At 68.6% G+C, this 56,760-nt stretch carries 49 protein-coding genes (2 of these 49 cut by a window edge); 25 read left to right on the top strand and 24 right to left on the bottom strand.

Annotation, left to right across the window (positions count from 1 at the left end; genetic code table 11):
- Positions 1 to 325, bottom strand: the 5' end (the start) of a protein-coding gene (locus AC2YG9_RS07920) for an acetyl-CoA hydrolase/transferase family protein (RefSeq protein WP_487297410.1). It extends 812 nt beyond the left edge of the window; only the first 325 of its 1,137 coding nucleotides appear in the window; the start codon lies at positions 323 to 325; the stop codon falls past the left edge of the window.
- Positions 326 to 536: 211 nt separating this feature from the next.
- Between AC2YG9_RS07920 and AC2YG9_RS07925 the strand changes: the two genes are divergently transcribed.
- Complete coding sequence (locus AC2YG9_RS07925) at positions 537 to 659, top strand: hypothetical protein (protein ID WP_487297411.1); 123 nt, start codon at positions 537 to 539, stop codon at positions 657 to 659.
- On the opposite strand, the gene dut is transcribed toward AC2YG9_RS07925, so the two are convergent.
- Both dut and coaBC read right to left on the bottom strand, forming a co-directional pair.
- Complete coding sequence (gene dut / locus AC2YG9_RS07930; protein ID WP_487297412.1) at positions 656 to 1,111, bottom strand: dUTP diphosphatase; 456 nt, start codon at positions 1,109 to 1,111, stop codon at positions 656 to 658. The genes AC2YG9_RS07925 and dut overlap by 4 nt on opposite strands.
- Positions 1,108 to 2,295: a bifunctional phosphopantothenoylcysteine decarboxylase/phosphopantothenate--cysteine ligase CoaBC gene (gene coaBC / locus AC2YG9_RS07935; RefSeq protein WP_487297413.1), complete on the bottom strand. Its 1,188-nt coding sequence runs from the start codon at positions 2,293 to 2,295 to the stop codon at positions 1,108 to 1,110. Before coaBC ends, dut begins: the two co-directional genes overlap by 4 nt.
- 122 nt (positions 2,296 to 2,417) lie before the next feature.
- Here coaBC and AC2YG9_RS07940 point away from each other — a divergent pair, with 122 nt between their 5' ends.
- The gene (locus AC2YG9_RS07940) at positions 2,418 to 2,978 is read left to right on the top strand and encodes a hypothetical protein (protein WP_487297414.1); all 561 of its coding nucleotides are present in this window, start codon (positions 2,418 to 2,420) and stop codon (positions 2,976 to 2,978) included.
- A gap of 195 nt (positions 2,979 to 3,173) precedes the next feature.
- On the opposite strand, the gene ubiB is transcribed toward AC2YG9_RS07940, so the two are convergent.
- Both ubiB and AC2YG9_RS07950 read right to left on the bottom strand, forming a co-directional pair.
- A complete protein-coding gene (gene ubiB / locus AC2YG9_RS07945; protein WP_487297415.1) occupies positions 3,174 to 4,676 on the bottom strand; it encodes a 2-polyprenylphenol 6-hydroxylase in 1,503 nt (500 codons plus the stop codon).
- 3 nt (positions 4,677 to 4,679) lie between these two features.
- Complete coding sequence (locus AC2YG9_RS07950; RefSeq protein WP_487297416.1) at positions 4,680 to 5,438, bottom strand: class I SAM-dependent methyltransferase; 759 nt, start codon at positions 5,436 to 5,438, stop codon at positions 4,680 to 4,682.
- Positions 5,439 to 5,484: 46 nt separating this feature from the next.
- Here AC2YG9_RS07950 and mutM point away from each other — a divergent pair, with 46 nt between their 5' ends.
- The gene (mutM, locus tag AC2YG9_RS07955) at positions 5,485 to 6,336 is read left to right on the top strand and encodes a bifunctional DNA-formamidopyrimidine glycosylase/DNA-(apurinic or apyrimidinic site) lyase (protein ID WP_487297417.1); all 852 of its coding nucleotides are present in this window, start codon (positions 5,485 to 5,487) and stop codon (positions 6,334 to 6,336) included.
- Between the two features lie 3 nt (positions 6,337 to 6,339).
- Here mutM and AC2YG9_RS07960 read toward each other — a convergent pair whose 3' ends face one another.
- Positions 6,340 to 7,140, bottom strand: a complete 801-nt coding sequence (locus AC2YG9_RS07960; RefSeq protein WP_487297418.1) for a sulfotransferase domain-containing protein — start codon at positions 7,138 to 7,140, stop codon at positions 6,340 to 6,342.
- Between the two features lie 46 nt (positions 7,141 to 7,186).
- Here AC2YG9_RS07960 and AC2YG9_RS07965 point away from each other — a divergent pair, with 46 nt between their 5' ends.
- Complete coding sequence (locus AC2YG9_RS07965) at positions 7,187 to 7,966, top strand: enoyl-CoA hydratase (protein WP_487297419.1); 780 nt, start codon at positions 7,187 to 7,189, stop codon at positions 7,964 to 7,966.
- Here AC2YG9_RS07965 and AC2YG9_RS07970 read toward each other — a convergent pair whose 3' ends face one another.
- Positions 7,967 to 8,428, bottom strand: coding sequence for a hypothetical protein (locus tag AC2YG9_RS07970; protein ID WP_487297420.1), 462 nt, complete (start codon positions 8,426 to 8,428; stop codon positions 7,967 to 7,969).
- Positions 8,429 to 8,579: 151 nt separating this feature from the next.
- Between AC2YG9_RS07970 and rpsT the strand changes: the two genes are divergently transcribed.
- Positions 8,580 to 8,849, top strand: coding sequence for a 30S ribosomal protein S20 (gene rpsT, locus AC2YG9_RS07975; RefSeq protein WP_271066895.1), 270 nt, complete (start codon positions 8,580 to 8,582; stop codon positions 8,847 to 8,849).
- Between the two features lie 431 nt (positions 8,850 to 9,280).
- Positions 9,281 to 10,726, top strand: coding sequence for a chromosomal replication initiator protein DnaA (gene dnaA / locus AC2YG9_RS07980; RefSeq protein ID WP_487297421.1), 1,446 nt, complete (start codon positions 9,281 to 9,283; stop codon positions 10,724 to 10,726).
- Positions 10,727 to 10,795: 69 nt separating this feature from the next.
- Here dnaA and AC2YG9_RS07985 read toward each other — a convergent pair whose 3' ends face one another.
- Positions 10,796 to 11,689 (bottom strand): dienelactone hydrolase family protein, encoded by an 894-nt coding sequence (locus AC2YG9_RS07985; protein ID WP_487297422.1) that lies wholly within the window; start codon positions 11,687 to 11,689, stop codon positions 10,796 to 10,798.
- A 66-nt stretch (positions 11,690 to 11,755) separates the two neighbouring features.
- On the bottom strand, positions 11,756 to 12,364 hold the full coding sequence (locus AC2YG9_RS07990; protein ID WP_487297423.1) for an alpha-ketoglutarate-dependent dioxygenase AlkB: 609 nt from the start codon (positions 12,362 to 12,364) through the stop codon (positions 11,756 to 11,758).
- 244 nt (positions 12,365 to 12,608) lie between these two features.
- Between AC2YG9_RS07990 and dnaK the strand changes: the two genes are divergently transcribed.
- From dnaK to AC2YG9_RS08040, 10 genes are all read left to right on the top strand, one after another.
- Positions 12,609 to 14,516: a molecular chaperone DnaK gene (dnaK, locus tag AC2YG9_RS07995; RefSeq protein WP_487297424.1), complete on the top strand. Its 1,908-nt coding sequence runs from the start codon at positions 12,609 to 12,611 to the stop codon at positions 14,514 to 14,516.
- A 187-nt stretch (positions 14,517 to 14,703) separates the two neighbouring features.
- The gene (dnaJ, locus tag AC2YG9_RS08000) at positions 14,704 to 15,855 is read left to right on the top strand and encodes a molecular chaperone DnaJ (protein ID WP_487297425.1); all 1,152 of its coding nucleotides are present in this window, start codon (positions 14,704 to 14,706) and stop codon (positions 15,853 to 15,855) included.
- Between the two features lie 107 nt (positions 15,856 to 15,962).
- Entirely contained in the window at positions 15,963 to 16,544 is a 582-nt protein-coding gene (locus tag AC2YG9_RS08005; RefSeq protein ID WP_487297426.1) for a hypothetical protein, read from the top strand.
- Positions 16,545 to 16,608: 64 nt separating this feature from the next.
- On the top strand, positions 16,609 to 17,118 hold the full coding sequence (locus AC2YG9_RS08010; protein WP_487297427.1) for a hypothetical protein: 510 nt from the start codon (positions 16,609 to 16,611) through the stop codon (positions 17,116 to 17,118).
- A gap of 65 nt (positions 17,119 to 17,183) precedes the next feature.
- Positions 17,184 to 17,711 carry a hypothetical protein gene (locus tag AC2YG9_RS08015; RefSeq protein WP_487297428.1) on the top strand — a complete coding sequence of 176 codons (528 nt, stop codon included), beginning with the start codon at positions 17,184 to 17,186 and terminating at the stop codon, positions 17,709 to 17,711.
- Between the two features lie 52 nt (positions 17,712 to 17,763).
- Positions 17,764 to 20,436: a DNA mismatch repair protein MutS gene (gene mutS, locus AC2YG9_RS08020; RefSeq protein WP_487297429.1), complete on the top strand. Its 2,673-nt coding sequence runs from the start codon at positions 17,764 to 17,766 to the stop codon at positions 20,434 to 20,436.
- 90 nt (positions 20,437 to 20,526) lie between these two features.
- Complete coding sequence (locus AC2YG9_RS08025) at positions 20,527 to 23,352, top strand: [protein-PII] uridylyltransferase (protein ID WP_487297430.1); 2,826 nt, start codon at positions 20,527 to 20,529, stop codon at positions 23,350 to 23,352.
- Between the two features lie 71 nt (positions 23,353 to 23,423).
- A complete protein-coding gene (murJ, locus tag AC2YG9_RS08030) occupies positions 23,424 to 25,070 on the top strand; it encodes a murein biosynthesis integral membrane protein MurJ (protein ID WP_487297431.1) in 1,647 nt (548 codons plus the stop codon).
- 149 nt (positions 25,071 to 25,219) lie between these two features.
- The gene (gene trpS, locus AC2YG9_RS08035; protein WP_487297432.1) at positions 25,220 to 26,254 is read left to right on the top strand and encodes a tryptophan--tRNA ligase; all 1,035 of its coding nucleotides are present in this window, start codon (positions 25,220 to 25,222) and stop codon (positions 26,252 to 26,254) included.
- Positions 26,255 to 26,298: 44 nt separating this feature from the next.
- Entirely contained in the window at positions 26,299 to 27,210 is a 912-nt protein-coding gene (locus AC2YG9_RS08040) for an NAD(P)/FAD-dependent oxidoreductase (protein WP_487297433.1), read from the top strand.
- Here AC2YG9_RS08040 and AC2YG9_RS08045 read toward each other — a convergent pair.
- The 4 genes from AC2YG9_RS08045 to AC2YG9_RS08060 all read right to left on the bottom strand — a co-directional run bounded on the left by AC2YG9_RS08045 (position 27,207) and on the right by AC2YG9_RS08060 (position 32,162).
- Entirely contained in the window at positions 27,207 to 28,469 is a 1,263-nt protein-coding gene (locus AC2YG9_RS08045; RefSeq protein ID WP_487297434.1) for a cytochrome P450, read from the bottom strand. The two genes, AC2YG9_RS08040 and AC2YG9_RS08045, sit on opposite strands and share 4 nt — an antisense overlap.
- An 11-nt stretch (positions 28,470 to 28,480) precedes the next feature.
- The gene (locus tag AC2YG9_RS08050) at positions 28,481 to 29,743 is read right to left on the bottom strand and encodes a cytochrome P450 (RefSeq protein WP_487297435.1); all 1,263 of its coding nucleotides are present in this window, start codon (positions 29,741 to 29,743) and stop codon (positions 28,481 to 28,483) included.
- Between the two features lie 123 nt (positions 29,744 to 29,866).
- Positions 29,867 to 31,723: a methyl-accepting chemotaxis protein gene (locus AC2YG9_RS08055; protein WP_487297436.1), complete on the bottom strand. Its 1,857-nt coding sequence runs from the start codon at positions 31,721 to 31,723 to the stop codon at positions 29,867 to 29,869.
- Positions 31,724 to 31,853: 130 nt separating this feature from the next.
- A complete protein-coding gene (locus AC2YG9_RS08060; protein WP_487297437.1) occupies positions 31,854 to 32,162 on the bottom strand; it encodes a hypothetical protein in 309 nt (102 codons plus the stop codon).
- A gap of 183 nt (positions 32,163 to 32,345) precedes the next feature.
- Between AC2YG9_RS08060 and AC2YG9_RS08065 the strand changes: the two genes are divergently transcribed.
- From AC2YG9_RS08065 to AC2YG9_RS08075, 3 genes are read left to right on the top strand one after another with little or no spacing between them, the layout of a single operon-like run.
- Complete coding sequence (locus tag AC2YG9_RS08065) at positions 32,346 to 32,912, top strand: NifU family protein (protein ID WP_487297438.1); 567 nt, start codon at positions 32,346 to 32,348, stop codon at positions 32,910 to 32,912.
- 44 nt (positions 32,913 to 32,956) lie between these two features.
- Positions 32,957 to 33,550, top strand: a complete 594-nt coding sequence (locus tag AC2YG9_RS08070; protein WP_487297439.1) for a malonic semialdehyde reductase — start codon at positions 32,957 to 32,959, stop codon at positions 33,548 to 33,550.
- A gap of 55 nt (positions 33,551 to 33,605) precedes the next feature.
- Positions 33,606 to 34,589: an alpha/beta fold hydrolase gene (locus AC2YG9_RS08075; RefSeq protein WP_487297440.1), complete on the top strand. Its 984-nt coding sequence runs from the start codon at positions 33,606 to 33,608 to the stop codon at positions 34,587 to 34,589.
- A gap of 3 nt (positions 34,590 to 34,592) precedes the next feature.
- Here AC2YG9_RS08075 and AC2YG9_RS08080 read toward each other — a convergent pair whose 3' ends face one another.
- From AC2YG9_RS08080 to AC2YG9_RS08095, 4 genes are all read right to left on the bottom strand, one after another.
- Complete coding sequence (locus AC2YG9_RS08080) at positions 34,593 to 36,575, bottom strand: alpha/beta hydrolase family protein (RefSeq protein ID WP_487297441.1); 1,983 nt, start codon at positions 36,573 to 36,575, stop codon at positions 34,593 to 34,595.
- Positions 36,572 to 36,700, bottom strand: a complete 129-nt coding sequence (locus AC2YG9_RS08085) for a hypothetical protein (protein ID WP_487297442.1) — start codon at positions 36,698 to 36,700, stop codon at positions 36,572 to 36,574. Before AC2YG9_RS08085 ends, AC2YG9_RS08080 begins: the two co-directional genes overlap by 4 nt.
- Positions 36,701 to 36,763: 63 nt before the next feature.
- Positions 36,764 to 38,845 (bottom strand): alpha/beta hydrolase family protein, encoded by a 2,082-nt coding sequence (locus tag AC2YG9_RS08090; RefSeq protein ID WP_487297443.1) that lies wholly within the window; start codon positions 38,843 to 38,845, stop codon positions 36,764 to 36,766.
- 97 nt (positions 38,846 to 38,942) lie between these two features.
- Positions 38,943 to 39,929 (bottom strand): 2-hydroxyacid dehydrogenase, encoded by a 987-nt coding sequence (locus AC2YG9_RS08095; protein WP_487297444.1) that lies wholly within the window; start codon positions 39,927 to 39,929, stop codon positions 38,943 to 38,945.
- A gap of 404 nt (positions 39,930 to 40,333) precedes the next feature.
- Here AC2YG9_RS08095 and AC2YG9_RS08100 point away from each other — a divergent pair, with 404 nt between their 5' ends.
- The 5 genes from AC2YG9_RS08100 (at position 40,334) to AC2YG9_RS08120 (ending at position 45,098) form a co-directional block, all read left to right on the top strand.
- Positions 40,334 to 40,858, top strand: coding sequence for an SH3 domain-containing protein (locus tag AC2YG9_RS08100; protein WP_487297445.1), 525 nt, complete (start codon positions 40,334 to 40,336; stop codon positions 40,856 to 40,858).
- A gap of 82 nt (positions 40,859 to 40,940) precedes the next feature.
- The gene (gene fabA / locus AC2YG9_RS08105; protein ID WP_487297446.1) at positions 40,941 to 41,462 is read left to right on the top strand and encodes a 3-hydroxyacyl-[acyl-carrier-protein] dehydratase FabA; all 522 of its coding nucleotides are present in this window, start codon (positions 40,941 to 40,943) and stop codon (positions 41,460 to 41,462) included.
- Positions 41,463 to 41,565: 103 nt separating this feature from the next.
- Entirely contained in the window at positions 41,566 to 42,777 is a 1,212-nt protein-coding gene (fabB, locus tag AC2YG9_RS08110; protein WP_487297447.1) for a beta-ketoacyl-ACP synthase I, read from the top strand.
- A 258-nt stretch (positions 42,778 to 43,035) separates the two neighbouring features.
- Entirely contained in the window at positions 43,036 to 44,223 is a 1,188-nt protein-coding gene (locus tag AC2YG9_RS08115; RefSeq protein WP_487297448.1) for an FAD-dependent oxidoreductase, read from the top strand.
- A 53-nt stretch (positions 44,224 to 44,276) separates the two neighbouring features.
- On the top strand, positions 44,277 to 45,098 hold the full coding sequence (locus tag AC2YG9_RS08120; RefSeq protein ID WP_487297449.1) for an enoyl-ACP reductase FabI: 822 nt from the start codon (positions 44,277 to 44,279) through the stop codon (positions 45,096 to 45,098).
- Here the strand turns inward: AC2YG9_RS08120 and AC2YG9_RS08125 are convergent.
- The 3 genes from AC2YG9_RS08125 to AC2YG9_RS08135 are packed head-to-tail and all read right to left on the bottom strand — an operon-like array spanning position 45,095 to position 48,437.
- Entirely contained in the window at positions 45,095 to 45,700 is a 606-nt protein-coding gene (locus AC2YG9_RS08125; protein ID WP_487297450.1) for a TetR/AcrR family transcriptional regulator, read from the bottom strand. The genes AC2YG9_RS08120 and AC2YG9_RS08125 overlap by 4 nt on opposite strands.
- A 2-nt stretch (positions 45,701 to 45,702) precedes the next feature.
- A complete protein-coding gene (locus tag AC2YG9_RS08130) occupies positions 45,703 to 47,328 on the bottom strand; it encodes a DHA2 family efflux MFS transporter permease subunit (RefSeq protein ID WP_487297451.1) in 1,626 nt (541 codons plus the stop codon).
- Positions 47,325 to 48,437 (bottom strand): HlyD family secretion protein, encoded by a 1,113-nt coding sequence (locus AC2YG9_RS08135; protein ID WP_487297452.1) that lies wholly within the window; start codon positions 48,435 to 48,437, stop codon positions 47,325 to 47,327. Before AC2YG9_RS08135 ends, AC2YG9_RS08130 begins: the two co-directional genes overlap by 4 nt.
- Before the next feature lie 184 nt (positions 48,438 to 48,621).
- Here AC2YG9_RS08135 and AC2YG9_RS08140 point away from each other — a divergent pair, with 184 nt between their 5' ends.
- Positions 48,622 to 49,065, top strand: a complete 444-nt coding sequence (locus AC2YG9_RS08140; protein WP_487297453.1) for a hypothetical protein — start codon at positions 48,622 to 48,624, stop codon at positions 49,063 to 49,065.
- Between the two features lie 112 nt (positions 49,066 to 49,177).
- Here the strand turns inward: AC2YG9_RS08140 and trxA are convergent, their stop codons facing one another.
- The 4 genes from trxA to murU form a co-directional block, all read right to left on the bottom strand.
- A complete protein-coding gene (gene trxA, locus AC2YG9_RS08145; RefSeq protein WP_487297454.1) occupies positions 49,178 to 49,513 on the bottom strand; it encodes a thioredoxin in 336 nt (111 codons plus the stop codon).
- Between the two features lie 73 nt (positions 49,514 to 49,586).
- Positions 49,587 to 53,051, bottom strand: coding sequence for a double-strand break repair helicase AddA (addA, locus tag AC2YG9_RS08150; RefSeq protein ID WP_487297455.1), 3,465 nt, complete (start codon positions 53,049 to 53,051; stop codon positions 49,587 to 49,589).
- The gene (addB, locus tag AC2YG9_RS08155; protein WP_487297456.1) at positions 53,048 to 56,044 is read right to left on the bottom strand and encodes a double-strand break repair protein AddB; all 2,997 of its coding nucleotides are present in this window, start codon (positions 56,042 to 56,044) and stop codon (positions 53,048 to 53,050) included. Before addB ends, addA begins: the two co-directional genes overlap by 4 nt.
- 37 nt (positions 56,045 to 56,081) lie before the next feature.
- Positions 56,082 to 56,760: the 3' portion of an N-acetylmuramate alpha-1-phosphate uridylyltransferase MurU gene (gene murU, locus AC2YG9_RS08160; protein ID WP_487297457.1), read on the bottom strand. 47 nt of this gene lie beyond the right edge of the window; the window shows 679 of its 726 coding nt (coding positions 48-726); its start codon lies off the right edge, out of view; its stop codon occupies positions 56,082 to 56,084.

A 56,760-nucleotide genomic window follows, 5' to 3' on the forward strand; every position in this document is an offset into this window, starting at 1 on the left:
TGAACACCTCCGGCCGGGCCATGACGGCGGGGGCCAGATCGCTGGCCACGCTCAGGGTCACCCGGCCCGCGTTGTCCGGGGGGCTGACCTGGAAGACGGCGGCGTCCAGCGGCGTCCGGCCCAGCCAGCCGTAGGTCTGGAACCAGGTCAGCGGCCGAAGCGCATAGCGGCCGGCCTCGAAGGCGTCGCGCCAGTCGGCGGATACGAAAATCCCATCCGAGGTCGCGCCGTCCCGCAGGGCCGACCAGTCGCCGCGGTTTATGCCGGGGATCGGGGCGCCGACGAAACACATCCGCTCCGGCCAGCCGTCCGTAGCTTTAACCATCTCCCGAAAACCGAGCGGTTCGCCCGGTCCGAAGGGGATGAAAAGTCGGCCGGTTTCGCCCTGACTCAAGCGCTGCGCGAGCTCACGAACGGCTAGATCAATCGGGAGGCGAATCATGTCATCGTCCGTTCAGGTGGCGGAGGCAACTTATCCCCCGCCAGCGAGTTCTGCGTACGAACCCCGGCCTCATTTGGACAAGAGCCGCTACGTCATGCAAACGACCGCACAACAGCCTTCGGGCGTTCTGAAGCCCCTGCTGTGGATCGCCGGCGCCTTCTTCGCGACCGGGTTTCTGGGCTATCTGGCGATCGGCCTGAACAGCCTTCCGGGCTAACCCGCGCCCGTCGAGCCGAAGCCGCCCGCGCCCCGCGCGGTCTCATCCAGCGTGTCCGTCACCGACCATACCGCCTGCACGACAGGCGCGATGACCATCTGTGCGATGCGGTCGCCGCGCCGGATGACGAAGTCCTCCTCACCCAGATTGATCAGGATGACCTTCACCTCGCCCCGGTAGTCGGCGTCGATGGTGCCGGGCGTATTGAGGCAGGTGACGCCCGCCTTGGCTGCCAGGCCCGAGCGCGGTCGTACCTGGGCTTCAAATCCGGCCGGGAGGGCGAAGGTCAGACCGGTCGGCACCATGGCCCGGGCCATCGGGGCCAGGGTCAGGGGCGCGTCCTCGGCGACGGCGGCGCGCAGGTCCATACCGGCGGCCAGGGCGGTCTCATAGGCGGGCAGCGGCAGGCCCTGGGCATGGGCCAGTTGAACGACGGGTATGGTGGGGGTCACAGAAGATCCTTGGCTACCTTTTGGGCGATCTTCATCGCCACCTCATCCTTGCCGGCCCGGTCCCAGCGCTCGACGCCGGCCTTGCTGACGATCATCACGGTGTTGTCGGCCCCGCCCATGACGCCCGGCTGGGTGACGTCGTTGGCGACGATCCAGTCACAGCCCTTGCGGGTCAGCTTGGCCAGGGCGTGTTTCTCGACATCGTTGGTCTCGGCCGCAAAGCCGACGACGATCTTCGGCCGCGCGGGCGTATGGGCGGCCAGGGTGGCGAGGATGTCGGGGTTCTCGACCAGGGTGAGGACCGGCGGGCCCTCCTTGCCCTTTTTCAGCTTGATGCCAAAGACCTCGTCCGGCCGCCAGTCGGCGACGGCGGCGACGCAGATGGCGGCGTCGGCCGGCAGGGCCGACTGACAGGCGGCCAGCATGTCACGGGCGCTCTCGACATCGACGCGGGTGACGCCGGCCGGGGTCGGCTGGCTGACCGGTCCGGCCACCAGGGTCACACGGGCTCCCAGCCGGGCCAGGGCGCCGGCGATCTCGAACCCCTGCTTGCCGCTGGAGCGGTTGGTCAGGACCCGCACGGGATCGAGCGCCTCGGCCGTCGGCCCGGCGGTGACCAGCACATGTTTGCCCTTCAGGGGCCCGCCCCGCAGCAGGCCCTGAATGGCCTCGAAAATGGCCGCCGGCTCGGCCATGCGGCCCTCGCCGAACTCGCCGCAGGCCATGGCCCCCTCGTCGGGGCCGACGAAGGCCACGCCGTCGGCCTTGAGCGTCGCCAGATTCCGCCGGGTGGCGGCGTGCTCCCACATCCGCACGTTCATGGCCGGGGCCATCAGAACCGGCTTGTCGGTGGCCAGCAGGGTGGTGGCGGCCAGATCGCCGGCCAGGCCGTTCGCGGCCTTGGCCATCAGGTCGGCGGTGGCCGGAGCCACGACCACCAGGTCAGCCGAGCGGCTAAGCTCGATATGGCCCATCTCCGCCTCGTCGGTCAGGGAGAAGAGCTCGGAATAGACCTTGTCCTCGGCCAAGGCCGACAGCGACAGGGGGGTGACGAATTCGGCGCCCGCCCGGGTCAGGATCGGCCGCACGCCGATGCCGGCCTTGCGCAGCAGGCGCGTCAGCTCCAGCGTCTTGTAGGCGGCGATGCCCCCGCCGACGATCAGCAACACCCGCTTCTCGCTCAAGTCATACGCTCCTGCGTTCAGCCTGCTTCCTAGCGGCTTTGCGGCGTTCGCCAAACAGGACTCGACAATGTTCACGTTTTGATCTTCATTGAGAACAACGCTATCTCGATGGGAGACCCGACGTGCGCCGATTCCTGACCGCCACGGCCGCCCTGGCCGCTGTTTTCGCCCTCGCCGCCTGTGACGGCGGCCCCGCCAGCAAGCCCTCGCGCGACCAGGCCGACGCCGGTTCGGCGCCGGCCGCCAAGGGCGATGTCGCATCGGCCGACACGCCCGACCGGGCGGAGACCCCGAAGATCGACCCCCGCACCCAGCCGCCGCCGATGCTCGACGGCAAGCCGATGTGGGCCGCCAACCGTCGCCTGACGGCCGAAGAGGCGGCGGAGAGGCAGTTCGCCCGCAACGGCAAGGACTTCGGCGCCAAGACCGTCGAGGACTACGCCCGCAAGGCCCAGGCCTTCATCGACAACCCGCCGAAGGGCGCCGAGGTGGTCACCCGCCAACGCGGCAAGATCCTGTACGACGCCAGGAGCAACACCTTCGCCGCCGCCACCAGGGACGGCGTGCCAAGGACGATGTTCAAACCGGAAGAAGGCGCGGCGTACTGGGAGGAAGCCAAGTCGCGGCCTGAGGGCGGCAACCGCCGTCGCCAGCGCAACAACGGCGGCGACAGCGAAGGCTAGTCGGCGATCCCATCCTTCCCCGTTTACGGGGAAGGGGGACCGCGGCCGTAGGCCGTGGTGGAAGGGGCGAGGGCCGTGCGCCGGCCCTGTTCAATGCATCACTCGTCGTCCTGAAGCTGGAGCGGGCGGCATTCGCCCCCTCCACCGCTTCGCGGTCCCCCTCCCCCGTAAACGGGGGAGGATGAAGCGGCGCCGTCAGGTGAACATCACTGCCAGCAGCAGGGCCACGCCTGACACCGCTGCGCCAATGGCGAACCAGAGGAACCGCTGGGGGCTCTCCTCAACCGTCACTACGGTCTGCGGGGCGCCCTCTTCCGCCAGCTTGACGATCGCCCGCGCCGCGCGATGAACCTCGCCGGCCAGTTCGCGCACCCGGGCGGCCGGTGATAGCTCCCGGGCGATCCAGCGCCGCACGACCGGGTCGGCGGCGGCCCACAGGTCGTGCTCGGAGTCGATGCCCCGGGCCACGCCCTCGACGGTGACCATGGTCTTCTGCAGCAGCACCAGTTCGGGCCGCAAGTGCATGTCGAACAGGGCGGTGATCTCGAACAGCTGGGCCAGCAGACGGCCCATCGACACCTGAGACGCCGCCCGGCCGAACACCGGCTCGCCCACCGCCCGCAGGGCCTGGGCGAAGGCGCCGCGGTCCTGGTGGGCGGGCACATAGCCGGCCTCGAAATGGATGTCCGCCACCCGCGCATAGTCCCGCGTCAGGAAGCCGTAGAGGATCTCGGCCAGGAACCGTCGCTCCATCGGCCCGATGCGGCCAACGATGCCGAAATCGATGGCGGTCAGGCCGGCCGGGGGGCGGACGAACAGGTTTCCCTCATGCAGATCGGCGTGGAAGACGCCGTGGTCGAGGGCCTGTGACAGGAAGGCGCGGATCAGGTTGTCGGCCAGCTCCCGCCGGTTGAAGGCGGGATCGTCCAGGGCTTGTGGCGAGGACAGCGCCCGGCCGCCGGCCCATTCCTGGGTCAGCACCCGTTTGGCCACCCCGTCCCAGACGATGGCCGGGGCGGCCATGAAGGCGTCGCGGGCCATGACCTCGCGCAGTTCGTCGGCCCCGGCCGCCTCGAACCGCAGATCCAGTTCCAGCTCGAGGGCGCGAATGACGATCTCGACGAAGGCGCGCGGCTCCAGCCGGCGGGCCGGCGGGGCGAGGGCGTGGGCCCATTTGGCCGCCAGCCGCAGGGCGGCGCTGTCGCGGGCGGCGCGGATCTCGACGCCGGGCCGCAGCACCTTGACCGCCACCTTGCGGCCGTCGAGCAGCACGGCCTCATGGGCCTGGGCAAGGGAGGCGGCCGCCACGGGCTCGCCGAAACTGGAGAACAGACTGTCGATGGGACGGCCGAGCGCCCGCTCGACCTCCGCCCGCGCCTGGGCCGTCGGGAAGGGGCTGAGGGCGTCCCTCAGGTGGGCGAGGTCCTCGACGAACTGCGTCCCGAAGATGTCGGCCCGGGTGGCGAGGAACTGGCCAAGCTTGATGGCCACCGGCCCCTGCGCCTCAAGCACCCGCGCCAGCCGCTCGCCGGGCCGGCCCTTGCGCGAGGCGCCGCCGGCCGGCAGGCGCAGGAAGAAGGCGGCGACCTTGGCCGACGGCGGCAGGTGCGCGTCAATCTCACGCGGCAGCAGGGCGTCGGCCCGCATCAGGGCCCAGCCCGTCCCGATCAACCGGCCCAGGGCCGTCAGACTGGCCATAGTCTAGATCGCCCACCCGTGATGGAGCGCGGCGACCCCGCCGGTGAAATTGGTGTAGGTCACTCTGGAGAAGCCGGCGTCGCGGATCATGGCCGCGAACGTCTCCTGGTCCGGGAAGCGGCGGATGCTCTCGACCAGGTACTGATAGCTCTCGCGGTCATTGACCACCCACTCGCCGATGGTCGGGATGGCCTTGAAGCTCCACAGGTCATAGCCCTTGCGCAGGGCCTCGCTCACGGGGCGCGAAAACTCCAGGCAGATGAACCGGCCACCGGGTTTCAGCACCCGCCGCGCCTCGCGCAGGGCGGTCGGCACGTCGGTGACATTACGGATGCCGAAACTGATGCAGTAGGCGTCGGCATAGGCGTCCGGCAGGGGCAGGCGCATGGCGTCGGCGACGCCCCAGGTCATCTCCGGCTCGCCGCCCTTCTCGATGCCGGCGGCGATCATCTCGGCATTGTAGTCCAGCACATGGACCGTGCCGTCCGGGCCGCCGCGGCGCAGCTGGGCGGCGCGCATCATCTTCGAGAACCGCCGGGCCATGTCGCCGGTGCCGCCGGCCAGGTCGAGGATGATCTCGCCCGGTTGCGGGTTGAGGCGGGCGGCGACGGCGTCCTTCCACAGGCGGTGGACGCCGGCGCTCATCAGGTCGTTCATCAGGTCGTACTTGCCGGCGACCTTGTCGAAGACACCCCGTACCAGACCCGCCTTCTCAGCCGGGTCGACATCGCGGAAACCAAAGCTGGCGCGCTGTTCGCTCATGGCTTTGTCCATAGACCGGGGCGGGAAGGTTCGCTAGCCAATCCCCATGCCTGAACTTCCCGAAGTCGAAACGGTTCGGCGCGGCCTCGCCCCCACCCTGGAAGGCCGCCGCCTGGTCCGCGTGCAGCAGCTGCGCCCTGACCTGCGTTTTCCGTTTCCCGAGGGCTTCGTCCAGCGGCTGACCGGGGCGACCATCACCCGGCTGGACCGGCGGGCCAAATACCTGCTGGGCCATCTCGACCGCGGCGATGTCCTGGTCATGCACCTGGGGATGACCGGCCGCTTCGAAATCGACGGCCTGGTCCCCGGCGAGTTCGACCGCGCCGTCGATCCCGACCCCAAGCACGCCCACGTCATCTTCGAGACGGACGCGGGCGGCATGGTGACCTACTATGACCCCAGGCGGTTCGGCTTCATGGGCCTGGTCGCGGCGGGGGCACTCGAGACCCACCCCTGGTTCGCCGCCATGGGCCCGGAGCCTCTGGGCCCCGACTTCACAAACGAGACCCTGATCAAGGGCTTTGCCGGCCGCAAGCAGGGGCCCAAGACCCTGCTGCTCGACCAGCGGGTCGTGGCGGGGCTGGGCAACATCTACGTCTGCGAGGCCCTGCACCGCGCCGGCATCTCGCCCCTGAAGCCGGCGGGATCGATCGCGAAGAAGCGCATCCCGCGCCTGGTCGCCGACATCAAGGATGTGCTGGCCGAGGCCGTCGAGGTCGGCGGCTCGACCCTGCGCGACTTCGCCGCCGCCGATGGGGCGCTTGGCTATTTCCAGCACCGCTTCCGCGTCTATGACCGCGAGGGCGAGCCCTGCCCGACGCCAGGCTGCGGCGGTACCATCCAGCGGGTGGCGCAGGCGGGCCGGTCCACCTTCTACTGTCCGAAGTGCCAGAAGTAGGCGTCAGAGCCCGAAGTCGTAGCCCAGGTCGTGCTTCAGGTGCTCGCGCAGGATCGGCTTGAGCACCGCATCGGCCTCCGGCGTCCAGACCGTGTCGCCCACCCCGTCAGGCCGCACACCCTTGCCGGTGGCGTTGGGGTTGTGGAACTCGAGCATGTTTTCCTTGCGGCCCGCCACCACGCCCGCCTCGATGGCCTCGGGCGGCAGGACGGCGCCAAGGTGCCGCGCCAGCTTGTCGAGCTCGCCGGCCGTGTCACGCCGGAAGTCCTCGTATTTCAGGATCAGGGTTTCGGCCGGGTAGTTCTTCTGGACCGAACCCCAGCGGTTCATGAAGCGGATGTACCACCAGACATCGACGACATAGGCCCTGTCGCTGGGATCGCCGGCCACATAGGTCAGGAAGGGAACGTCGTACTTCTCCTTCCACTTCTCATAGTTGGAGATCAGCACGTCGCGCATGTCGCGGACCACGACGCCGTACTTGGGCAGGGGCGCGATGGCCCGGATCCACGGCCACTCCACCGCATATGTCGGGATCGAATGGCTGGAGGCGATGCGCGGCACGCCCGGCAGCTTCAGCCTGTGCTTGGGATTGCCGATCACCGCGTTGCTGTCGGCGTTATTGTAGAACTTCGGCGGCTCGACCCCGTAATGGTGGGCCATGGCCCAGCTCAGCATCCACTTGATCCAGTGGGTGCCCGAATGCTGGCCGGTGACCAGATAGCCGTCCCAGTCGCGGTGCTTGATCAGCGACCAGTTGGTCAGTTCACGGTTGAAGCTGTGAAGGGCGTGGACGGTGTTCATCGGCGACAGGTCTTGAGCGGTGCGTTCAACGCGTTAAGAACCGCGTATGACCTACCAGACCCTTCTCGTCGAGACGCCGCACGACGGCGTCCTGCTCGTCCGCCTCAACCGCCCCGAGGCGCTGAACGCCCTCAACAGCCAGCTGCTTGGCGAACTGGGCCAGGTTCTCGACGCCGCCGAGGGCGACGCGGGTGTCCGCTGCCTGGTGCTGACCGGCTCGGAAAAGGCCTTCGCGGCGGGGGCCGACATCAAGGAAATGTCGGACAAGACCTACGCCCAGATGTTCACCCTGGACTTCTTCACGGCGGCGGCGCGGCGTATCGAGACCTTCCGCAAGCCGATCATCGCGGCTGTCAGCGGTTACGCCCTGGGCGGCGGTTGCGAGCTGGCCATGATGTGCAGCTTCATCATCGCCGCGGAGACCGCCAAGTTCGGCCAGCCGGAGATCAACCTCGGCGTCGCCCCCGGCATCGGCGGCACCCAGCGGCTGACCCGCTTCGTCGGCAAGTCCAAGGCCATGGACATGATCCTGACCGCCCGGATGATGGACGCCGCCGAGGCCGAGCGCTCGGGCCTGGTCTCGCGCGTCGTGCCCGCCGACAAGCTGCTGGAAGAGGCGCTGGCCGCCGCCACCAAGATCGCCGGCCAGTCGCCGCTGGCTGTGGCCATGAACAAGGAACTGGTCGAGGCCGCCTACGAGACGACCCTGACCACCGGGGTGGCGCTGGAGCGCCGCCTGTTCCATAGCCTGTTCGCCTTCGAGGACCAGAAGGAAGGCATGGCCGCCTTCGTCGAGAAGCGGAAGCCGAACTTCACGGGCAAGTAGTCAGGCCGCCGTCCCGACCTTCCGCGCGGTCTCGAAGAACCGGTCCGCTTCCGGCGTGATAATCCATTTGGCGAACTTGCGGGTCTGATGCTCTTCGCGGAAGTCACCGCGGGTCGCCACCAGATGGACCTGGCCGCCGTCGATGTCACGGGCCCAGCGATCCTCCAGCCGCGCCAGGCTGAGGCGCTGGATGCGGTTGGCCTGTTTCGGCTCGCGGGTGACGATCAGGCCGCCGCTCAAGGCCTCCATCTTGCGGCCCAGCTCGACCTCGGAAATGTCGGTGTCGACCCGCAGGGAGGCGTAGCGCCGCTCCGGCCAGCCGATGGCGGCCCGCTCCAGGGCCTCGGCCAGATCCGGGTCGCAGACGATCTGCAGGGCCGGGGCCGGCATCAGGTCACAGGAGGCCAGCGGGGCGGAAACCGGGACGGCGAGAGCGGCGAGGAGCAGGGCGCGGCGATGCATACGCCAACCTTAGCGGCGGCTGGGCGACTGGGAACAGGGAATCCGCATTGACCCCAGAGGCCCCTTCCCGTATATCGCCGCGCTTCCGATTATCCGGTGGCTGGGCCCCTTGGCCCGCCCGCCTGTCCGACACCAGGTTTTAGAGAGCACCATGGCCAATAATCCCGGCGCCAAGAAAGCGATCCGCAAGATCGAACGCCGCACCGAAGTCAACAAGGCGCGCCGTTCGCGCGTCCGCACCTTCCTGCGCAAGTTCGAAGAGGCCGTGACCGCGGGCGACGTCGAAGCCGCCAAGGGCGCGTTCGTCGAGGCCCAGTCGGAACTGATGCGCGCCGTGACCAAGGGCGTCGTCCACAAGAACACCGGCTCGCGCAAGGTCTCGCGCCTGCACGCCCAGCTGAAGAAGCTGTCGGCCGCCTGATCAGGCGCTCAAGCGATTAGGCGCCCCGATCCCGGGATTCTGCCTAAGTCCTTGAAATTATAGAACTACACGAGCCGCCAGGGATCGATTCCCGGGCGGCTTTTGTGCGCCTGCGGATCACAACTCTGCGACGCATTAACTCAGTGCGCGGAAGTAGAATTAACGTTTTCCCTTGCCACGCGAGGGCCTCTCGCGAGTCAACAGAAATATCCGCGTCCGGCGCCAAATTTCACGTTTGACCCCCCCGATCCGGGGGCACTAAGGTCACTTTCTCAGCGCTTTTCACCCCGGTGTTTTCGGGCTCTCGGGCGGGACGACGGATAGAGTCTATCCGGCGCACGGGGAAGAATTGTGTCTGGGCAACCGGGGCCAACGTCGTGGGGGCGGGCGTCTCGGATCTCGGGACTGAACAAGAAAAAATACGGTGGGCTATGATGACTTCGGGTGGACAGCGCATGACCTCTTCGGCGCCGGCGGTATCGGTGTGGGGCAAAGCCTGTCTTGCGTTGCGGCGGGAGCTGGGCGAGGCCGATTTCGGCTCGTGGCTGGCCCAGGCCGCCCTGCGCGAGGGGCCTGACGGCGCCCCCGTGCTCGTCACCCCGACGGGCGTGGCCCGCGACTGGATCCGCCGCAACGCCTGGCGCCGTATTTCCGAGCTGTGGGCCCAGAACGACCCCGAGGGTCGCCGCCTGGATCTCAAGTCCAAGATGGAATTCGAGGTCGCCGGCGGGGCGGTCCCAGCCAGCCACCCGCATGTCATCGAGACGGCCGAGCCGGTCTCGAGCGACGTGCCGCAGGTTTCTCCGCCGACCGCCGGTCCGGCCGCCCGCCCGAGCCGCAACGCCGGCCTGCAGGAACGCTTCAACTTCGACACCTTCGTGCCGGGCCCGGCCAACGAGTTCGCCCATGCGGTCGCCAAGCGGGTGGCCAGCTGGGCCGACGGCCACTTCAACCCGGTGGTCTTCCACGGCCCGTACGGCTTCGGGAAGACCCACCTGCTCAACGCCATGGCCTGGGAGGCCATGCGTAACGCCCCCGACAAGAAGGTCATCTATCTGACCGCTGAGCGGTTCCTGTCGACCTTCGTCCGCGCGGTGATGGATCGCCAGACGGCGGCCTTCAAGGAAGAGCTGCGGGCCGCCGACCTGCTGCTGATCGACGATGTCCATTTCATCGGCGGCAAGCAGTCGTCGCAGGAAGAGCTGTTCCACACCCTGACCGCCCTTATGGAAGACGGCCGCCGGGTGGTGTTCTCGGCCGACCGGCCGCCCTCGGCCCTGACCGAGATCGACGCCCGCCTGCGAAGCCATCTGTCGGCCGGCCTGGTCTGCGGCCTGGAACCGGCCGACCGGAGCCTGCGTCTGGGCATTCTGGAGCGCAAGCTGGACACCCTGGGCCGTCAGGCCGGGTTCGCGGCGAGCGCCCGTCCGGAAGTCCTGCAATTCCTCGCCGACCGCTTCACCGACAGCGTGCGGGAGCTGGAAGGCGCCCTCAACACCCTCTTGGCCCGGGCCGGCGAGGACATCCGCACCGTCAGCCTCGACGAGGCCCAGAACATCCTGCGGCCGCACCTGCGCGGGGCGGAAAAGCGGGTCACCGTCGACGACATCCAGAAGGCCGTGGCCGAACACTACAGCCTGCGCCAGGCGGACCTGCTCAGCGAGCGCCGCAACCGCGCCATCGCCCGGCCACGCCAGGCGGCCATGTGGTTGGCCAAGCAGCTAACCACCCGCAGCCTGCCGGACATCGGCCGTCGCTTCGGCGGCCGTGACCACACCACGGTGATCCATGCGGTGCGCCGCATTGAAGAGCTGAAGCAGGACGATCCGGTGCTGACGCGGGATCTCGAGACCCTGACGCGCAAGCTGCGGGGTTAGAGGTTTGGGGACACGTACGGTTTTCCAGGAAAACCGAACATGTCCCCGGACAACCAGGGACGTCAGCGCCTACCGCCGCCCCGCTACCCCATACTGCGCGAAGTAAGCCAGCATTCGGGTCCAGCCGTCGCGCGCCGAGGCCTCGTCATAGGTCGCCCGGTAGTCGGCGTGGAAGCCGTGCTGGGCATTCGGATAGACGATGATGTCGGCGCCGACCTTCTTGGTCCGCACCAGAATGTCCCTGGCCGCGTCGACATCCTTCTGCGGAATGCCCTGGTCCTTGCCGGCGTAGAGCCCCAGCACCGGGCACTTCAGCACCCCGATCTTTTCCAGCGGCCATTCGCGTTCCGGCTCGCCGAGGAACTGGCCCGGGGCCGGCCGGCCCAGCCGCCCGTACCAGGCCACACCGCATTTGAAGTCCCGCGTCCGGGCACAGGCCAGCCAGACCACGGCCCCGCCCCAGCAGAAGCCGGTGATCGCCTTGCGCTCGGGATCGACGAACCGCTGGCTGTTCAGCCAGGCGACCGTGGCGTTCACATCGCCTTGCGTTTCCTGATCGGTGGTGTCGCCGACAATCTTGCGGATCTGACCGAAGTCGGTGAGCGGCGCCGGGTCGCCGTGTCGGACGAAGAAGTCCGGGGCGATGGCCACATAGCCCAGCTTGGCCAGCCGACGGCAGGTGTCGCGGATGTACTCGTGGACGCCGAACACCTCCGACACCACCAGCACCGCCGGGAAGCGGCCGCGCTTGTCGGGGCGTGCGACATAGGCCGGGATGGCCCGGTCGAAACTGGGGATCATCTCGACCCCGGTCTTCAGACCGTTCTCGTCGGTGGTGATCGGGGCGGCGTCGGCCGAGACGGCAGCGGCCGCGTAGCCGGCGAAGAACAGCCCGCCCAGCAGGCGTCGCGAAACGTTCAGATCGCCCGGTTCAGTGCCCTCGGGACGGGTGAGGATCTGCATTGGGGCCTCCCAGCCTTGTACTTATCCCCTACCGTAACGCGCCAGAATGTCGCGGGGCAAAGGGATTCAAGGGGCGGGCGCCGCGCGCCGCAGAGTCAGGTTCAATCGCCCGCCGCCAGGGATCAGGCTGGAGCTGCCCGGGATGATCCGGTCCACCCCGTGGAAGGCCAGCCGCGCCTCGCCGCCCAGGACGCAGACATCGCCGGACGCCAGCCGCACCGACGCGGTCCTGCCGCCGCGCGTCGTCCCGCCGATGCGGAAGACGGCGGTGTCGCCCAGCGATACGGACAGCACAGGAAAGCGGAAGTCCGCCTCGTCACGATCCTGATGCAGGCCCATTTTCGCCGTCCCGCGGTAGAGGTTGACCAGACAGGCGTCCGGCGGAATGTCGGGGTCGGCATGGCGGGCCCAGAGATCGAGCAGGACTTGCGGGATCGGCGGCCAGGGTTTGCCCGTCCCGGGATGGCTGGCCTGATAGCGATAACCGGCCGCGTCGGAGACCCAGCCCAGGGACCCCAGATTGCTCATCGCCACGCTCATCGCCTTGCCGCCGGGGGTCACATAGTGGGCAGCCGGGACCCCTTCGAGCAGGTCCAGAACCGCCTGCGACAGGGCCTTCTGCGCCGCGCTGTCCAGCGCCGCCGGAAGCAGTTGAAATCCTGCGGGAACCGTCATGGCTGGACTTCTATCGCGGGGCCGGGCAAAGCCCCACGGCAAATGGGGTTTTGCCCTTGCGGGAGACTGTGTGCTCCCCATATGGCGACTCGAAGCGTGAGTTTCCGCAAACGGAAACTTGCGATCCGATCTCAACCGGCCGCAAGGCTATTTTGTCTAGAGGGGACGGAACAGGAAGTCGTTCGGGCGCTGGAATTCCAGGCCCACGGGTTTCGTCCGCCAAAGAGGAGCGAAAGACCGCAAGATGAGCAAGATCATCGGCATTGACCTCGGCACCACCAACTCGTGCGTCGCCATCATGGACGGCAAGACCCCCAAGGTCATCGAGAACGCCGAAGGCTCGCGCACCACCCCCTCGGTGGTCGGCATCCAGGAAGACGGCGAGCGCATCGTCGGTCAGCCGGCCAAGCGCCAGGCGGTGACCAACCCGACCAACACCTTCTTCGCCATCAAGCGTCTGATCGGCCGCCAGTACAACGACCCGGTCGTGGCCAAAGACAAGGACATGGTCCCCTACGAGATCGTCGCCGGCCCCGGCGGCGCGGCCTATGTCCGTTCGCACGGCAAGGACTACTCGCCCCAGCAGATCAGCGCCTTCACCCTGCAGAAGATGAAGGAAGCGGCCGAGCAGCACCTGGGTGAGACCGTCACCAAGGCCGTCATCACGGTTCCCGCCTACTTCAACGACGCCCAGCGTCAGGCGACCAAGGACGCCGGCAAGATCGCCGGCCTGGAAGTCCTGCGCATCATCAACGAGCCGACCGCGGCCGCCCTGGCCTACGGCCTGGAAAAGAATGACGGCAAGAAGATCGCCGTCTACGACCTCGGCGGCGGCACCTTCGACGTTTCGATCCTGGAGATCGGCGACGGCGTCTTCGAGGTGAAGTCGACCAACGGCGACACCTTCCTGGGCGGTGAAGACTTCGACATGCGCGTCGTCGACTACCTGGCCGACGAGTTCAAGAAGGAAACCAGCACGGATCTCCGCAAGGACAAGCTGGCCCTGCAGCGCCTGAAGGAAGAGGCCGAAAAGGCCAAGAAGGAACTGTCCAGCGTCACCCAGTACGAGGTGAACCTGCCCTTCATCAGCATGAACGCGTCGGGCCCGCTGCACCTCAACATCAAGCTGACCCGCGCCAAGCTGGAAGCCCTGGTCGAGGACCTGGTGGCCAAGACCATCGCCCCCTGCGAACAGGCCCTGAAGGACGCCGGCTTGAAGAAGACCGACATCGACGAAGTGGTCCTGGTCGGCGGCATGACCCGCATGCCCAAGGTCATCGAGGCGGTGAAGGAATTCTTCGGCCGTGAGCCCCACAAGGGCGTCAACCCGGACGAGGTCGTCGCCCTCGGCGCCGCCGTCCAGGCCGGCGTTCTGCAAGGCGACGTCAAGGACGTGCTGCTGCTCGACGTCACCCCGCTGACGCTGGGCATCGAGACGCTGGGTGGCGTGTTCACCCCGCTGATCGAACGCAACACCACCATCCCGACCAAGAAGAGCCAGACCTTCTCGACCGCCGACGACAACCAGTCGGCCGTGACGATCCGGGTCTTCCAGGGCGAGCGCCCGATGGCCAACGACAACAAGATCCTCGGCCAGTTCGACCTGGCGGGCATCCCGCCGGCGCCGCGCGGCGTGCCGCAGATCGAGGTCACCTTCGACATCGACGCCAACGGCATCGTTCACGTCACCGCCAAGGACAAGGCGACCAACAAGGAACAGGCTATCCGCATCCAGGCGAACGGCGGCCTTTCGGACGCCGACATCGAAAAAATGGTCCAGGAAGCGGAGTCGAACAAGGCCGAGGACGAGAAGCGCAAGGCAGCCGTCGAAGCCAAGAACCAGGCTGACGCGGTGATCCACTCGACCGAGAAGGCCCTGGCCGAACACGGCGACAAGGTCGGCGCGGAAGACAAGACGGCCATCGAGACGGCCCTGGCCGACCTCAAGGCCGTGGTCGATGGCGACGACGCCGAAGACATCGCCGCCAAGACCCAGACGCTGATCCAGGCGTCGATGAAGCTCGGCGAGGCCATGTACAAGGCCCAGCAGGGCGAAACCGCTGAAGGCGCCAACACCGCCGAAGAAGCCCAGGACGAAAGCGTCGTCGACGCCGAGTTCGAGGAAGTCGACGACGACAAGAAGTCGGCGTGACAATGCGCCCCATCGCGCAGGCGGACCAAGTGCGGCACAACCCGATCCGGGGAGCGTCGCCGCCGCCTTCGCGAACGCACGCAGAAGTCCCGTCCCGCATCGCCGTCTCCCACAAGGAGAATGGGCTTGAAGCGGGACGGGATACTTCCCATCTCCAAACATTGACGCTCGGATAGCTTAAGCCGCCATGCGCGACTACTACGACATCCTTGGCGTGACCCGTGGCGTCGACGACGCGGCGCTGAAGTCAGCCTTCCGCAAGATGGCCATGGAGCACCATCCCGACCGCAATGGCGGTTGCGAGGACGCCTCCGCCCGCTTCAAGGAAATCAACGAGGCCTATTCGGTCCTTTCCGACGCCCAGAAGCGCGCCGCCTACGACCGTTTCGGCCACGCCGGCGTCAACGGCATGGGCGGCGGTGGCGGCCAGGGCTTCCACGACGTCAACGACATCTTCAGCGAAGTGTTCGGCGACGCCTTTGGCGAGATGTTCGGCGGCCGTGGCCGTCAGCGCTCCAACGGACCGGCCCGCGGCGCCGACCTGCGCTATGACCTCGAGATCAGCCTGGAAGACGCCTACGCCGGCGTTGAAAAGGAGATCAAGGTTCCCTCCTCGATCACCTGCGAGACCTGCGAGGGCTCGGGCGCCAAGCCGGGCACCAGCCCGACCGTCTGCGGCAGTTGCGGCGGCGCCGGCCGCGTGCGCGCCACGCAAGGCTTCTTCTCGATCGAGCGCGCCTGCCCCCGCTGCGGCGGCTCGGGCAAGATGATCATGGACCCGTGCAAGTCCTGCCATGGCGCGGGTCAGGTGCGGAAAGAACGCGTCCTCTCGGTCCGCATCCCGGCCGGCGTCGACGACGGCGCCCGCATCCGTCTCGCCGGCGAAGGCGACGCCGGCCAGCGCGGCGGTCCGCGCGGCGACCTCTACATCTTCCTGTCGGTAAGCCCGCACGAGCTGTTCGAGCGCGATGGCCTGGATTTGCTTTGCACCGTGCCGGTGCCGATGGCGACGGCCGTGCTCGGCGGCGACATCGAGGCTCCCTGCCTGACCGGCGGCGAAAAGTGCGACGGCCAGTGCAAGATGACGGTCAAGGTCCCCGAAGGGGTCCAGACCGGCAAGACAGTGCGCCTCAAGGGCCGGGGCATGCCGAGCCTTCGCTCGCGCGAACGCGGCGACCTGGTGGTCGAGCTGTACATCGAGACTCCGACCCAGCTTTCCGCGCGCCAGAAGGAATTGATGCGCGAGTTCGCCGACCTGACGGCGGAAGCCCAGCACCCCAAATCCGCCAACTTCGTGGGCAAGGCTAAGCGCTTCTGGTCGAACGTCACGGGTGGCTGAGCCATTCAGGACTGACCGGGGCGTCAAAAGGGTCTAGATACCCTTCCCTTGTTAGTGAATGGCGCGGCCGGACGGGCTCCTGCGCCCTCAAGTGTCCGGAGCCGTCCATGCTACGCGCCGTTTCATCCCTTCGTCCGCTGCTGTTGTCGCTGGCCATCCTGACCGGCGGCGGCGTCATGGCGACGGCCATCGCCGAACCGGCTTACGCCCAACGCGCCTGGCGCACCCACAAGGACGTCAAGTACGGCTACCGCGTCGAATTTCCCGGCGTGCCCAGCGTCAGCCAGGAAACCACCCCGGCCGGGGCAGAGATCGACATCGCCGCCCTCGAGGCCGGCACCACCGGCAAGTTCATGGTCGTCTCGACCAGCGGCGTCGAGGGCGACGCCAGACAGGCCATCGAGAACGGCTCGGCCGCCATCCTCGAGTCCAGCAAGGGCGAGGTGGTCGCAAAAGCCGACCTGACCATCGACGGCGCCCCGGCCCGGGATCTCACCCTGCAGCTCAAGGACAAGGGCATCGCCATGCGCATCCGCCTGGTCGTCCAGGGCGACAAGTTCTTCCAGGTCATGGCCGTCGGCTTCATCGACACCCCGCTGGAGGGGACCGACCGCTTCATCGACAGCTTCCGCCTGCTGCCCGTGGCGGCCCCGACCGCGCCGGGGACCATGGCCCCGGTGGCGGACTGATCCTCCCGCGCTTTCGCCGGCCGTGACCGCAGGCTAGGCTGGACGACCTGCAAGGGGGAATGTCATGCGTTTTCTGCTCAGTCTCATCGCCGCCGGTCTGCTGGCCATCGCCTCGCCGGCACTGGCCGCCGACTGGAAGACCTATCGTCTGGACAACGTCCGCCTGCAGGTCGAGCTGCCCGGCGAGCCGGAACGCAGCGAGGCTCCCAAGGAGAGCGGGCGGACATCCTACCGCTTCCAGGTCAACGGCGACCCGGAGGTCGTGCTGGTGATGGCCATGACCCTCGGCGACAACTTTCCAAGCGACGATCCGGCCGCCGTCTACGACATCATCATCAAGTCAGTGACCGGCGACGAGTACCGGCTGATCTCGCGGCGGCCGGTGACCGTACAGGGCCAGGAAGGCGTCGAGATCCTGGTCGAGAGCGAAGGCGAACTCATTCGCGACGTCATGGTCCTGAGCGGCGGCCTCTTCTACCAGTTCATCTTCACGGTCCCGGCCAATGACAAGAACCCGGCCTGGGCCACCCGCGTGGTCGACTCGGTCCGTTTCCTGGAGCCGGCCGCCGACTAGCGTCTGCTTCGTCCCACCGATAGGCTGATCCCGTCGGCGCCTTTTGGTCGGAGAGGGCCCGACCCATGCGCCTGTCCATCCTGCTCACCGTCCTGGCCCTTATGCTCGCCCCGGCCGACGCCCTGGCTCAACCCCAACCGCCGGCCTTCCCCGGCCCGGCGGAGGCCGGAGCCCTGCGCGCCGACAAGCTGATCTGGCTGCGCACCACCCTCGAGCCCGCCGGCATCGCGCTGGACCTGCCGGCCCTTCCCGACACCACCGAGCCCAATATCTACCTGGTCGAAGGCGACGACTTCAGCATCTCCGTCGAGATCTTCGAGTCGAACGGGCCGCTGACGCCGGAGCGCCTGGCCTTCGTCGCCGCGGCGCTTCCGGACGGCTATCGGATGATCTCCACGAAGGCGGTCACCCGGGACGGCGTCGCGGGCCTGGAGCGGGTGTCCGAGAGCCCGGATGGCTATCAGATGGTGGAGGGGCTCTTCGCCTACCGGGGTCGCCTCTATGTGGTGCAGTACCTCGCCGACCCGGGCGGCGCGCTGTCGGCGAACGCCGAACGCCTGCAAAGCTCCCTGCGGTTCCTCGACGCGAAGTAAAGGCGAAGTTCGCCCCTGTCCCCGGCGCGTCCGCCCCGCTAGGTTCCCCCTGATGAACGCCCCCGTTACCCCGCCGGATGCCACCGGCGCCACGCCCGTCATGGCGCAGTATTTCGAAGCCAAGGCCCGTCAGCCCGACGCCCTGGTCTTCTTCCGCATGGGCGACTTCTACGAGTTGTTCTTCGACGACGCGATCAAGGCCGCCGCAGCCCTCGGCATCAGCCAGACCTTCCGGGGCAACCACAACGGCCAACCCATTCCCATGGCCGGGGTGCCGGTCCACGCGGCCGAAGCCTATCTGGCCAAGCTGATCCGCACCGGCTTCAAGGTCGCCGTCTGTGAGCAGATGGAAGACCCCGCGGAGGCCCGCAAACGCGGCTCCAAGGCCATCGTCCGCCGCGACGTCGTGCGGATCATCACCCCCGGCACCCTGACCGAGGACAGCCTGCTCGACAGCCGGGGGGCCAACCGCCTCGCCGCCGTGGCCCTGCGCGCCGGCCAGGCGGCCGTGGCCAGCGTCGAGCTTTCCACCGGGGCTGTCGAAAGCCTGCTGCTGGCGCCCTCGGGGCTCGCCGCCGCCCTGGCCGCCCTCAGCCCCTCCGAAATCCTCGTCCCCGACCGCCTGTTCGCCGACGAACACATCTCCGCCGCCCTGAAGATGGCAGGCGGTCTGGTCCAACCCATGGCCCAGGCCCTGGCCGAGCCCTCGGCCAGCGAGGCGCGGGTCAAGCGGCTCTACGGGGTCGAGACCCTCGACGGCTTCGGCGGCCTGGCCGGCGCGGAAATCTCGGCGCTCGGCCTGATCGCTGCCCACCTGGAAGTGACGCAGGCGGGCCGCCTGCCGGCCCTCTCCCCGCCGCGCCGCGCGGGCGAGGCCGATGTCATGGCCATCGACCCGGCCACCCGCACCAGCCTGGAAATAGAAAAAACCACCGGCGGCCAGCGCGAAGGCTCCCTGCTCGGCGCCATCGACCGCACCATCACCGCCCCCGGCTCACGCCTGCTGGCCGAGCGGCTGGCCCGGCCCCTGCTCGACCCGGCCCGCATCGAGGCCCGGCTCGACGCCGTGCAGTGGTTCCTCGAACGACGCCAGCTGCGGGAGGATGTCCGCGACCAGCTGCGCCGGGCCGGCGACATGGCCCGCGCCCTCTCGCGCCTGGCCCTGGGCCGCGGCGGCCCGCGTGACCTCGGCGTCCTGCGCGATGGTCTCAATGTCGGCGAGACCCTGGCCGCCCTGTCGTCCGGCGACGCCCTTGGCGGCCCGCCCGCCGAGATCGAGGCTGCCCTGGTCGCCATCTCGCCCAGCAACTCCATCGACCTGTCCGGCCTGCTGGCGACGCTGGAAGCCGGCCTTGGTCCCGACCTGCCGGCCCAGGCCCGGGACGGCGGCTTCGTTGCCGAGGGCATCCGCCCAGAGCTCGATCAGGCCCGCTCCCTGCGCGACGACAGCCGCCGGGTGATCGCCGGGCTGGAAACGCGCCTGGCCACCGACAGCGGCGTTCCCCTGAAAATCCGCCACAACGCCGTGCTCGGCTATTTCGTGGAGACGACGGCGGGCAAGGCCGACCCGCTGTTCCAGCCGCCGCACAACGCCACCTTCATCCACCGCCAGACCCTGGCCAACCAGGTGCGGTTCACCACCGTCGAGCTGGCGGACCTGGACGCCCGCATCGCCCAGGCCGGCGAGCGTGCCCTGGCCATCGAGGTCCAGACCTTCGAGGCCTGGCGCGACCAGGCCGTGGCCCTGGCCGAAGCCCTGCGCGCCGCCGCGCAAGGTCTGGCCGCCCTCGACGTCGCCTCGGCCCTGGCGGAATGGGCAGAGGACGCCGGCGCCTGCCGCCCGGTGGTCGACAAGTCCCTGTGCTTCGACGCCAGGGCCGCCCGCCACCCGGTGGTCGAAGCGGCGGTGAAACGGCAGGGCGATCCCTACACGCCCAACGACTGCTGCCTCGATGGCAGCGGCGAGACGGGCGCGCGCCTCAGCATCGTCACCGGCCCCAACATGGCCGGTAAGTCGACCTTCCTGCGCCAGAACGCCCTGCTGGCCGTGCTCGCCCAGTCGGGCTCCTACGTCCCCGCCCAGGCCCTGACCCTCGGCGTCGTAGACCGGCTGTTCAGCCGCGTCGGGGCCGGCGACGACCTGGCGCGCGGCCGCTCGACCTTCATGGCCGAGATGGTCGAGACCGCCGCCATCCTCACCCAGGCCACGCCACGCAGCTTCGTCATCCTCGACGAGATCGGCCGGGGCACCGCCACCTGGGACGGCCTGGCCATCGCCTGGGCCTGCGCCGAGGCTCTGCACGACACCAACCGGTCCCGCGCCCTGTTCGCCACCCACTACCACGAGCTGGCGACCCTCGAGGACCGCATGGCCCACGTCTCCAACCTGTCCTTGCGGGCCAAGGAGTGGAACGGCGACCTGGTCTTCCTGCACGAATGCGGCCCCGGCCCCGCCGACCGCAGCTACGGCGTCCAGGTCGCCAAGCTGGCCGGCGTGCCGCCCGCCGTCGTGGTCCGCGCCCGCGAGGTGCTGGAACGGCTGGAAGCCGACAGCCACAGCCCGGCCCGCCTCGAAGGTCTGCCCCTGTTCGAGATGGCAGCGCCGACCCCGGTGCAAAAGTGGGGCCCCAGTCCCGCCGAGGAGGCGCTCAAGGCCCTCGACCCGGATGGCATGAGCCCGCGCGAGGCGCTGGAGGCGCTCTATAGGCTGAGGGGCCTGATCTGAGGCAGCCTTTCCTAACTCTCCCCCGCGAAGTGGGGGGAGAGTTAGGCTTGGCCGATTGCACACCGCCGTTCCACAGCGCACATAGAACCCATGCCGCCGCGCCTCAAACCCACCCGCCTCGAACACGTCGTCGACGGCGAGGCCCTGCGCGCCCGGCTGTCCGCCGCCGCCCTCGATGCGGCCGGCGACGAGGTCGAACAGCGAAAGCGTGCGCTCGAGATTCTAAAACAGGCGCTGTTCCGCGGCCGGATGATCGCCAAGGAGCGGCTGGAGAACGGGGCCGGCGGGGTCGAGACCGCCCGGCTCCTGTGCGGCGTCACCGACGAGGTGATCACCGCCCTCTACGATTTCACCACCGTCCATGTGTTCCGGGCCCGCAACCCGACCGAGGGCGAGCGGCTCTGCCTGCTGGCGGTCGGCGGCTACGGTCGGGCCGTGCTCAGCCCGTTCAGCGACATCGATCTTCTCTTCCTGCGGCCCTGGAAACAGACGGCCCACGCCGAGAGCGTCATTGAGTACATGCTCTATGCCCTGTGGGATCTGGGCTTCAAGGTCGGCCACTCCAGCCGCACCATCGACGACTGCATCAAGCTGTCGAAGGAAGACTTCACCATCCGCACCTCCCTGCTCGAAGCCCGCAAGCTGAGCGGCGACGAGCAGCTGGCCGCCGACCTGCGCAAGCGGTTCCTGAACGAGGTGATGCGCGGCACCGGCCCCGAATTCGTCGCCGCCAAGCTGAAGGAGCGCGACGAGCGCCACGCCCGGGCCGGCGCCAGCCGCTACATGGTCGAGCCCAACGTCAAGGAGGGCAAGGGCGGCCTGCGAGACCTGCACACCCTGATGTGGATCGCCGAGTACCTCTACCCCGTGGACCGGCCGACCGACATCTTCCGCCTGCCCCACTTCCACCCCAGGGAAGTCCGCGCCTTCACCCGCGCCTTCGACTTCCTGCATGCGGTGCGGGCCCATCTGCACTTCACCACCGGGCGGCCCGAGGAACGGCTGACCTTCGATGTGCAGCCGGAGCTGGCCCGGCGCATGGGCTATGGCGACCGGGCCGACAATCCGGCCGTCGAGCGCTTCATGCGCCACTACTTCCTGGTCGCCCGCGAGGTCGGCGCCCTGACCCGCGCCTTCTCGGCCAAGCTGGAGGCCGAGCACCTCAAGCAGGAGCCCAAGGGTCTTTCCCGCTTCCTGCCCGGCCGCGGCAAGATCAAGCGCCGCGAGCTCGACTACCCGGGCTTCCATGAGGAAAACGGCCGCCTCAACATCGACAGCCCGAACGTCTTCGCCCGCGATCCGGTGGACATGATCCGGATGTTCCGCATCGCCGACGTCCTGAACCTCGACCTGCATCCGGACGCCTTCACCGCCGCCACCCGCTCACTGCCGCTGATCGGCTCAAAGCTGCGACGTGATCCCGATGCGGTGGAAGCCTTCCTCGACATCCTGGCGCGGGGCAAGAAGCCCTACCGGACCCTGACGCTGATGAACGAGGCCGGGGTGCTGGGCCGCTTCCTGCCGGAGTTCGGCCGGATCGTCGCCCAGATGCAGTTCAACATGTACCACTCGTATACGGTGGATGAGCACACCCTGCGGGCCATCGGCATCATCAACGACATCGAGCACGGCCGGCTGGAGGAGGACCACCCACTGGCCACCTCCATCATGCCGCTGATCGACGACCGCGAGGCCCTGTTCCTGGCCATGCTGCTGCACGACACCGGCAAGGGCGGGGTCGGGGGCCAGGAGAAGGCCGGGGCGCGCTCGGCCCGTCAGGCCTGCGAGCGGCTGGGCGTCGAGCGGGGCAAGATCGAACTGGTCGCCTGGCTGGTCGAGCATCACCTGGTGATGAGCGATTTCGCCCAGAAGCGAGACGTCGCCGACCCGGCCACCATCGCCGCCTTCGCCCGCATCGTCGAAAACCCCGAGCGCATGCGCCTGCTGCTGGTGCTGACCGTGGCCGACATCCGCGCCGTCGGACCCGGCGTCTGGAACGGCTGGAAGGGCCAGCTGCTGCGCGAACTCTATGCCGGGGCCGAGGCCATCTTCCGGGGCGGCCGCTCGGGCGATCCCGCCGCCGCCGCCCAGCGCCACCTGGAAGCCACCGCCCGCGACGCCCGCGCCGCCCTGGCCGCCGCCCACCCCGACACCAGCGACTGGGCCGCGACCATGGAGGATGCCTACTTTAGCGCCTTCACCACCGCAGAGGTGGCCGAACACGCCGCCCTCGTCCAGCGCGCCCAGCAGCAGGGCGGCTCGGCCGCCGGAGCCCGCATCCGCACCGACCGCAACACCGCCGAACTGGTCGTCGCCGCCAAGGACCGCCGGGGTCTGTTCGCCGACCTCGCCGCCGCCCTCTCGGGTCTGGGCGGCAACGTCCTGGGAGCCAGGGTCTTCACCTCGCAGTCCGGCCAGGCGCTCGACGTCTTTCAGGTGCAGGACGCCTCGGGCGCACCCTACGGCGCCGACAACCCCCGCGCCCTGCGGCGTCTCGCCGATGCACTGGAGGCCGCCGGCCGGGGCGAGGGCCTGCCGGCCGAAAGCCGCCGCAATGACCTTGGTCGCACGGCGGCCTTCTCCATCGTGCCCACCGTCATGTTCGACAACGACGCCTCGACCGAGGCCACCGTCGTCGAGGCCTCCGGGCGCGACCGCCCGGGCCTGCTGCACCATCTGGCGCGAGCCATCTCCGAACAGGGGCTGAGCATCATCTCGGCCCACATCGACAGCTACGGCGAGCGCGCCGTCGACGCCTTCTACGTCCAGACCGCCGCCGGCCATAAGGTCATCGACCCGCGCAAACAGGCCTCCCTGAAGGAAGACCTGATGGCCGTGCTGGAGGCCGAGGAAACCGGCGCGGCCGGCAAGGCCAAGCCGAGGCTGCAACGGGCCCGGGCCAGCGTGGCGCGCTAAAATCCCGCCTGCTTCAAATCACCACCAGACCCTGACTTGACCCTCTTCACCCCCGGGCGCAGAAGCCGATTGTGACGGACGACAGCCAGCCTTCCCCCGCGCCCGAAGGGCAACCCGTGGTCCCGCCGGCCAGGAAACCCGGCATCATCAAGAACTCCATCGTCTTCTCCGGCCTGACCCTGATCAGCCGTTTCATGGGTCTGGCCCGCGATGTGGTGATCAACGCCCAGCTGGGGGCCAGCACCGGACCCTGGGCCGACGCCTACAACACCGCCCTGTCCTTCCCCAATCTGTTCCGCCGGGTGTTCGCCGAGGGGGCCTTCAGCTCGGCCTTCGTGCCGGCCTACAGCAAGACCCTGGCCGGCGAGGGCGGCGAGCGGGCCGACGACATGGCCAGCGACGCGCTGGCCACCCTGGCCGCCATGACCCTCGGCCTGGTGATCCTCGCCCAGCTGGCGATGCCGTGGCTGATGTACCTGATCAACTACGGCTACCGGGACGACGAGCTGAAGTGGAAGGTCACCATCATCCTGACCCAGATCACCATGCCCTACCTCAGCTGCATGGCGATCGCGGCCCTGTTCTCCGGGGCCCTCAACGCCCGCAACCGCTTCATCCTCTCGGGCGCCGCGCCCATCGTCCTGAACGCGGTGATGCTGGCCGCCGTGCTGCCGGCCAAGTCGCCGGAACAGGCGGCCTATGCGGCAAGCTTCGGGGTGGTCATCGCCGGCGTCCTGCAGGCGGGCCTGCTGTGGTGGGGCTGCTGGAACAGCGGCGGCCGGATCAAGCCGCGCCTTCCGCGCCTGACGCCGGAGATCAAGCGGCTGATCAAACAGGCCATCCCGGCCGCCATCGCCGCCAGCGTCACCCAGATCAATATTTTCGTCTCCGGCAGCCTGGTCTCCCTGGCCCCCGGGGACGGCCCCCGCACCTGGCTGGCCAACGCCGACCGCCTCTACCAGCTGCCGCTGGGCATGGTCGGGGTGGCGATCGGCATCGCCCTCCTGCCCCGGCTCAGCCAGGCCCTGCAGGCCGGCGACAAGAAGGACGCCCAGGAGACCACCGACCAGGCCGTGCTGTTCGCGCTGGCCATGTGCCTGCCGGCCGCCGCCGCCCTGCTGGCCATGCCCTACTTCATGATCGACGCCCTGTTCACCCGGGGAGCCTTCACCACCTTCGATGCGAAGATGACCGCCCAGGCCCTGTTCCACTACGGCTGGGGCGTGCCGGCCTTCGTGCTGGGCCGGGTGATGAACCCGATCTTCTTCGCCCGCGAGGATACCAGAAGCCCGATGCGCTTCGCCCTGATCTCGGTGGGGATCAACATCGTTCTGGGCGCCATCCTGTTCTTCACCATCGGCTTTGCCGGCATCGCCATCGCCACCTCGGCGGCCAGCTGGATCAACGTCGCCCAGATGTACTGGGCCCTGAAATCGCGCGGCGAGTGGGAGCTGTCCCCGGCCTCGATCAGCCGCCTCCTTCGGGTGCTGGTCGCCGCCGCCGTTTTGACCGCCATGCTCGGCGTCGCCGCCTGGTTCCGCCCGCAGATCCAGGGGGTGTTCGAAAGCCTCGGCATCCTCAAGCTCGGGGCCAAGGAACTGGCCGTGCTGGCCGTCTGCATCGCCATCATCCCGGTCTATCCGGTGCTGGTGGTGCTGACCGGCGGCATGACCGTGGCCGAGATCAAGAGCATCGTCCGACGCCGTCGCCCGGCCTGACGGGCCTTGCCCCGACGCCGAGCGTCGAATATTGGCGTGGGCATGGTCATGCTCTTCACTCAACGATGGCGCCGCGCCTGATCGCCCTTTAGAGCCCCGTGCGGGATGCGATCCCGCGCGCCGACCGACCTGATCCTTCGAGTACAGACATGACCGACCAAGCTCCTGCCCAATACGCCGGCCCCCAACGCGTGCTGTCCGGCGTCCAGCCGTCCGGCGCCCTGCATCTGGGCAACTACCTCGGCGCCCTGGTGAAGTTCGCCCGGCTGCAGCACGAGATCGACACCTTCATCTTCGTCGCCGACCTGCACGCCATCACCGTCTGGCAGGAACCGGCGCTGCTGGCCGCCCAGACCCGCGAGATCGCCGCCGCCTACCTGGCCGCCGGCCTCGACCCGGCCAAGGCCACCATCTTCCCGCAGTCGGCGGTGCCCGAACACGCCGAACTGGCCTGGGTGTTCAACTGCGTCGCCCGCCTCGGCTGGCTCGACAAGATGACCCAGTTCAAGGAGAAGAGCGGCAAGCACAAGGAGCGCTCGAGCGTCGGCCTCTACACCTATCCGGTGCTCCAGGCGGCCGACATCCTGATCTACAAGTCGACCCATGTGCCGGTCGGCGAGGATCAGAAGCAGCACCTCGAACTGGCCCGCAACATCGCCCAGAAGTTCAACCACGACTTCAGCGCGCCCGGCTACTTCCCCCTGCCCGAGCCCCTGATCCAGGGGCCCGGCGCGCGGATCATGAGCCTGCGGGATGGCCTGGCCAAGATGAGCAAGTCGGACCCGTCCGACCTGTCGCGCATCAACCTGACCGACGACGCCGACGCCATCGCCGCCAAGGTCCGCAAGGCCAAGTCCGACCCCAACCCCCTGCCGGCAACGGTCGAGGAGTTGAAGGACCGCCCCGAGGCCGACAACCTGGTCGGCATCTATGCGGCCCTGTCGGGGACGACCAAGGAGGCGGTGCTTGCCGACTTCGGCGGCCAGGGCTTCGGGGCCTTCAAGCCGGCGCTGGCCGACCTCGCCGTCGCCTCGTTGGGTCCGGTGAGCGAGGCCATGCGCCGCTACCTGGCCGACCCGGCCGAGATCGACCGCATCCTCGCCGCGGGCGCCGCCAAGGCCCGTGAAGCCGCCGCCCCGACGGTGGCCGAGGTCAAGAAGATGGTGGGATTCTGGGGGGCTTGAGTTCCGGCTGAACCCCGGAGGCGGTTTCGCGCGTTGCTGGCGCGATGACCGCCCCCACGCCTGACCTCGACGCCCTGATCGTCGGCGCCGGTCCTGCCGGACTGACCGCCGCCATCTATCTTGGACGCTTCAAGCGGCGCATCGCCGTGATCGACGCGGGTGACAGCCGCGCCGCCTGGATTCCGATCACCCACAACCATCCCGGCTGGCCCGACGGCATCAAGGGGACCGACCTGCTGGCCCGCATCCGCGCCCAGGCCGAACGCTACGGCCCCGATTTCCGCGAAGGGACCGTCGACGCGGTGAGGGCCGTCGACGGCGGCTTCGAGGTGACCGTCGATGGCCAGGTGCTGCGGGCCGCCAATGTGTTGCTGGCCTGTGGAGTGAAGGACAACGACCCGCCGCTGCCCGGCGTCGAAGAGGCGGTTCGTCGGGCGCTGATCCGCATCTGTCCGATCTGCGATGGCTATGAGGTCTCGGGCCAGACCGTCGGGGTCATCGGCGACGGCGACCTGGGCGCCCGGGAAGCGCTGTTCCTGCTCAACTGGACGGACCAGGTCAGCCTGATCCACGTCGGCCCGGAGGCGGCGCTGTCAGCCGCCTCGCGGGCAAAGCTGGCGAAGGCCGGAGTCACCCTCATCGAGACGCCCTGCAAGAGCGTGGTGCTGGAGAACGACAGCCTGACCGCCCTCTGCTTCGGGCCCGACCAGACCGTCCGCTTCGACGCCCTCTACGCGGCTCTGGGCTGTGTCGCCCGCTCGGAGCTGGCGGTGCAGGCCGGCGCCAGACTCGACGACCAGAACCGCCTGATCGTCGACGATCATCAGCAGACCAGCGTCCCCGGCCTGTTCGCCGCCGGCGACCTGGTGCGCGGCCTCAATCAGATCAGCACCGCCGAGGGCGAGGCGGCCATCGCCGCCACCGCCATCCACAACCGGCTGCGCGGCGAATTCTAAAGCCGGGCCGGAATGACCACCGGCAGGGTCTCGTAGCCCTTCACAAAGCTCGAAAAGACCCGCTTGGGCTCGCCGACCACATCGATGCGCGGGAAGCGTTTGAGGATCTCTTCCCAGACGATGCGCAGCTGCATCTCGGCCAGCCGGTTGCCCAGGCACCGGTGGATCCCGAAGCCGAACGACAGATGATGACGGGCCCGATCGCGGTCGATCAGGAAGCGGTCGGCGTCGGTGATGACGCTGTCGTCGCGGTTGCCCGAGACGTACCACATGACCACCTTCTCGCCCTTCTTGATCAGCTTGCCGCCGACCTCGGTGTCCTCGAGGCAGGTCCGGCGCATATGGGCCAGCGGCGTCTGCCAGCGGATGATCTCGGAGACCATGTTGGGGATCAGGGCCGGGTTGGCCCGCAGCTTGTCGTACTCGGCCGGGTTCTGATTGAGCGCCAGAAGGCCGCCGCTGATCGAGTTCCGCGTCGTGTCATTGCCGCCGACGATCAGCAGGATGATGTTCCCCAGATACTCCATCGGCTCCATGTTTTTCGTGCTCTCGCCGTGACAGAGCATGGAGATCAGGTCGGGCTTGGGCGGGGCGTTGATCCGCTCGTTCCACAGCCGGGTGAAGTATTCGAGGCAGCCGAGCAGTTCGAGCTGCCCCTCCTCCTCGGTCTCGACGATGCCCTGGCCCGGGATGGCGGTGGCCACGTCCGACCAGCGGGTCAGCTTGCGGCGATCCTCCCAGGGGAAGTCGAACAGGGTGGCCAGCATCTGGGTGGTCAGTTCGATGCTGATCTTGTCGACCCAATCGAATTCCTCGCCGATGGGCAGCTCGTCGAGCAGCCGCCCGGCCCGCTCCCGGATCACCGGCTCCAGCTCCATCAGCCGCGAGGGGCTGACCGCCGGCGACACGGTCTTGCGCTGCACATCGTGCTTGGGCTGATCCATGGCGATGAACATCGGCAACATGAAATCGGGATTGAAGTCGGCCAGGGTGATGCCGCCCAGATGCGCGTCGCTCGAGAAGGCCTGGTGGTTGGTGTCGACCGTGACGATGTCCTCGAACTTCGTCACCGACCAGTAGGGGCCCCACTCGCTCTCGGCGGTGTAGTGCACCGGGTCCTCGCGGCGCAGGCGCTCGAACACGGGCCAGAAGCTGTCGGCGGCGAAGCGGTCAGGCAGGCCCGGGTTCAGGTCGGCCAGGGGCGTGGCCTCGGCCGCGGCCCTGTCAGCGGCCCGCTTGTCGAAGTTTCCATCGGCCATGGCGGGTCTCCTCAGGCGCGGGCGGGAATGACGACGGGAAGGGTGTCGTAGCCCTTCACGAAGCTGGAATAGACGCGGGTCGGCTCGCCGACGACATCGACCCTCGGGAAGCGCTTCAGCACCTCCTCCCAGACGATGCGCAGCTGCATTTCCGCCAGCCGGTTACCGACGCAGCGATGGATGCCGAAGCCGAACGACAGGTGATGCCGCGGCCGCTCACGGTCGATGAGGAAGGCGTTGGGATTGTCGATCACCGTCTCGTCGCGGTTGCCCGAGACGTACCACATGACCACCTTGTCGCCGGCCTTGATGGTCTTGCCGCCGACCACCGTGTCCTGGGTGCAGGTCCGCCGCATATGGGCCAGCGGCGTCTGCCAGCGGATGATCTCCGAGACCATAGACGGGATCAGGGCCGGGTTGGCCCGCAGCTTCTCGTACTCAGCCGGGTTTTGGTTCAGCGCCAGCAGGCCGCCACTGATCGAGTTGCGGGTCGTGTCATTGCCGCCGACGATCAGCAGGATGAGGTTGCCCAGGTACTCCATGGGCTCCATGTTTTTCGTGCTTTCGCCGTGGGCCAGCATCGAGATCAGGTCGTTGTGCGGCGGGGCGTTGACGCGCTCGTTCCAGAGCCGCGTGAAATAGTCGAGGCACTCGCGCAGTTCGGCGCGCCGCATCTCCTCGCTCTCGACGATGCCGTTTCCGGGCAGGGCGGTGGCGACGTCCGACCAGCGGGTCAGCTTGCGCCGGTCTTCCCAGGGGAAGTCGAACAGGGTGGCCAGCATCTGGGTGGTCAGCTCGATGCTGATCCGGTCAACCCAGTCGAATTCCTCGCCGATCGGCAGGTCGTCGAGCAACTTTCCCGCACGTTCCCGGATCACCGGCTCCAGCAGCATCAGACTGGCCGGACTGACCACCGGACTGACGGTCTTTCGCTGCACGTCATGCTTGGGCGGGTCCATGGCGATGAACATGGGCAGCACGAAGTCGGGCTTGGGATCGCGGATCGAGATGCCGCCCTTGAAGGCATCGGAACTGAAGGCCTGGTGGTTGGTGTCGACCGCGACGATGTCGTCGAACCTGGTGATCGACCAGTAGGCGCCCCACTCGCTGTCGGGCGTGTAGTGGACCGGGTCTTCCTGGCGCAGGCGCTCGAACACCGGCCAGAAGGTATCGTCCCGGAAACGGCCCGGATCGCCGGGGTTGAGCTCGGCAAGGGGGGTCGCCCAGACCTGTGCGCGCACGCTGTCCAGCTTGTCGAAGCCGCCGTCGGCCATCGTCGCCTCCCTTATCTTGTCATTGTTCACATAGGGCCACGGAAACGCCGGTTTGTGAAGCGGACGCCAAAAACCCCGCCGTGGGGACGGCGGGGTTTCCAGGTAAGGCAAGGAAAAGGGGTCTTAGCTGGCCCGGGCGTACTGGGCCGGTTCGTCGTAGGCGGCCGCTGCGCCGCCGCTGACCTTGAACCGGCGGATCATCTCGCCCAGCTGCTCGGCCTCCTGGCGCATCATGTGCGAGGCGCTGGTGGACTCGGCGACCATGGCGGCGTTCTGCTGGGTCATCTGATCCATGCGGTGGGCCGTGGCGGTCACCTCGCGCAGGCCGAGCGACTGCTCGCGAACCGAGGCGGTGATTTCGGTCATCAGGGCCGTGACGTCGCCGACGCGGGCGACGATGCGGTCCAGGGCCTGGCCGGCCTGGCCGACCAGATTGACGCCCGAGCCGATCTGCTGGCTGGAGGCGGCGATCAGGGTCTTGATCTCCTTGGCCGCGTCGGCCGAGCGCTGGGCCAGGGCCCGAACCTCGGAGGCGACGACCGCGAAGCCGCGACCGGCATCCCCGGCCCTGGCCGCTTCGACCCCGGCGTTGAGGGCCAGCAGGTTGGTCTGGAAGGCGATCTCGTCGATCACCCCGATGATCTGGGTGACGTGACGCGAGCTCTCCTCGATGCCGGCCATGGCGGTGACGGCGCGGCGAACGATCTCGCCCGAGTCGCGGGCGTCGGCGCCGGTCTCGGTGACCACCTTGTCGGCCTTGCCGGCGCCTTCGGCGGCGCGGCTGGCGGCGGCGCTGATCTGTTCCAGCGCGGCGGCGGTCTCTTCCAGGCTGGCGGCCTGTTGCTCGGTGCGGCGCGACAGGTCGTCGGCCGAGGCGCTGGTCTCACCCGAGACATGCTCGATGGTCACAGCCCGGTCGGCGATGGTGCGGATGACGCCCGACAGCTCGACCACGGTGTTGTTGAAGTCGCGGCGCAGGCTTTCGTAGGCCGGGGCGAACGGAGTGTTGAGCTGGAAGGTCAGGTCGCCCTTCGACAGGCGGCTGAGGCCCTCGGCCAGGCCTTCGACGACCTGGGCCTGCTCCTTGCTGGAGCTGGCCCGGCGGGCTTCCTCGCCGGCGCGGGTCTGCTCCTGCTGGGCCACCTGTTCGTCGTGGCGGGCGGCCATTTCGGCCAGCCGCAGCTGGTTGTCGCGGAAGACAACCAGCGAGCGCACCAGGGCGCCCAGTTCGTCGGCCCGCTTCAGGCGGTCCAGGTCGATCGTGTTGTCGCCGCCGGCCAGGGTTTCGGTGGCCGCCGCGATCCGGGTGACGTCCTTGCGGATGGCCATGACCAGCAGGAAGGCGAGGCCGCCGACGGCCGCCAGGACAAGGGCGACCACGCCCAGGGCGACGGTGCTGACGATTTCGGCCTGCTGCACACTGGCCTCGGCGCGGGCCACGGAGGCGGCGCTGACGCTGGCGGCGGCCTTGTCGAGGGTGCCGGTCATCTTGACGTAGGCTTCCTCGAACGGAACGGTGAATTGCGCGGCGGTGGCGACGTCGACCTCGAGCATCGACATGACGACGCCGACCGCGTCCTCATAGTCCTTGAGGTCCTTTTTCAGCCCGTCCAGCGACGCCCGCTCTTTCGAGCCCGGGGCGGTCTTGGCGTAGGCGGCGTCGACAGCCTTCTTGATATCGACGATCTCGGCAGTCAGCTTCTCGGCCCGGCCGGAGACGCTGTCGGTTTCGATGCCGGCCGACTGGCGGGTGAGCAGCAGATAGAGCTCCCCGTGGGCCGAGCGGATGCGTTGGGAAATGGTCGCCAGTTCCAGACTGGCGGGCGCATCAACCCTGACGACATGGGTCAGGACGTCGCGCTGACTGGCGCTCATCCACCAGGAACCACCGGCCACAAGGGCAAGGGCAATAGTCGCGAGAAGAGGCGCAAGGCCGATCTTGATCGCAAGCGGAGCATCGGCGAGCCGCGGCAGACGCATGGTGTTGGAAATCCCCTGACCCCAGTTTCGCAGCCAAGTTCACCGAACTTGGTAAGCTACAGGTTAAAGACCCGAAACGGGCCGGCCGGATGGCTGCTCCTCCCCGGAGCAACCACCCGGCCGTCAGCCATCAGCCGCCGGTGAAACGCAGCGGAACGCGGATGACGCCGGACTTGTCGCCCATCGGCAGGGCCGCGGCGACGCAGATGGCGGCGGCTTCAAAGCCCTTCGACGGCGCTTCGCTGTCGACCACCTTGCAGCCCGAAAGCTTGCCGCCGGCGGCGGTGCATTCCAGGGTGACCTTGGCGGCCTGGGTGACGTTGGCATGCTTGTTCAGGCAGCGGGTCATTTCCCCCTGCAGATTGCTGCCGGCCGAGGAGGCGCTGGCGGTGGCCAGCATTCCGACGGCGGCGATAGCGGTAACAATGATCTTTTTCATTTCAGGAACGCCCCTTCTGAGCTGATAGGTCGAATGACGGGGGCACTAAAACCGGGAGTCCTTAAGGCCTTCCTTATCCAAGACGGGAATTTCTCGTTTTTGAGATAAAAGTGCCTGTATTGGGTGTTTTTGAATTCGGGGTACGTCCTTGCTCCCGCGCCGCCCAGGTCCCATCTTCCAGACATGTTCATCCAGACCGAAGCCACGCCCAATCCGGACGTCACCAAGTTCCTGCCCGGCCGCGAGGTCTTGGGGACCGGCAGCCGCGAGATCACCAGCCCGGAAGAGGCCGCTATCTCTCCGCTGGCCACGTCCCTGTTTGCTTTGGGCGACGTGACCCGGGTGTTCCTCGGTCCCGACTTCCTGACCGTGACCCGTAGCCCGGACATCGAGTGGGCCCATCTGAAGGCGCCGATCCTGGCGGCCATCATGGACCACTACACCTCGGGCAAGCCGGTGCTGGTCAGCGCCGGCGAGGAAGAGACCGACGACACGGTCTATGACGAAGAGACGCAGCAAATTGTCGCAGAGATCAAGGATCTGCTCGACACCCGGGTCCGGCCGGCCGTGGCTCAGGACGGCGGCGACATCGTCTTCAACCGCTTCGACGTCGAAAGCGGCACCGTCTACCTGCATATGCGCGGCGCCTGTTCGGGCTGCCCGTCCTCGGCCGCGACGCTGAAGGCCGGGGTCGAAAACATGCTGCGCCACTATGTGCCGGAAGTGATGCGGGTGGAGCAGACGCTCTAGGTTGGGTTATAGCCACCGCGCCCGTTACCGATTGGAGCCCTCCCATGTCCGCGCCGCTGCCCGACGCCAGCCTCGACCAGATCTTCCGTGAGGCCCGCACCCGCAACGGCTGGGAGACCGCCCCGTTACCTGAGACCCTGATCCGCGCCGTCTACGACCTGGCCCGCATGGGCCCGACCAGCGCCAACGCCAGCCCGGCCCGCTTCGTCTTCGTGACCAGCGACGAGGCCAAGGCCAAACTCGCTGCCTGCGCCTCGGCCCAGAACGCCCCCAAGATCCTCCAGGCCCCCTGCACGGTCATCGTCGGCCACGACCTGGAATTCATGGACCGGCTGCCGCAGCTGTTCCCGCATAACCCGGGCGCCAAGGACTGGTTTCCCAAGGGCTCGGACGTCGCCGAACGCACGGCGTTCAGGAACGGCACGCTTCAGGGCGCCTATCTGATCATCGCCGCCCGCAGCCTCGGCCTCGACTGCGGCCCGATGAGCGGCTTCTCGAACGACAAGGTCGACGAGGCCTTTTTCGCCGGGACCCGGGTGAAATCCAACTTCATCTGCTCCATCGGCCACGGCACCGACAAGGACCTCTTCCCCCGCAGCCCGCGCCTGAGCTTCGAGGACGCCTGCACCATCGCGTGACAGCGGTGGGTCAAGCGACATACCCTCGCTTCAAAACACGCTCGGGGATGGCGTCATGAAGCTGTTGGGCAGGATTCTGCTGGGCCTCGTCGCCCTCATTCTCATCGTCCTCGTGGTCGGCTGGCTGGCATTGCGCCGGGGTGAAATCCCCTGGGCGACGCTGGAGGCCAAGTACGCCAACGCCGAGAGCGAATGGGTCGACCTGCCCGGCGGCATCCGCGCCCACTATCGAGACCAGGGCAATCCGGACGGCCCAGTGCTGGTCCTGGTTCACGGCTTCGCGGCCAACCTCGACACCTGGGAGCCTTGGGTCCAGCGGCTGGGCAAGGACTACCGCATCGTCAGCCTTGACCTGCCCGGCTTCGGCCTGACCCGCGCACCCAAAGGCTACCTGCTGACCCCGACCGCCTTCGACGACACTGTCGAGGGCGTGGCCAACCATCTGAAGCTCGGCAAGTTCACCCTGGCCGGCAACTCCATGGGCGGCGGCGTCGCCTGGCAGTATGCGCTCAAGCATCCGGACCGACTCGAAGGCCTGGTGCTGGTCGACGCCGGCGGCTTCCCGGAGAAGGCCCAGAAGGGCTCGCCCATCGCCTTCAAGATCCTGCGCAACCCGGTCGGCCGCTTCCTGCTCAAGGACCTCGACACCAGCCGGGTCACCGCCCAAGGCCTGCGCTCGGCCTTCGAGCCGCAGCCGGAGCTGGCCACCGACGCCATGGTCGCCCGCTACGTCGAGCTGGCCCGCGCCCCCGGCCACAAGGACATCATCCTGGGCATGATGAGCGACCCGTCCGGCCAGCGCTTCGCCGATCCCGCCAGGCTGGCGACCATCAAGGCCCCGACCCTGGTCCTGCACGGCGACACCGACCTGCTGATCAGCGCCGAGGCCGGCCGCAAATTCCACGCCGCCATCCCGGGCTCCCAGCTGATCATCTACGAGAAGGTCGGCCACATCCCGATGGAACAGGTCCCTGACAAGTCGGCCGCCGACCTGGACGCCTGGCACAGGGCGAAGGTCAGGGCTCCAGCGAAGCCCTGACGCCTATTTCAGCACGCCCTCGAGGAACCCGATGGCCTTGCTCAGCACGGTCATCGACTGCTGTGGCGTCCAGTCCCGGTGGCCCATGTCCTTGACCTCCAGGTAGTCGACGCTCTTCTTCGCCGCCTTGAGCGCATCGCGCATGATCTTCGACTGTCGGGGATCGACGATGTCGTCCTTGTCGCCGTGGATCAGCAGGACCGGGGCGGTGATCTCTCCCGCCCGGCGGGCCGGCGAAGCGGCGGCCAGCATGGCCCCGTCGCTGGCCGGATCGCCCATCGACAGCTTCCAGTAGGCATAGGCCGGCGAGTTTTCGCCCTCCTGCTCGCGGGTCCAGGCCAGGCTGGCCGGCAGGTCGGCGTCGCCGGCGATGGAGACCGCGCCGCGATAGGCGCCGGGCGTCCGCACCGCCCCCATCAGGGCCGCATAGCCGCCGTAGCTCGCTCCCATGATCGCAACCCGGGCCTTGTCGACCCGGCCAGTCGCCAGAACGGCGGCCAGGCAGTCTTCGACATCCTGCTGCATCAGGTCGCCCCAATGCCGCCGACCCGCCTCCAGGAAGGCCCGGCCGTAGCCCAGCGAACCCCGGAAGTTGGGCTGCAGCACCATCCACCCCCGGGCCGCCAGGGCCTGGGCCCAGTCGTCCCAGGCATAGTGGTCCCGCGCCTCGGGCCCGCCGTGCGGCATGACCACCAGCGGGCGTGGACCGGTCGCCAGCGGCACGGTCAGATAGGCGGTCAAGGCCTGGCCGTCCCGGGCGGTGAGCTTCAGCACCTCCACCCCGGCCAGGCGTTCGGCGGTCAGCCACGGCCGCTCGGCGCCCAGCGGCTCCAGCTTCTGGGCCGCCTTGTCATAGAAGAACCAGGCCCCCGGCTCGCGCGGTCCGTCGGCGCGGAACAGCATGCGGTTGCGGGCCGTATCGATGGTCCGCAGCGCGACGTTGCACTGCTTTTCGAGGAAGCCGTCGACCGCCCGATGGTGGGGTTTCAGGCCCAGCTCGGTGAACTCATAGGCCAGCCGGTCGTCGATATAGGCCGCGGCGATCATCCGCCCGCCCTGATCGGTCACCGCCAGCTCAATGTCGTGCTGGGCCCGGCGCACGGTCTCGGACCCGAACCGCCGTGTCTTGAGATCGAAGGGCCGCACCGTGGTGGTCGCATCCCCCTCGAGTTGCGCCGCGACCATGATGACCCCCGGCTCCGCGCCCACCGCCACCGGGTTGAAGCCGGCCAACCGCCCCTGCTCGTCGCGCCTCACGGTCTGCAACGGCGTCCAGGCCGCCTCGCCGGGCGCGCGGCCATAGAGGGTCACCGCTGTTCCCCGCGCATTGCCGTCATAGCGCAGGATCGGCACGCCATCCTGGCTCAGCCAGCGGAAGGTGGCGTCGCCGCCCAACTCGGTCCGCTCCGAGGCGCCGGTATAGACATCGACGTGATAGAGGGCCCAGGCGCCGCGGTTGAAGTCCGGCACCTGCATCAGCACCCGCTTGGGATCGGCGGGCATGAAGTCGACCACTTCGCCCAGGAAGGGGTTGCCCTTGAAGGCCCGCTTGTCGTCGCTGAGCAGCGGGATCGTGCTCTTGCCGTCCAGCCCGATCGACACCACCCGCCGCACGAAGACCGAGCCGTCGCCGCGTCCGGCCGGCCCGCTGACTATGATCCTGACCTCCTTCTTCACCCAGACGAGCAGGCGGTCGTTCTTGGCGAAGGCGATCTTCTCGATGTCGACGTCGCCCAGGTCGAGGCGCCGCTGGGCCCCGGCCGGGTCGGCCCCGTTGAGCAGGCTGAGATAGGTGGTGCGTGACGAGCCTTCGATCCGCTCGCCGAGGATGGCGATATCGGACCCGGACGGCGACAGGGCCGCATCGCGGATCTCCGGCTCCTTGAGGATCTCATAGAGGCTGGGCGGACCGGCGGCGGCCCGGGCCAGGGTCGGCAGGAAGGGCGCGGCCAGGCCGGCGGCGAGCAGGGTGCGGCGGTCGATCATCCCAGTTTCCTCGCCAGGAAGTCCATCACCCGGGTCATGTACTTGCGTTCGACATCGGGCGGACCGGCGATCGGGGCCGCAAGAAGACCGGCCGCCATCAGGCGGCGACGCGATACTGAAAACACCTTTGAAGTCCCCCAATCGAGATGCCGGCCGGCCCGGCAGCCCCCCAAAAAACAAAACTCGTATCAGCTGATGGCCTTGGCGATAAACCGCATCGCCTCGGTCAGTACCTTCTTCTCGTTGGCTTCCGACCAGCCAGTGTGGCCCTCGCCGGGCAGTTCGAGATGTTCGTAGGTCTTGCCCGCCTTCTTCAGGGCCTTGGCCATGTCGCGCGACTGCTGTGGGGAGACAACGGTGTCCTCGGTCCCGGCGACCATCATCACCGGCACGGCGATCTCGGCCACCCGCTGGCGCGGCGAATGGGCCCTGAGCAAGGCCTGGTCGGTCTTGGGATCGCCCATGCTGGCCACCCAATAGGCGTAGGTGTCGCTGTCGGCCCCGTCTTCCCGGCGCGAGAAGGCCAGGCTGTCGATCAGGTCGAAGTCGCCGCTGATGGACACGGCGCAGCGGTACAGGGTCGGCTGGCGTACAACCCCCATCATCGCCGCGTAGCCGCCGTAGCTGGCGCCCATGATGGCCAGCCGCTTGGGGTCCGCCGCCCCAGTGGCCACGACGTGCGCCACCGCGTCCTCGACGTCCGCCTGCATGCGGTCGCCCCAGTGCTTTCGGCCGGCGTCGCCGAAGCGCTTGCCATAGCCGCCCGAGCCCCGGAACTGCGGCTGCAGCACCATCCAGCCCTGGGCGCACAGCGCCTGGACCCAGCGGTCCCAATCGTAGTGGTCGCGCACCTCCGGCCCGCCGTGCGGCATGACGACCATCGGCCGGCTTTTTGCCTCACCGATTGGATGAGACAGGAAGGTGGTGATCGCCGCCCCGTCCCGCGTGGTGACGCTGAGGGTCTCCATCCGCGCCAGCCGTTCGGGGGTCAGGTGCTCGTACTGGTCGCCGAGCACGTCCAGGTGCTGGGTCTTCAGATTGTAATAGACGAACTGCCCCGGCTGCCGGGGGCCGGTGACGTAGAAGATGACGTGCCGGTGGTCGAGGCTGATGTCGTAGAGGGTGACGTTGGCCTCGTTGCCGTAGAATTTGTTCAGCGCCCGGTAGTGCCTGGTCAGGCCCGGATCGTCGAACAGATAGTCCTGGCGGTCGCGCTTGAACTCGACGGCGACCAGGGTCTCGTTCTCGTCCATGGTCACGCCGGTGATGTCGGCGCCCTCGACGCTCTTCAGGGTGCGGCCCATCGACATGCTGCGGATGTCGTATTCCTTGATCGCGGCGAACTCTTCGCTGTCCTCACGATAGCTGATCAGCACCACGCCCGGCTCGGCCGTCACCCCGACCACGTCCAGCTCGGCGAACCGCTTCATCTCGTTGCGGCGAACCTTGCGGATCAGGGCCCAATCGGCCGCCCCCGGGGCCCGGCCAAAGACGCTGAAGGTCGTGCCCCGGTAGTTGGAATCGAAGCGCAGCACCGGCTGGCCGTCCTGCACGTACCAGCCGTCCGTCGACTTCTCGCCCAGCTCGATCAGGGTCGCCTCGCCGGTCCGCACGTCGACCCGGTAGAGGCCATAGCGGTCCTTCGACGACTCCCACTTCTGCATCAGGACGATGTGCTCTTCCTTGGGCAGGCGGTCGACGACATTGCCCAGGTCGAAGTCCCGCCGCACGGCCTTGGGCTGATTGCCGAACAGCACCACGGGATTGGTCCCGTCGGCCCCTACCGAAATCACCCGCCGGATCGGGAAGGCGAAGAAATAGCCGCCCAGCTGGATGCCGATGGTGTTGCCCTTGGCGTCCTTGCTCATCCGCACCCAGATCAGCAGCCGCTCGTCATTGGCCCATTCGACCTGTTCGACGTCGTAGTCGCCGATCCTCACGAAGGTCGGAGGCTTCTTCAGATCGGCCGAGTCATAGAGGGCCACATAGGCGGTCCGTTTCTCGACCGTGGCAGGTTGCTTCTTCCCGGACCTTGGGTTGGCGACCTGCTCGCGCAGCACCCGAAGAGAGGCCAGCCGGCCACCGTTCGGCGACAGGGCGGTATCGAGCAGCCCGGCCGGCTGGAACAGTTCATCGAGGGTCGGGGGCGTGGCGGCCGGGGCGGGGGACGCGGGGGCCTCGGCGGCGGCGACCTGGTCGAGCGACAGGGCCGGCAGGACAAGCCCTGCCCCAGCCATGGCGACCGCAATCTGCCGACGTGTGGGCCTCACCTCAAACGCTCCCCCAAGCACCGTCGTGAGGTTGCGACCGGGGCCCGCACGCGTCAAGGCGAGTCAATTGACGGGCGTCAAAAAAGCGCCGCGCCTTCTACAGCATTGCAGGGATGACGCGATCCGGCGGCCGGTGGCCGTCCATGAAGGTCTTGATGTTGACGATGACCTTCTCGCCCATGTCGATCCGGCCCTCGACGGTGGCCGAGCCCATGTGGGGCAGCAGCACGACGTTGGGCAGCTTGAGCAGCTTGGGATTGATCGCCGGCTCGTGCTCGTAGACGTCCAGGCCGGCGCCGGCGATGTCGCCGCGCGACAGCATGTTGGCCAACGCCCCCTCGTCGATCACCTCGCCCCGCGCCGTGTTGACGACGATGGCGTGGCTCTGCAGCAGCTTCAGCCGGCGGGCCGACAGCAGGTGATAGGTGGCCGGGGTGTGGGGGCAGTTGACCGAGATGACGTCCATCCGGGCCAGCATCTGGTCGAGGCTCTCCCAGTAGGTGGCCTCCAGCTCCTCGGCGACGCGGGGGCTGACGGGCTTTCTGTTGTGATAGTGGATCGACAGGCCGAAGGCCTTGGCGCGGCGGGCCAGGGCCTGGCCGATGCGGCCCATGCCGATGATGCCCAGGCGCTTGCCCCAGATGCGGCGGCCCAGCATCCAGGTCGGCGACCAGCCCTGGAAATCGCCCGACTGCACGACATTGGCGCCTTCGACCACGCGGCGGCTGGCGGCCATGATCAGGCCCATGGTCAGGTCGGCGGTGTCTTCGGTCAGCACCCCGGGGGTGTTGGTGACGATGATGCCGCGCTGGTTGGCGGTGGCCACATCGATGTTGTCGACGCCGGCCCCGAAGTTGGCGATCAGCTTCATCCGCTCACCGGCCCGCGACAGCAGGCGGCTATCGAGACGGTCGGTGATGGTCGGCACCAGGACATCGGCCCGGCCGAGCGCGTCCAGCAGCTGTTCGCCGCCCATCGGCTTGTCGTCGAGGTTCAGCTCGGTGTCGAACAGCTCGCGCATCCGGGTTTCCACCGGATCGGGCAGCTTGCGGGTGACGATAACCTTGAGTCGTTTGGCGGCCATGACGCAGTCGATTGGAGCAAGGGGCTGCGCCCGGATGGGCGTCACCGCGACAGATAAAGCGCGCGGGCCCCGAGTGAAACCCAAATGCGTACTCCGGGGCGAAATGAGCGAACTTTGATCACCGCCAGATTCAAAGGTTTCGCCTCGCGCCACCTTCTCCCCTCGCGGGAGAAGGTGGCGCGAAGCGCCGGATGAGGGGGCTCCCAGGACTTTCAACTGCGATGAGGGGTTGCGCCGGCCTGTATCGGATGCCGGCGCACCCCCTCACCCGACCCCTTCGGGGCCACCCTCTCCCGCGAGCGGAGAGGGGAGACCAGAGGCGAACTCACTATCTGCCGGCGCCCATCAACGAAGCCTTCACCATGTTGTAGCCGTTTAAGGCCCGATTCCGCTTCGAGCCGCCCATGATCCGCGCCCTGTCCGTCATTCTCGCGACCGCCGTCCTGCTGGCCGGCTGCGGCGAGGCCGAGGCGACCAAGTGCAAGACCCGGTCGGGCTTCCCGGTGCCGCGCTTCGTGTCGCTGAAGTCCGGCGAGGTGAACGCCCGCAAGGGACCAGGCGAGGATCACCGCATCCTCTGGGTCTGGCGGGTCAGGAACATGCCGCTGATGGTCGTCGCCGAGAGCCGCGAATGGCGCAAGGTCATGGCTCCGAACGGCGACACCGCCTGGGTCAAGGCCCAGATGGTCGACGGCGGCAGTTCGGTGATGCGCACCCGGCCGGGCGACCTGGCCCTGCTCGAGAAGCCGAAAGAGGGCGCCAAGGTCGTGGCCTATCTGCGCTCCGGCGCCGTGGCCGTCCAGATCAGGCACAAGGACGGCTGGAACCGCCTGCGGGCCGGCGGCGAAGAGGGTTGGGCCCCGGCCGGAGAGGTGTGGGGCGGCGGCCCCGCGCCCGACTGCAAGGGCGTCAAGGTTCCGGCAGGTTGAGACAAGCGGGGGGGCGTGCTACCCCCCGGCTCCAAACCAAGGCTGTAAGGAACCGCCGCGCCACGGGCGGCTTTGAAACTTCATGACCGAGAACCGCAAGTCTTCCTTCACCTACGACGAACTCATCGCCTGCGGGCGGGGGGAAATGTTCGGTGACGGCAATGCCCAGCTGCCGGCGCCGCCGATGCTGATGATGGACCGCATCAACCTCATCACCAACGAGGGCGGCCTCTACGGCAAGGGCGAGATCATCGCCGAGCTGGATATCAATCCGGACCTCTGGTTCTTCAAATGCCACTTCATCGGCGACCCCGTCATGCCGGGGTGCCTGGGCCTCGACGCCATGTGGCAGCTCGTCGGCTTCTTCCTCGGCTGGTCGGGCGCCCCCGGCAAGGGCCGGGCCCTGGGCGTCGGCGACGTCAAGTTCACCGGCCAGGTGACCCCCTCGGTCAAGAAGGTGGTCTACCGCATCAACCTCAAGCGGGTGATCATGCGGAAACTGGTGATGGGCATCGGCGACGGGGTTCTCGAAGCCGACGGCAAGCCTATCTATGAGGCCAAGGACCTGCGCGTCGGTCTGTTCGACCCCGCGACCATGGTCTGAAGAAGCGTTCAACAAACAACGGCGATAATTCGCCGATAAACAAAAGACAAAGGGCCCGGCGACACGGTCGCCACGGGCTCTACGGGAACAGCAAGGAGTCGCCATGCGTCGCGTCGTGGTCACCGGTATCGGCATCGTTTCGTCGATCGGCAACAACGCCAATGAAGTTCTCGCCTCGCTGCGGGAAGCCAGGAGCGGGGTGACCTATGCGCCCGAGTACGCGGAGCTGGGCTTCCGCTGCCAGGTCAAGGCTGTGCCGGACATCGACTGGGAGTCGATGGTCGACCGCCGCGCCGCCCGCTTCCTGGCCACCGGCACCGCCTATTCCCACATCGCCATGGACCAGGCGATCGCCGATTCCGGCCTGGAAGAGTCCGAGATTTCCAACGAACGCACCGGCCTGATCGTGGGCTCGGGCGGTCCCTCGACCAAGGTCATCGTCGAGGCCGCCGCCACGACGAAGGAAAAGGGCCCCAAGCGCGTCGGCCCCTTCGCGGTGCCGAAAGCCATGAGCAGCGGTCCGTCGGCCGTGCTGTCCACCTGGTTCAAGATTCGCGGCATCAACTATTCGATCAGCTCGGCCTGCGCGACCTCCACCCACTGCATCGGCGCGGCCTATGAGCAGATCCTGATGGGCAAGCAGGACATCATCTTCGCCGGCGGCACGGAAGAAGAGGACTGGACCCTGTCCAACCTGTTCGACGCCATGGGCGCCATGTCCAGCAAGTACAATGAGACGCCCGCCATCGCCTCGCGGGCCTACGACTCGGGCCGCGATGGATTCGTCATCGCCGGCGGCGCCGGCATGCTGGTGCTGGAAGAGTACGAACGCGCCAAGGCGCGCGGCGCCAAGATCTACGGCGAGATCGTCGGCTACGCCGCCAACAGCGACGGCTTCGACATGGTCGCTCCGAGTGGTGAAGGCGCCGAGCGTTGCATGAAGCTCGCCATCGACAGCGCCGGCGGCCGCAAGATCGACTACCTCAACCCGCACGGCACCTCGACGCCGGTGGGCGACAGCAAGGAAATGGGCGCGGTCCGCAACGTCTTCGGCGCCAACGCCCCGCTGATCAGCTCGACCAAGTCCCTGACCGGCCACAGCCTCGGCGCCGCCGGCGCGCAGGAAGCCATCTACTCGATCCTGATGCTCAACAACGGCTTCGCCGCCGAGAGCGCCAACATCGAGAACCTCGACCCCGAGTTCGCCGACCTGCCGATCCTCACCAAGCGGTCGGACAAGCCGCTCGAAACGGTGATGAGCAACAGCTTCGGCTTCGGCGGCACGAATGGCTGCCTGATCATGGCGCGGGTGTAGGCGCCAGAACAGCGAGTTTCCAACTCTCCCCCCGCGAGCGGGGGGAGGACCGTTTTGGAGCCCTGGCGACAAAACAGGAGGGGGGAACCCCTGCCTGAAGATAATCCCCAACCGCCGGTGGGCCCGCCTCCTGCTTTCTCGCTAAGGCTCGAAAGCGGTCCTCCGCCCGGAGGGCGGAGAGCGAAAGCCGCCGCACCTCCCGGTCCTGCGCGAACTCTACACTCCCCAACGCGACCGACTTCGCGCTAGCTTCCGCCCATGCGCCTAGCCCCTGACCGCCGCTCCCTGCTCCTCGGCCTCGCCGCCGCCGGCATCGCGCCCCGCGCCCTCGCCCAGCCGACATTCGTCACGCCCCCGCTGGCCCCGCTGAAGATGGACGTCAGCCGGATCATCAAGACCACGGTCTGTCTGCGCCCGTTCCGCGCCGCCGGGCCGCGGCTCGATGTGGAGAAGGTCGGGCGCAAGCGGGTCGTCCACAACTACGGCCACGGCGGCAGCGGCTGGTCGCTCAGCTGGGGCAGCGCCCAGATCGCCGCCGCCAAAGCCCTCGAAGGCGGGACCAGATCCGTCGCCGTCATCGGCTGCGGCGCCATCGGCCTGACCACGGCCCTGACCCTGCTGAGGGCCGGCGCCAAGGTCACCATCTACGCCAAGGACCGCAGCCCCTATACCCGCTCGGCCCGGGCCACCGGCACCTGGTCGCCCGAGAGCCGCATCGCCGACGCCGCGAAAGTCGATGCGAACTTCCCGGCCCGGTGGGACAGCATGGCGCGCGCCTCCTACGCCCACTGGCAGACCCTGCTCGGACTGGCCGGCGATCCGGTGCTGTGGACCGACCGCTACACCCTGTTCGACGCCCCAAACAGCAGCGGGGAGGGCGGCGGCGGCCCGCCCGTGGCCTTCCCCGAACGGCCGGTCAGCGTGCCCGACATCCAGTTCTGGCGGCCGGAGCCCTATCCCACCGGCATGGACCCCCGCTGGAGCAATCTCGATCCGGCGACCACGCCCTTCCGCGTCGGCCGCGTGCGTCATGGGACCTCGATGCAGTTCAACGTCGCCGAACTGGCCCACCAGCTGAGCACCGACTTCCTGCTGGAAGGCGGCCAGATCGAAACCATGACTTTCAACACCCCGGCCGACCTGCAGCGCCTCAAGCAGCCGGTCATCGTCAACTGCACCGGCTACGGCGCCCGCGCCCTGTGGAAGGACGACAGCGTCACCCCCGTGCGCGGCCAGATCACCTGGCTCGCCCCCCAGCCGGAGGTCCGCTACGGCCTCTACTACCGCCATGTGAACGTCCTGCCCCGCGCCGACGGCATCGTCGTCCAGTACGGCGGCACGAGCGAGATGTGGGGCTATGGCAGCGAGGACGAGACGCCCGATATGGCCGAGGCGGAAGCGGCCATCCGCACTTTGGCCCCGCTGTTCGAAACGCCGAAGGCCTAGCCTCAGGCGTTCAACACCCTTAAACGGGCCTCCAAGAGACGAGGAGACGCCGCATGGCCGACGAGTACAGCTTCCCCAAGGGTGACCTTATGGCCGGCAAGACCGGGCTGGTCATGGGGGTCGCCAACCACAATTCCATCGCCTACGGGATCGCGTCCCAGCTGGCCGCCCAGGGCGCCAGGCTGGCCTTCGCCTATCTGCCGGACATGGAAAAGCGCGTGCGGCCGCTGGGCGAAGCGATCGGCGTCACCGACTTCATCCCCTGCGAAGTGACCGACGACGGCTCGATGGACGCCGCCTTCGCGGACCTTGAGACGCGTTTCGGCGGGCTGGACTTCCTGGTCCACTCCATCGCCTTCGCCAACAAGGACGAGCTGAAGGGCAGCTTCGTCGAGAACACCACGCGGGAGGGCTTCCTCACCGCCATGAACATCAGCGCCTTCAGCTTCGTCGACGCCGCCAACCGCGCCTCAAAGATGATGAAGCCGGGTGGCTCGATGGTGACCATGACCTATCTGGGCTCCGAGCGGGTCATCCCCAACTACAACACCATGGGCGTCGCCAAGGCGGCCCTGGAAGCGGCCACCCGCTACATCGCCCGCGACCTCGGCCCCAAGGGCATTCGGGTCAACGCCATCAGCGCCGGCGCCATGCGCACCCTGTCGCTGGCCGGCATCAGCGGCGGCCGCGGCCTGCTCAGCCAGGGCCGGATGTTCAGCGCCCTGAAGGAAGACACCTCGATGGAAGGCGTCGCCGGCTGCGCCCTGTGGCTGCTGTCGGATCTCGGGCGCTCGACCACCGGCGAGGTCATCCACGTCGACGCCGGCTTCCACATGATCGGTCTGCCGGACGAGTTCGCCAATCTGGCCGGCTAGACGGCGTAGGCCCGCATGAACACGCGGGCCGCCTCGCTGGCCAGCCGTTCGATCTCGGCGTCCGACAGGTCAGTCGGCAGCCGCAGCAGCGACTGGATCTGGCGGTTCGCCATGACCATGCCGCCGAAGAATTCCGCGGCCTGCATCGGGTCATCCACCTTCAGGCGGCCGGCGCGGGTTTCCAGTTCGAGGAACTCCGCGAGTTGGCCGCGCGAGCGCATCGGGCCGTTGGCGTAGACCTCGCGCGCCAGTTCCGGCAGCTCGCCGGCGCTCTGGATGGTCAGCCGCATCAGGCTGTAGCCGCCCCGCTCGATGACCTGCAGCAGGCTGCGGGCATAGGCAGTCAGGGTCTCTTCCGGATGCTCCTCGGCGCCGGGGCTGCGCAGCGGCGCGGTGATGCTGTCGACCCGCTTCTCGACCAGGGCCCGGACCAGTTCGATCTTGCCGCCATAGCGGTTGTAGATGGTCTGTTTCGACACCCCGGCCCGCCGCGCGATCTCCTCGATCGGGGCGGCCAGCCCGCGCTCGGCCAGCACTTCGGAGGCGGCGTCGAGGATGGCCTCGGTCTTCGAAAGGTCGATCTGTCCGGTCAGTCTGGGCATCTTCAGTGCGCTTCCGCCGCCGCTTCGAGCGCGGCTGCTGTGGGAGGGGTTTTAGCGGGCCTGGCCAGCAAGGCCAGAACGGCGGCGGCGGCCCCGGCGATGGCCAGCACCGAGAAGCCGTCGCCGAAGGCCAGGATCGTCGCGTCCTTGTTGAGCATGTAGGCGAAGGCCTTGCGCGCCGCCCCGTCGGGGTCCGAGACCCCCATCGCCGCCATCCGCTGGGTCAGGCCGGCGATCATCGCCTGGGCTTCGACCGAGGCGACCGTCACCCGTGAGCTGAGGGCGTTCATGTGCACGGCGGTCTGGGTGGTCAGGGTGGTCGACAGGAAGGCCATGGCGATGGCCCCGGCCGTGTTGCGCGACAGGTTCATGATCCCCGAGGCGTCCTTGATCATCGCCGGCGGCAGGGTCGACATGGTCAGCTGGCTGGTGGCGATCATGGCGATCATCACCCCGCAGCCGCGGAAGGCCTGCAGGCCCGCGAACTCCCAGAACCCCCACTCGCCGTTGATGTCGTGGCCCAGCCACATGCCCCAGGCGACCATGGAGAACCCGATGACCATGGGGATGCGCGGATCAACGGTCCGCGCCAGCTTGCCGACCAGAGGTCCGGTGAAGAACATGCAGATGCCGCTGACCAGCATGGTCGTCCCGACCTCGGCGGCCGAGAACTGCCGAACCCGGCCCAGATACAGCGGCATCAGGAAGGTGCCGCCGTAGAGGGCCGCGCCCGAGACCGCCGTCATCAGGATGCCGAGCGAGAAGTTGCGATCCTTGAAGGCGCGCAGCTGGATCAGCGGCTGGCGGTAACTGAGGGTGCGCCACACGAAGGTCACCCCGGTGATGACGCACAGCACGGTCAGCCAGAGGATCATCCCGTCCTCGAACCAGTTGTCCTTGGCCCCCTCCTCGACGACGTACTGCAGGCTCATCAGGAAGGTCGCCATGGTGGCCAGGCCGAACCAGTCGAAGCCGGTGGCCAGGCTCTTGTCGCCCCGGTCGAAGTTGGCATAGCGGCCGACCAGGAACAGGCTGAGCAGCCCCGGCCCGACGTTGATGAAGAACAGCCAGCGCCAGTTCAGCCACTCGGTCAGATGGCCGCCCAGGATCGGCCCCACGGTCGGGGCCAGGGTGACGATCATGCCGGTGGCGACATTGGCCATGATCCGCTTGTCCGGCGGAAAGGCGGTGAAGGCGGTGGCGAACACCGTCGGCACCATGGCCCCGCCGACAAACCCCTGCAGGGCCCGGGCGACGATCATGAACTCGATGCTGGTCGACAGGCCGGCGATCACGCTCATCACGATGAAGCCGGCGCAGCTCATCATGAACACCAACCGCGTGCCCCACAGGCGGCTGAGGTAGGCCGACAGCGGGATCATCACCACCTCGGGAATGAGGTAGGCGGTCTGGATCCAGCTGACCTGGTCGGCGCTGGCCCCGATGCCGGCCTGGATTTGCGGCAGGCTGGCGGCGACGATCTGGATGTCGAGGATGGCCATGAACTGGCCGATGGCCATGCCGCCGAAGCCGATGAACAGCATGGTCCAGTTGACCTGGCCCGAAGAGGTCATCGGCGTCTGGGCGACGGTGGCGTCCGTTCCGGCCGGAATGGCGGCCGAGGTCACGGCCGGGAGTCGTCTTCGCTGACGGCCACCCGGGACGGTGCGACGCCGGACTCTGCGAAGGTGGCCCCGGATTTGACCCGCACATCGACTTTCACCTCTAGCGAAAGTCCGGGCCGCAGGGCCCCGCTGACCGGCTGGCCCTTGTCGACGACGATACGCACCGGCACCCGCTGGGCGATCTTGGTGAAGTTGCCGACCGCGTTCTCGACGGGGATGAGGGCGAACTCGGCCCCGGTGGCCGGCGCGAAGCTGTCGATGTGGCCCTTGATCACCGTCTTGCCGAGGGCGTCGGCCTTGATCTCGACCGGCTGGCCGATCCGCAGGCGCGACAGCTGGGTTTCCTTGAAGTTGGCGACCACGAAGGTCTCGCCCAGCGGCACCACCACCATCATCGTCTGGCCGGGCTGGACCAGCTGGCCGACCCGCACCGAGCGGGCCCCGATGACGCCGGCGACTGGCGCGCGGATGACCGTGCGCTCGAGGTCCAGCCGGGCCTGTTGCACCTGGGCCTCGGCGGCGGCGACCTGGGCCAGCTTCTGGTCACGGGCCGAGCCCAGCCCTTGCGCGGCGCGCTGCTCGGCGACCAGGGCGGCCTGGGCGGCGGCGACGGATGCGGCGCTCTGCTTCTCGCCCGCGCGGACCTGCTCGACCTTCTGTTCGGAGACCCAGCCCTTGGCGGCCAGCTCGCTGTAGCGTTTGGAATCGACGGCCATGCGGCGGGCGTCGGCCTGGGCGCTGACCACCCCGGCCTGTTTCTGGGCGATCATCGCCTGTTCCAGGGCGGCCTTGTCGTCGACGGCGGCGACGTCGGCCTTCAGGGCCTGCACATTGGCCACGGCCTGGTCATAGCGGGCCTGAATGGTCGAGGGATCGATGCGGGCGATGACCTGACCGGCCTCGACCCGCTGGTTGTCGGCGACCAGCACCTCCAGCACATAGCCGCTGACCTGCGGGCTGACCTGGACGGTGTCGGCCTGGACAAAGGCGTTGTCGGTGCCCTCGAAGCTCTGTTTGCCGTGCCACCAGACGGCGCCGCCGACGATGACGGCGACCGCCGCCACCCCGGCCACAATCATGGGAACGAGTTTTTGCCTGGATATGGCTGGCATCGAGAAGCCCCGGAACACACACGGCGGAAAACTGGACGGCGCGTCAAATCATCGTCCCCGGATGCGGTTACAACCGGTCGGTCGCAACGGCAAGACTAAAATGGACGCTGGTGTCCAACTTTCAAGCGACAAAGGGGCGCGGTCCCGCTTTTCGAGAGCGGCGACTGCCGGTAGTCTCCGCGCCATGGACCGGATCTCGCCTTCCACCCTCCGCCTCGTGGTCATCGCTCTTGGCGGCTGCGCCGTGGTCGGCGGCTGGATGGGCCTCAGCGACAGTCTGCGCCGCTCGGCCCCGGCCTGGGACCAGCATGGCGTGGCAGGTGGCCCCACCCCGACCGCCGGCAGCGTGCCCGAGGCCGTCGCCTTCGACCCCAAGGCCGTCGAAAAGGCTCCGCCGACCCAGGCCCCGCCGCCGGTCAAGGCCGAGACCAAGGTCGAGATCGTCCCGGAACCCGCCGATCCGGCGCTCGCCACGCCGCCCGGCGCGACCCCGCCGGCCAAGACCCCGCCCGGAGCCCCCAAGGCGACCCCGAAGACGGCCCCCAAGTCCGACCCCATCGCCGACGTCATCCAGGAAAAGACCGCGCCCGCGCCGAAGGCCGAGCCGCCGCCCGAGGTGCCGTTCTAACCGGCTCTCCCACAGCTTGCGGGGGAGAGCTTGTGACCCGGCGCCTCGCCCAAAGAGAAAGGGCGCCGCCCTTTCGGACAGCGCCCCAAATCTCAACCGTTGAAGCCCGGCCTTACGCCGCCGACTTCACCCCGGCTTCCGCCAGCCATTCGACGATCTTCTGCTTGGGCATGGCGCCGACCTTCATCGAGGTCATCTGGCCGTCCTTGAACAGCATCATCGTCGGGATGCCGCGCACGCCGTAGCGCGAGGGGGTCGTCGGGCTGTCCTCGATGTTGACCTTGGCGATGGTCACATAGTCGGCCAGCTCTTCCGAAATCTGCTCGAGGGCGGGGGCGATCTGCTTGCAGGGCCCGCACCACTCCGCCCAGAAGTCCACCAGGACCGGGCCGGAAGCCTGCAGCACGTCCTTCTCGAAGGACTCGTCGGTCACCGCAACGGTGCTCATCGGAAAATCTCCTTTCACCGGCGCACGGGCGCCGAGGTTTCAGGTCCAGCATGTAAGCGCATCGCGCGCCGGGTCAACGGGCGCCGGGCAGGGCGGCCAGCGCATCGGCGATCATCTTTTCTGGAACCGGCATAAGCTTCGGCCCATCGGTCCAGACCAGGGCGGCCCGCACCTCGCGCCCCGGGAACACCTCGCCCAGCACCGCCGCATAGATGGCCAGCTGCGCCACATAGGCCGGATCGGCCCCCGAAATATCGGCCGGCGCCGGCCGGTTGGTCTTGTAGTCGACGACGGTGACCCGTTCCGGCGTCACCACCAGCCTGTCGACCCGCCCAGAAATGGCCAGCCCCTTCGGCAAGGTCTTCGCCGAGCCGGCCAACGCCACCTCGGCCCGGGACCCAGGCCCGAACACGGCGGCGAAATCGGGATGCTCCAGCACCCCCATCGCCGCCCCGATCATCTCCGCCCGCTGGCCATCGGTGAGGTCCGGCTCGCGGGCCAGCAGCCGCGCCGCCGTCTCCCGGCGCTCAGGCTCCGGCGCGTCCGGCAACAGCTGCAGCAGCCGGTGGATGACATCGCCGCGCCGGAACCGGTCCAGCCCGCCCTGCCGGCTCAGCGGCGAGGGGGCCGGAATGCGGCTGCGGCTGGCCGCCTGCGAGGGCGAAGCCCAGGCGGTGGCGGGCGGCTCCTCGGCCGCCGCCACGGTCAGCCAGGCGGCCGGCGCCGGCGCGGCCGACGGTCCCGCCGCCCGCCCGCCGACGAAGGGCAGCGGATCGTCCCCGAACCGCTGGAAGGTGAGGTCACCCTCGGTGACGCTCTTCACCCGCCCGGACACGGCCTCATGCTCGAAGGCCGCCGCCATCGCCCCGTACCAGCCCTCGGGAACGCTCCCTTCCTTCATCCGCGCCGGGGCCCGGCCGCACAGCACCAGACGGTCGCGGGCCCGGGTCAGGCCGACATAGAGCAGCCGCCAGCTCTCGCCCTCGTCCTTGTCCTTGCGGCGCTGGCGGGCGGCCGCGCTGGCCTCGCAATCCTCACCCTGGCGCGGCGCCCACAGGAAGCCGCCGGGTCTATCTTTTTCTGGGGGCGTCTCCAGCAGGGCCGACCCCCGCGCCCCGGTCTTCACCGTCGTCTCCGGCAGGAAGACGATCGGCGCTTCCAGCCCCTTGGCCCCGTGGGCGGTCATCACCCGCACCTCGCCGCCGCCGGCCTCCATCTCGCGCTTGACCGAGATCTCCAGCCCCTCGAAGGCCGCCGCCAGCCGTTCCAGGTCGAGCACCCCGCGCTGTTCGGCCTCCAGGGTGCGGGCCAGGAACTCGTCCAGCACATCGCCCGCCTCCGACCCCAGCCGCTCCAGCATCCGCGCCCGGCCGGACCGCCCGGCGGTGTCCTTCAGGCTCAGCATCCGGCTGTAGAACTCGAACGGCGGCCGGCCCTTCGCCATCTCCAGCGCCTGCTCAAGCCAGCCCCGAGCCGGCAGGCCGCTGGCCTGAACCGCCGTCCACAGCGAGGCGCGCCCGCGCGGCTTGCCGACGGCATAGAGATCGTCGTCATTGACCTCGCACAGCGGCGACTTCAGCAGCGCCGCCAGGTTGAGGTCGTCGTTCGGAAACTGGACGAACCGCGCCAGGGCCAGCAGGTCGTCGAAGGCGATGTGGGCCGACAGCACCAGCCGGTCGGCCCCGGCCACCGGAACCCCGGCCTTGCGCAGCTCGCGGATGATGTCCTCGAACAGGGCCCGCCGCCGACGCACCAGGATGATGATGTCGCCATAGCTGGCCGCCCGCGCCGTCCCGTCCTTGGCGAAGACGGTGTCGCCGCGCTCGACCAGCGCGCGGATTTCCCGGGCGATGCGCCGGGCCAGCCGCCGGTTGGCGCTGCCCTCGCTCTCGACATCCAGCGGCGCGTCCCAGGCCCCGCGTTCCTGGGCCGGCTCCTCCATCTCCAGCGGCCAGAGGTCGACACAGCCGGGCTGCGCTTCCCGGGCGGCGGTGTGCTCCAGGGCCGCCATGCCCATCGGGGCCCGCACGCCGACATGCGTTCGCGGATCGGAAAACAGGCTGTCGACGAAGGTCAGCACCGTCTGGACCGAGCGGTAGGAGGTGGTCAGGGGCGCCGGCTCGGCCCGCCGCCCGGCCTCGCGGATCAGCTTGATGTAGCGCTGCGTCTCACTGAGCAGCCGGTCCGGGTCGGCCCCCTGGAAGCTGTAGATCGACTGCTTTTCGTCGCCGACGATGAACAGGGTCCGCTCCGGCCCGCCGGCCGGCCGCACCCGCTCCGCCCCGGCGAAGAATTCCTCGGTCAGGCTCTCGGCGATGGCCCACTGTTCGGGCGCGGTGTCCTGCGCCTCGTCGATCAGGATGTGCTCCAGTCCGCCGTCCAGCTTGTAGAGCACCCAGGGCGCCCCCGGCGATCGGGCCACCAGGTCCCGGGCCCGCGCCACCAGGTCGGCGAAGTCGAGGACTCCACGCTCGGCCTTGGCCTCGGCGTAGGCGGCCGCATAGCGCTCGGCGAGGCACAGCACCGCCAGCGTGTCCTCGGCGATCACCGCGCCGCGCACCAGGTCTCGCGCCGTCAGCAACCGGTCCTGTTCGGCCAGCAGGGCTTCTCGCAGATCCTCGCGGCTCTTCAGGCCCGAGGTCTTGGCCACCCAGGTCGCCGGCGTCCCCGCCCCGCCCTGGGTGAAAAGGCAACCCAGCATGCCGTCCAGGGTCGGCTCCAGCACCACGGCCAGCATCTTCTCGGCGTTGGCGATGTCGGTCTTGGTCCCCTGACCCAGCACGCCGGCCGCCGCCTTCCACAGCGCGAGGTCGGCCTCCCCCACCGCCACCCCCTCGACGTCAGCGCGACTGGTCGGGCCATCGAGGAAGCCGCAACGCGCCCAGACATCGGCCTGCGCGCCGGCATAGCCGCCGACCGAGTTCAGATAGTCGCCGATCGCCCCGCGTTTTTCCTCGAAGGTCCGGAACAGGCCCTCGAAGCTCAGATAGTCCAGCGCGATGGCGAGGCGGGCATAGGCCTCCGACACCACCGCATCCTCGCCCCCGGCCAGGCCCGCCAGCCGGGCCCTGGCGTCGCGCACCACCAGGGCGGCGGCCGCGTCATCCATCACCGAAAAGCCCGGCGACACCTCCGCCTCGAGCGGGAACCGCCGCAGGAGCTGCTCGCAGAAGGCGTGGATGGTCTGGATCTTCAAGCCCCCCGGCGTCTCCAGCGCCCGGGCGAACAGCCGCCGCGCCTCCGGCAGGCCCTGGCTGTTGTCCGGCCCCAGCAGCCGGTCCATTGCCGCCTTCAGCCTGTCGTCCGGCGTCACCGCCCAGCCGCCCAGCAGGTCGAACAGCCGCGCCTGCATCTCGGCGGCGGCGGCCTTGGTGTATGTCACGCAGAGAATGGCCGACGGGGGCGCTCCGGCCAGCAGCAGCCGCGCCACCCGGTCGATCAGGGTCTTGGTCTTGCCCGAGCCGGCGTTGGCCGTGACAAACGCATTGAGCGTCGGATCGGCGGCCAGGGCCTGGGCGGGATCGATGACGAGGCTCATTCCCCCTCACCCTCTTCCGCGCCCGTCGACCATTCGAACACCCGCGCCAGATGGTCGTAGTCGCCGGCGAAGGTCTTCACGAACTGCGGGGCCGTGCGGCTGGGATAGGGCTGGTCCGGGTTCTGATAGGCGGCCAGCAATTTCATTGCCCCCTCGAAGGCGGCCATCGCGGCCTCGGCGCTGTCGTCGCCGGCAAACTTGCGGGTCTCCTCGATGCCCGGCGGATCGCGGCCGGTGATCTTCACATAGGTCAGGTCGCCCCAGCTTCCCTTCAGCCCATCAAAGCCTCCCGCCTCCAGGATGGCCGCCGTCAGGGTCAGCTGTGGCGAGAACCCGGTGTCGATCTGCTTGGGACTGGGCGCCGAGCCGGTCTTGTAATCGAGGATGTGACCGACCCCGTCCCGGGTGATCTCGATGCGGTCCGACTTGGCGGTCAGCACATGGGGGACGCCGTTCACATGGAAGTCCATCTTCCCGCTGACCTCGACATGCACCGTGCGCCCGTCGGCCCGCCGCCGACGCTCGAAATCGGCGACCCAGCGCGCCGTCTCCCGCGCCAGAACCCGCTCCCGCGCCAGCGCCGCCGCCGTCAGGCCGGCGCTCTGAAGTTCGTCGAGATAGCGGGTCTCGAAGAAGCCCTCCGGATCGGCCGTCGGCCAGGCCCGTGACAGCGCCTCGAACGCAGCATGGATCGCCGTGCCCCGGGCCATGGATTCGACCAGCTGGTCAGGCCGCTGCAGCGGGTAGAGCTTGAGGATATCCCGCGCCCAGACCGCATAGGGGTCCCGGGTCAGGGTCTCGATGCGGGTGACGGCCAGCTTCGTCGGCCGGTCAGCCACCGGCGGAATCGGGGCCGGCCGCTTGATCGGCGCATAGCCCACCCCGCCGTCGAGCGCCTTGGCCCAGGCGATCAGTTCGGGCCGTCCCGGCAGCTGACGATGGTCCTTTTCCTCCGGCAGGGTCGATCCCCGCACCAGCGTCTTCAGCCGCCACAGCCAGCGGCTCTCGGTCGCCGGCGCCCCCTCGCGCCGCGCGCTGTTGACCAGCACCACCTCGGGCGCACAGGCGGCCTGGGCGAAATCATGGGCCGACAATCCGACCCTCCGCTCGGGGCTGGGCAGGCCCAGCGTCCGGCGCATGGTCCGCGACAGGAAGGGATCAATCGGCGCCCCGCGCGGCCAGACCCCCTCTTCGAGGCCCGCCAGCACCAGCCGATCGGCCCGGGTCATCCGCGATTCCAGCGTCCCCATGATCGAGAGGCGAGCATGCACCGCCTCGCCGCCGCGCACCGTCTCCTCGGTGATCATCCGCTGCATCAGGGTCACGAACCCCTGGCGCGTCACCCGGGGCAGCAGGCCCCCCTGTGCGATCAAGCCGCTCAGCAGCCGCGCCAGACACTCGCCCTCCGGCCCGGCCCACAGCAGCTCGGCGCCGGCGCAGACCCTCTCCAGCCCCGCCGTCAGCCCGGCCGCCGCCTCGCCGACATCGGCCGTGCCGGTTTCGAACGGGGCCCCGGCCAGATCGACCGCCGCGTCGAGATCACGCGAAAGCGCCTCCGCCGCGTCCAGCCCGGCGACCTTGCCGGGCCGATCTTCCTCCACCGCCTTCAGCCGCGCCGCCAGAGCCTCAGGACTACGCGGCCTTGGCCCCCGCAGACCGTGCTCCTCCAGAACCGCCGTCTCCGCCGCCAGCACCTCCGGATCACGCCCCAGCCGGGTCAGCGGACTCTTCAGTATCTGAAGCCTCGCCACCGGACTGGCCGGGTCGAGCACCAGCTCGGCCATGGCCACGGCCAGGCCGCCGACCGGTTTCAACGTCAGCGGAACCCCGGCCGAACTGTCCGCCGCCACACCCCAGCGCGCCAGCTTGGCCGACACCCGCCGGGCCAGTGACAGGTCCGGGGTGATCAGGGCGCAGGTCTTGCCCGGCGTCTCCAGCGTCTCGCGCAGCAGCAGGGCGCAGATCTCGGCGGTCTCCTCCTCGCCGGCCCCGGTGACGGTGGAGAGGCCCTTGAGCCCCTCGTCGAACGGATCGACCCCGTCCGCCTCCTCGCGCAGCCGGTCGATGACCTCCAGCCAGTCGGCGGTCGCCTCGGCCGGCCGCAGGGCCTCGTTGATCACGCGGCGCCGCCAGCGCCCCCGCCGGTCGGTGTCCGGTCGCCAGGTGCGCACCTCGCCACGCGGCACGCCGGCAAGCTTCAGCAGGGTCTTCATCGCCCCCTGCGGATGCTGATCGTCGACCTCGGCCCAGGCGCTGTCGGCCAGGTCCTCGTCGAGGCCGGGCAGGATCACCGCCCCGCGCGGCAGCTGCGCGATCACCTTGAGCAGTCGCGCCGTCGCCGGCTGGGCCCCGGTCGAGCCGGCGGCGATCACCGGCCCCTGGGGCGGGTTGGATTTCCAGCTGGCGGTGAGGTGGTCCAGCAACTTCACCCGCCGGTCGGCGACATCCATCAGGCCAAGCTCGGCCAGGCGCTTTGGCCATTCCCTGATCGTCAGGTTCAGCACCCCGGCCGAAATCTGCCAGTGCAGCGCCAGGTCCTTGTCGACCAGATCCTCGATCCGATCGGCCACCGGCGCTTCCTCGATGGCCGCCGCGTCGAGGAACGCCGCCAGGGCGTCGGCCAGCTCCAGCGCATGGCTGGCCCCCAGCCCTGCCGGCGAGGCGGCGTTGACCAGCCGCGCCAGCTCGAACCGCCGCCGCATCGGATCAATCGCCGGCGCCAGGTCCAGCCCCGCATCCCCCGGCTCGAACGGCGGCTCGCCCTCGTCCAGATCGCCCAGGGCCCGGATCTGCGGCAACAGCACCGCCCGCCCGCCCGAGGCTTTCAGGAACGACTCCGTCAGCGCCCGCACCGCCCGCCGCGTCGGCACAAGCAGCAGAGCTCCAGGCACATCTTCCGGCCCCGGCAAGGCGTCCACCAGCCCGGCCGCCAGGTCGTCCAGGAACGGCCGGTGCGCGGGAATGGAGAACCAGTTGGCGGGTGAGTCGGGCATGGACGGCCACTATGGGCCGATGACCGCCTCGAACAAACTAGGCGCGCGTTTGCGCCAGCTTCGCCTGCGCCAGGTCGCGAGCCTCGGGGTCCCCGACGTGCATCCATAGCCCCGGCGGACTGACGCCGTAGATGCGCCCCTTCTCGGCCAGCGCCTTCCACAGTGGCAGCAATGAGAAGGGCCCCTCCGGTCCGTCGCGCACCACCGACGGCTTGCAGATGTGCAGGCCGACATAGACATACGGCGCCATCTCGCCCGGCGTCTTGAACCGCACCCGGCCGTCGGCCTCGAGGAACACATCCCCCGTGTCGTGGAACCCCATGGACGTCGCCGTCGGTGCCAACATCAGGCAGACGTCCATCTTCGCCGGATCCCACAGGTCCACGACCTGCTCGATGGCGGGGGCGTCGCCGTCCAGCCAGATGGCGTCGATGTTGGCGACGAAAAACGCATCGTCCGGCAGCAAGGGCAGCGCCTGCCTGACCCCGCCGCCGGTCTCCAGCGCCTGGGCCCGCTCATCCGAGACAACGATGCGCGGCGCGGCGGTGCGCGCCTTCAGGTGCGCCTCCATCAGGTCGGCGAAATAGTGGACATTGACCACCGCCGTCTCGACCCCGACCGCGGCCAGCCGGTCGAGCATGTGATCCATCAGCGCCTTGCCGCCGACTTCGACCAGGGCCTTGGGCCGGTCGTTGGTCAGGGGCCGCATGCGGGTG

The sequence above is a fragment of the Caulobacter sp. SRI_014 genome (assembly GCF_057586315.1).

Bases quoted from the DNA above. Each gene is read 5' to 3' on its own strand.
- addB (WP_487297456.1), bottom strand. From the start codon at position 56,044: ATGCCCGACTCACCCGCCAACTGGTTCTCCATTCCCGCGCACCGGCCG.
- AC2YG9_RS08050 (WP_487297435.1), bottom strand. From the start codon at position 29,743: ATGGCCGACGGCGGCTTCGACAAGCTGGACAGCGTGCGCGCACAGGTC.
- AC2YG9_RS08070 (WP_487297439.1), top strand. From the start codon at position 32,957: ATGTCCGCGCCGCTGCCCGACGCCAGCCTCGACCAGATCTTCCGTGAG.
- AC2YG9_RS08005 (WP_487297426.1), top strand. From the start codon at position 15,963: ATGCTACGCGCCGTTTCATCCCTTCGTCCGCTGCTGTTGTCGCTGGCC.
- mutM (WP_487297417.1), top strand. From the start codon at position 5,485: ATGCCTGAACTTCCCGAAGTCGAAACGGTTCGGCGCGGCCTCGCCCCC.
- AC2YG9_RS07960 (WP_487297418.1), bottom strand. From the start codon at position 7,140: ATGAACACCGTCCACGCCCTTCACAGCTTCAACCGTGAACTGACCAAC.
- AC2YG9_RS07965 (WP_487297419.1), top strand. From the start codon at position 7,187: ATGACCTACCAGACCCTTCTCGTCGAGACGCCGCACGACGGCGTCCTG.
- AC2YG9_RS08125 (WP_487297450.1), bottom strand. From the start codon at position 45,700: ATGCCCAGACTGACCGGACAGATCGACCTTTCGAAGACCGAGGCCATC.
- AC2YG9_RS08095 (WP_487297444.1), bottom strand. From the start codon at position 39,929: ATGGCCGCCAAACGACTCAAGGTTATCGTCACCCGCAAGCTGCCCGAT.
- AC2YG9_RS08135 (WP_487297452.1), bottom strand. From the start codon at position 48,437: ATGCCAGCCATATCCAGGCAAAAACTCGTTCCCATGATTGTGGCCGGG.
- dnaK (WP_487297424.1), top strand. From the start codon at position 12,609: ATGAGCAAGATCATCGGCATTGACCTCGGCACCACCAACTCGTGCGTC.
- AC2YG9_RS08040 (WP_487297433.1), top strand. From the start codon at position 26,299: ATGACCGCCCCCACGCCTGACCTCGACGCCCTGATCGTCGGCGCCGGT.
- AC2YG9_RS08100 (WP_487297445.1), top strand. From the start codon at position 40,334: ATGATCCGCGCCCTGTCCGTCATTCTCGCGACCGCCGTCCTGCTGGCC.
- AC2YG9_RS07950 (WP_487297416.1), bottom strand. From the start codon at position 5,438: ATGAGCGAACAGCGCGCCAGCTTTGGTTTCCGCGATGTCGACCCGGCT.
- AC2YG9_RS08015 (WP_487297428.1), top strand. From the start codon at position 17,184: ATGCGCCTGTCCATCCTGCTCACCGTCCTGGCCCTTATGCTCGCCCCG.
- AC2YG9_RS07985 (WP_487297422.1), bottom strand. From the start codon at position 11,689: ATGCAGATCCTCACCCGTCCCGAGGGCACTGAACCGGGCGATCTGAAC.
- AC2YG9_RS08065 (WP_487297438.1), top strand. From the start codon at position 32,346: ATGTTCATCCAGACCGAAGCCACGCCCAATCCGGACGTCACCAAGTTC.
- mutS (WP_487297429.1), top strand. From the start codon at position 17,764: ATGAACGCCCCCGTTACCCCGCCGGATGCCACCGGCGCCACGCCCGTC.
- trpS (WP_487297432.1), top strand. From the start codon at position 25,220: ATGACCGACCAAGCTCCTGCCCAATACGCCGGCCCCCAACGCGTGCTG.
- AC2YG9_RS08075 (WP_487297440.1), top strand. From the start codon at position 33,606: ATGAAGCTGTTGGGCAGGATTCTGCTGGGCCTCGTCGCCCTCATTCTC.
- AC2YG9_RS08120 (WP_487297449.1), top strand. From the start codon at position 44,277: ATGGCCGACGAGTACAGCTTCCCCAAGGGTGACCTTATGGCCGGCAAG.
- AC2YG9_RS08045 (WP_487297434.1), bottom strand. From the start codon at position 28,469: ATGGCCGATGGAAACTTCGACAAGCGGGCCGCTGACAGGGCCGCGGCC.
- AC2YG9_RS08010 (WP_487297427.1), top strand. From the start codon at position 16,609: ATGCGTTTTCTGCTCAGTCTCATCGCCGCCGGTCTGCTGGCCATCGCC.
- fabA (WP_487297446.1), top strand. From the start codon at position 40,941: ATGACCGAGAACCGCAAGTCTTCCTTCACCTACGACGAACTCATCGCC.
- AC2YG9_RS08115 (WP_487297448.1), top strand. From the start codon at position 43,036: ATGCGCCTAGCCCCTGACCGCCGCTCCCTGCTCCTCGGCCTCGCCGCC.
- AC2YG9_RS07990 (WP_487297423.1), bottom strand. From the start codon at position 12,364: ATGACGGTTCCCGCAGGATTTCAACTGCTTCCGGCGGCGCTGGACAGC.
- dnaA (WP_487297421.1), top strand. From the start codon at position 9,281: ATGATGACTTCGGGTGGACAGCGCATGACCTCTTCGGCGCCGGCGGTA.
- fabB (WP_487297447.1), top strand. From the start codon at position 41,566: ATGCGTCGCGTCGTGGTCACCGGTATCGGCATCGTTTCGTCGATCGGC.
- AC2YG9_RS08055 (WP_487297436.1), bottom strand. From the start codon at position 31,723: ATGCGTCTGCCGCGGCTCGCCGATGCTCCGCTTGCGATCAAGATCGGC.
- addA (WP_487297455.1), bottom strand. From the start codon at position 53,051: ATGAGCCTCGTCATCGATCCCGCCCAGGCCCTGGCCGCCGATCCGACG.
- trxA (WP_487297454.1), bottom strand. From the start codon at position 49,513: ATGAGCACCGTTGCGGTGACCGACGAGTCCTTCGAGAAGGACGTGCTG.
- rpsT (WP_271066895.1), top strand. From the start codon at position 8,580: ATGGCCAATAATCCCGGCGCCAAGAAAGCGATCCGCAAGATCGAACGC.
- dnaJ (WP_487297425.1), top strand. From the start codon at position 14,704: ATGCGCGACTACTACGACATCCTTGGCGTGACCCGTGGCGTCGACGAC.
- ubiB (WP_487297415.1), bottom strand. From the start codon at position 4,676: ATGGCCAGTCTGACGGCCCTGGGCCGGTTGATCGGGACGGGCTGGGCC.
- AC2YG9_RS07970 (WP_487297420.1), bottom strand. From the start codon at position 8,428: ATGCATCGCCGCGCCCTGCTCCTCGCCGCTCTCGCCGTCCCGGTTTCC.
- AC2YG9_RS08025 (WP_487297430.1), top strand. From the start codon at position 20,527: ATGCCGCCGCGCCTCAAACCCACCCGCCTCGAACACGTCGTCGACGGC.
- AC2YG9_RS08080 (WP_487297441.1), bottom strand. From the start codon at position 36,575: ATGATCGACCGCCGCACCCTGCTCGCCGCCGGCCTGGCCGCGCCCTTC.
- AC2YG9_RS08140 (WP_487297453.1), top strand. From the start codon at position 48,622: ATGGACCGGATCTCGCCTTCCACCCTCCGCCTCGTGGTCATCGCTCTT.
- AC2YG9_RS07925 (WP_487297411.1), top strand. From the start codon at position 537: ATGCAAACGACCGCACAACAGCCTTCGGGCGTTCTGAAGCCCCTGCTG.
- AC2YG9_RS08060 (WP_487297437.1), bottom strand. From the start codon at position 32,162: ATGAAAAAGATCATTGTTACCGCTATCGCCGCCGTCGGAATGCTGGCC.